The 57671-nt window shown below is 67.4% G+C and carries 44 protein-coding genes, 1 tRNA gene and 3 pseudogenes (1 of these 48 running past the window's edge); 15 read left to right on the top strand and 33 right to left on the bottom strand.

Annotation, left to right across the window (positions count from 1 at the left end; genetic code table 11):
• Both EJK91_RS03250 and EJK91_RS03245 read right to left on the bottom strand, forming a co-directional pair.
• Nucleotides 1-775: the 5' portion of a MaoC/PaaZ C-terminal domain-containing protein gene (locus EJK91_RS03250; RefSeq protein WP_024441389.1), read on the bottom strand. 68 nt of this gene lie to the left of the window's left edge; only the first 775 of its 843 coding nucleotides appear in the window; it begins with the start codon at nt 773-775; the stop codon falls past the left edge of the window.
• A 5-nt stretch (nt 776-780) separates the two neighbouring features.
• Nucleotides 781-2154, bottom strand: coding sequence for a 3-oxoacyl-ACP reductase (locus tag EJK91_RS03245; protein WP_046300941.1), 1374 nt, complete (start codon nt 2152-2154; stop codon nt 781-783).
• Between the two features lie 108 nt (nt 2155-2262).
• On the opposite strand from EJK91_RS03245, the gene EJK91_RS03240 reads away from it, so the two are divergent.
• Nucleotides 2263-3642, top strand: a complete 1380-nt coding sequence (locus EJK91_RS03240) for an acetyl-CoA C-acetyltransferase (protein WP_046300942.1) — start codon at nt 2263-2265, stop codon at nt 3640-3642.
• A gap of 130 nt (nt 3643-3772) precedes the next feature.
• On the opposite strand, the gene EJK91_RS03235 is transcribed toward EJK91_RS03240, so the two are convergent.
• The 3 genes from EJK91_RS03235 to EJK91_RS03225 form a co-directional block, all read right to left on the bottom strand.
• Nucleotides 3773-4504, bottom strand: a complete 732-nt coding sequence (locus tag EJK91_RS03235; protein WP_046300943.1) for a DJ-1/PfpI family protein — start codon at nt 4502-4504, stop codon at nt 3773-3775.
• Between the two features lie 12 nt (nt 4505-4516).
• Entirely contained in the window at nt 4517-5485 is a 969-nt protein-coding gene (locus EJK91_RS03230) for a GlxA family transcriptional regulator (RefSeq protein ID WP_125078245.1), read from the bottom strand.
• Between the two features lie 204 nt (nt 5486-5689).
• Nucleotides 5690-7525: an acyl-CoA dehydrogenase gene (locus tag EJK91_RS03225; protein ID WP_024441394.1), complete on the bottom strand. Its 1836-nt coding sequence runs from the start codon at nt 7523-7525 to the stop codon at nt 5690-5692.
• A 277-nt stretch (nt 7526-7802) separates the two neighbouring features.
• Between EJK91_RS03225 and EJK91_RS03220 the strand changes: the two genes are divergently transcribed.
• Nucleotides 7803-8279 (top strand): flavin reductase family protein, encoded by a 477-nt coding sequence (locus EJK91_RS03220; protein WP_444850792.1) that lies wholly within the window; start codon nt 7803-7805, stop codon nt 8277-8279.
• A gap of 64 nt (nt 8280-8343) precedes the next feature.
• Nucleotides 8344-9213: an inositol monophosphatase family protein gene (locus EJK91_RS03215; RefSeq protein WP_125078244.1), complete on the top strand. Its 870-nt coding sequence runs from the start codon at nt 8344-8346 to the stop codon at nt 9211-9213.
• A 42-nt stretch (nt 9214-9255) separates the two neighbouring features.
• Here the strand turns inward: EJK91_RS03215 and EJK91_RS03210 are convergent, their stop codons facing one another.
• From EJK91_RS03210 to EJK91_RS03190, 5 genes are all read right to left on the bottom strand, one after another.
• Complete coding sequence (locus EJK91_RS03210) at nt 9256-10011, bottom strand: succinate dehydrogenase/fumarate reductase iron-sulfur subunit (protein WP_024441397.1); 756 nt, start codon at nt 10009-10011, stop codon at nt 9256-9258.
• Nucleotides 10011-11939, bottom strand: coding sequence for a fumarate reductase/succinate dehydrogenase flavoprotein subunit (locus EJK91_RS03205; RefSeq protein ID WP_024441398.1), 1929 nt, complete (start codon nt 11937-11939; stop codon nt 10011-10013). The genes EJK91_RS03210 and EJK91_RS03205 overlap by 1 nt, the downstream gene beginning before the upstream one ends.
• A gap of 34 nt (nt 11940-11973) precedes the next feature.
• Entirely contained in the window at nt 11974-12798 is an 825-nt protein-coding gene (locus tag EJK91_RS03200; RefSeq protein ID WP_125078243.1) for a hypothetical protein, read from the bottom strand.
• A gap of 69 nt (nt 12799-12867) precedes the next feature.
• Nucleotides 12868-13164 (bottom strand): hypothetical protein, encoded by a 297-nt coding sequence (locus EJK91_RS03195; protein ID WP_024441400.1) that lies wholly within the window; start codon nt 13162-13164, stop codon nt 12868-12870.
• A gap of 164 nt (nt 13165-13328) precedes the next feature.
• Nucleotides 13329-13772 (bottom strand): Hsp20/alpha crystallin family protein, encoded by a 444-nt coding sequence (locus EJK91_RS03190; protein ID WP_024441401.1) that lies wholly within the window; start codon nt 13770-13772, stop codon nt 13329-13331.
• A gap of 217 nt (nt 13773-13989) precedes the next feature.
• Here EJK91_RS03190 and nirB point away from each other — a divergent pair, with 217 nt between their 5' ends.
• Together nirB and nirD are read left to right on the top strand one after the other, a co-directional pair.
• Nucleotides 13990-16557, top strand: coding sequence for a nitrite reductase large subunit NirB (gene nirB / locus EJK91_RS03185; RefSeq protein WP_036457466.1), 2568 nt, complete (start codon nt 13990-13992; stop codon nt 16555-16557).
• The gene (nirD, locus tag EJK91_RS03180) at nt 16554-16922 is read left to right on the top strand and encodes a nitrite reductase small subunit NirD (RefSeq protein WP_024441403.1); all 369 of its coding nucleotides are present in this window, start codon (nt 16554-16556) and stop codon (nt 16920-16922) included. Before nirB ends, nirD begins: the two co-directional genes overlap by 4 nt.
• 6 nt (nt 16923-16928) lie before the next feature.
• Here nirD and EJK91_RS03175 read toward each other — a convergent pair whose 3' ends face one another.
• The 12 genes and pseudogenes from EJK91_RS03175 to EJK91_RS03120 all read right to left on the bottom strand — a co-directional run bounded on the left by EJK91_RS03175 (nt 16929) and on the right by EJK91_RS03120 (nt 31749).
• The gene (locus tag EJK91_RS03175; RefSeq protein WP_024441404.1) at nt 16929-18074 is read right to left on the bottom strand and encodes a uroporphyrinogen-III synthase; all 1146 of its coding nucleotides are present in this window, start codon (nt 18072-18074) and stop codon (nt 16929-16931) included.
• A 1-nt stretch (nt 18075) separates the two neighbouring features.
• Entirely contained in the window at nt 18076-19467 is a 1392-nt protein-coding gene (locus EJK91_RS03170; protein WP_125078241.1) for a nitrate/nitrite transporter, read from the bottom strand.
• 220 nt (nt 19468-19687) lie between these two features.
• Nucleotides 19688-20380: a sirohydrochlorin chelatase gene (locus EJK91_RS03165; RefSeq protein ID WP_046300947.1), complete on the bottom strand. Its 693-nt coding sequence runs from the start codon at nt 20378-20380 to the stop codon at nt 19688-19690.
• A pseudogene (locus EJK91_RS03160) lies at nt 20377-20682 on the bottom strand (winged helix-turn-helix domain-containing protein); the annotation flags it as partial. The pseudogene EJK91_RS03160 and the gene EJK91_RS03165, both read right to left, overlap by 4 nt.
• 80 nt (nt 20683-20762) lie before the next feature.
• Nucleotides 20763-22157 carry an MFS transporter gene (locus EJK91_RS03155; protein ID WP_024441408.1) on the bottom strand — a complete coding sequence of 465 codons (1395 nt, stop codon included), beginning with the start codon at nt 22155-22157 and terminating at the stop codon, nt 20763-20765.
• A 226-nt stretch (nt 22158-22383) separates the two neighbouring features.
• Nucleotides 22384-23607, bottom strand: a complete 1224-nt coding sequence (locus tag EJK91_RS03150; RefSeq protein WP_125078240.1) for a sodium-dependent bicarbonate transport family permease — start codon at nt 23605-23607, stop codon at nt 22384-22386.
• A gap of 441 nt (nt 23608-24048) precedes the next feature.
• Nucleotides 24049-24593, bottom strand: a pseudogene (locus EJK91_RS03145) (GNAT family N-acetyltransferase).
• Nucleotides 24594-24602: 9 nt separating this feature from the next.
• Complete coding sequence (locus tag EJK91_RS03140) at nt 24603-25499, bottom strand: 5-oxoprolinase/urea amidolyase family protein (protein WP_125078239.1); 897 nt, start codon at nt 25497-25499, stop codon at nt 24603-24605.
• Between the two features lie 5 nt (nt 25500-25504).
• Nucleotides 25505-26161 (bottom strand): 5-oxoprolinase subunit B family protein, encoded by a 657-nt coding sequence (locus EJK91_RS03135; RefSeq protein WP_046300842.1) that lies wholly within the window; start codon nt 26159-26161, stop codon nt 25505-25507.
• A 96-nt stretch (nt 26162-26257) separates the two neighbouring features.
• On the bottom strand, nt 26258-27205 hold the full coding sequence (locus EJK91_RS03130) for an ABC transporter substrate-binding protein (protein ID WP_125078238.1): 948 nt from the start codon (nt 27203-27205) through the stop codon (nt 26258-26260).
• A 20-nt stretch (nt 27206-27225) separates the two neighbouring features.
• Nucleotides 27226-30828: a hydantoinase B/oxoprolinase family protein gene (locus tag EJK91_RS03125; protein ID WP_125078237.1), complete on the bottom strand. Its 3603-nt coding sequence runs from the start codon at nt 30826-30828 to the stop codon at nt 27226-27228.
• 3 nt (nt 30829-30831) lie between these two features.
• A complete protein-coding gene (locus tag EJK91_RS03120; RefSeq protein WP_024441415.1) occupies nt 30832-31749 on the bottom strand; it encodes a TetR family transcriptional regulator in 918 nt (305 codons plus the stop codon).
• A 151-nt stretch (nt 31750-31900) separates the two neighbouring features.
• On the opposite strand from EJK91_RS03120, the gene EJK91_RS03115 reads away from it, so the two are divergent.
• The 4 genes from EJK91_RS03115 to EJK91_RS03100 all read left to right on the top strand — a co-directional run bounded on the left by EJK91_RS03115 (nt 31901) and on the right by EJK91_RS03100 (nt 36661).
• Nucleotides 31901-33112 (top strand): acyl-CoA dehydrogenase family protein, encoded by a 1212-nt coding sequence (locus EJK91_RS03115; protein WP_024441416.1) that lies wholly within the window; start codon nt 31901-31903, stop codon nt 33110-33112.
• Complete coding sequence (locus tag EJK91_RS03110; RefSeq protein ID WP_125078236.1) at nt 33109-34134, top strand: phosphotransferase family protein; 1026 nt, start codon at nt 33109-33111, stop codon at nt 34132-34134. The genes EJK91_RS03115 and EJK91_RS03110 overlap by 4 nt, the downstream gene beginning before the upstream one ends.
• A 30-nt stretch (nt 34135-34164) precedes the next feature.
• Complete coding sequence (locus EJK91_RS03105; RefSeq protein WP_125078235.1) at nt 34165-34926, top strand: SDR family NAD(P)-dependent oxidoreductase; 762 nt, start codon at nt 34165-34167, stop codon at nt 34924-34926.
• Between the two features lie 73 nt (nt 34927-34999).
• Nucleotides 35000-36661, top strand: a complete 1662-nt coding sequence (locus EJK91_RS03100; protein WP_125078234.1) for an AMP-binding protein — start codon at nt 35000-35002, stop codon at nt 36659-36661.
• A gap of 33 nt (nt 36662-36694) precedes the next feature.
• On the opposite strand, the gene EJK91_RS03095 is transcribed toward EJK91_RS03100, so the two are convergent.
• Complete coding sequence (locus EJK91_RS03095) at nt 36695-37930, bottom strand: DNA polymerase domain-containing protein (protein WP_125078233.1); 1236 nt, start codon at nt 37928-37930, stop codon at nt 36695-36697.
• 67 nt (nt 37931-37997) lie between these two features.
• On the opposite strand from EJK91_RS03095, the gene fadD2 reads away from it, so the two are divergent.
• On the top strand, nt 37998-39668 hold the full coding sequence (fadD2, locus tag EJK91_RS03090; protein ID WP_024441421.1) for a long-chain-fatty-acid--CoA ligase FadD2: 1671 nt from the start codon (nt 37998-38000) through the stop codon (nt 39666-39668).
• A gap of 13 nt (nt 39669-39681) precedes the next feature.
• Here fadD2 and EJK91_RS03085 read toward each other — a convergent pair whose 3' ends face one another.
• The 4 genes from EJK91_RS03085 to EJK91_RS03070 form a co-directional block, all read right to left on the bottom strand.
• Complete coding sequence (locus tag EJK91_RS03085; protein ID WP_125078232.1) at nt 39682-40722, bottom strand: TQO small subunit DoxD; 1041 nt, start codon at nt 40720-40722, stop codon at nt 39682-39684.
• A 173-nt stretch (nt 40723-40895) separates the two neighbouring features.
• Nucleotides 40896-43094, bottom strand: coding sequence for an acyl-CoA dehydrogenase (locus EJK91_RS03080; RefSeq protein WP_125078231.1), 2199 nt, complete (start codon nt 43092-43094; stop codon nt 40896-40898).
• A 60-nt stretch (nt 43095-43154) separates the two neighbouring features.
• Nucleotides 43155-44102 (bottom strand): 2-hydroxyacid dehydrogenase, encoded by a 948-nt coding sequence (locus EJK91_RS03075; protein WP_192830939.1) that lies wholly within the window; start codon nt 44100-44102, stop codon nt 43155-43157.
• 2 nt (nt 44103-44104) lie between these two features.
• Nucleotides 44105-44746, bottom strand: a complete 642-nt coding sequence (locus EJK91_RS03070) for a TetR/AcrR family transcriptional regulator (protein WP_241178612.1) — start codon at nt 44744-44746, stop codon at nt 44105-44107.
• Nucleotides 44747-44837: 91 nt separating this feature from the next.
• On the opposite strand from EJK91_RS03070, the gene EJK91_RS03065 reads away from it, so the two are divergent.
• Nucleotides 44838-45413 carry a VOC family protein gene (locus EJK91_RS03065; RefSeq protein ID WP_024441426.1) on the top strand — a complete coding sequence of 192 codons (576 nt, stop codon included), beginning with the start codon at nt 44838-44840 and terminating at the stop codon, nt 45411-45413.
• Nucleotides 45414-45546: 133 nt separating this feature from the next.
• On the opposite strand, the gene selB is transcribed toward EJK91_RS03065, so the two are convergent.
• From selB to EJK91_RS03050, 3 genes are all read right to left on the bottom strand, one after another.
• A complete protein-coding gene (selB, locus tag EJK91_RS03060) occupies nt 45547-47343 on the bottom strand; it encodes a selenocysteine-specific translation elongation factor (RefSeq protein ID WP_125078258.1) in 1797 nt (598 codons plus the stop codon).
• Nucleotides 47344-47345: 2 nt separating this feature from the next.
• Nucleotides 47346-48653, bottom strand: coding sequence for an L-seryl-tRNA(Sec) selenium transferase (gene selA / locus EJK91_RS03055; protein ID WP_125078229.1), 1308 nt, complete (start codon nt 48651-48653; stop codon nt 47346-47348).
• Between the two features lie 22 nt (nt 48654-48675).
• Nucleotides 48676-48770: transfer RNA gene (locus EJK91_RS03050), tRNA-Sec, on the bottom strand.
• 175 nt (nt 48771-48945) lie between these two features.
• On the opposite strand from EJK91_RS03050, the gene selD reads away from it, so the two are divergent.
• Nucleotides 48946-49926 carry a selenide, water dikinase SelD gene (gene selD / locus EJK91_RS03045; protein ID WP_125078228.1) on the top strand — a complete coding sequence of 327 codons (981 nt, stop codon included), beginning with the start codon at nt 48946-48948 and terminating at the stop codon, nt 49924-49926.
• 30 nt (nt 49927-49956) lie between these two features.
• Nucleotides 49957-50376, top strand: a complete 420-nt coding sequence (locus EJK91_RS03040; RefSeq protein WP_024441430.1) for a hypothetical protein — start codon at nt 49957-49959, stop codon at nt 50374-50376.
• 16 nt (nt 50377-50392) lie between these two features.
• Here the strand turns inward: EJK91_RS03040 and nrfD are convergent, their stop codons facing one another.
• The 3 genes from nrfD to fdh are packed head-to-tail and all read right to left on the bottom strand — an operon-like array spanning nt 50393 to nt 55706.
• On the bottom strand, nt 50393-51448 hold the full coding sequence (gene nrfD, locus EJK91_RS03035; protein WP_125078227.1) for an NrfD/PsrC family molybdoenzyme membrane anchor subunit: 1056 nt from the start codon (nt 51446-51448) through the stop codon (nt 50393-50395).
• A complete protein-coding gene (locus tag EJK91_RS03030) occupies nt 51445-52416 on the bottom strand; it encodes a 4Fe-4S dicluster domain-containing protein (protein ID WP_125078226.1) in 972 nt (323 codons plus the stop codon). Before EJK91_RS03030 ends, nrfD begins: the two co-directional genes overlap by 4 nt.
• A complete protein-coding gene (gene fdh, locus EJK91_RS03025) occupies nt 52416-55706 on the bottom strand; it encodes a formate dehydrogenase (protein WP_241178611.1) in 3291 nt (1096 codons plus the stop codon). The genes EJK91_RS03030 and fdh overlap by 1 nt, the downstream gene beginning before the upstream one ends.
• A 90-nt stretch (nt 55707-55796) precedes the next feature.
• On the opposite strand from fdh, the gene fdhD reads away from it, so the two are divergent.
• Together fdhD and EJK91_RS21640 are read left to right on the top strand one after the other, a co-directional pair.
• Nucleotides 55797-56618 (top strand): formate dehydrogenase accessory sulfurtransferase FdhD, encoded by an 822-nt coding sequence (gene fdhD / locus EJK91_RS03015; protein ID WP_125078224.1) that lies wholly within the window; start codon nt 55797-55799, stop codon nt 56616-56618.
• 156 nt (nt 56619-56774) lie between these two features.
• Nucleotides 56775-57671, top strand: a pseudogene (locus tag EJK91_RS21640) (PGRS repeat-containing protein); the annotation flags it as partial.

The raw sequence follows: 57671 nt of genomic DNA, 5'->3' as shown, positions 1-57671 counted from the left end.
AGCCGCCGTCAACCCTGTCGATGTAGAGGCCGGGGCTGGCCGGCAGGAGCATCGGCTTGCCGAACCGCACCGCATAGTCGACAGCGTCCGGAAGCGCGCCTTCGATATTGGCCAGAACGGTTGCCGCGGAGAACATCCCGTGCGCAATCGCGGTGGGGAATCCGAACAGCTTGGCGCCGATCGAGCTGGTGTGGATCGGGTTGTGATCGCCGCCCGCGGATGCGTACCGCCTAATCTGGCCCGGCGTCACACGCAGCACCGCGTTGGGAGGGCCCAGCTTGGGCTGCTTGGCCGGCGGCGGCTTCGGCTCGTCGGACAGGCTGGTGCGCTGCTGGTGCAGGAATGTCGTCACCTGGTGCCAGGCCGGGTCGTTGCCCACGGTGATGTCGGTGACGATGTCGACCAGCAGGCCCTTGCGATGTTCCCGCAGGTTCTCTGCCCGCACCGTCACTCCGACGGTGTCGGTGACGGTGATCGGGCGGTGGCGCGTGATCCGGTTTTCGGTGTGAACCGAACCCATCGCGGCGAATGGGAAGTCAAACCCGGTCGCCAGCTCCATCACGGTCGGGAAGGTCAGCGCGAACGGGTAGGTCAGCGGGACCTGATCGGCGAATCGCAGCCCGGTGACGGCCGCGTAGGCGGCGACGTGGTTGGGGTCGATCACCAGCTCGTCGACCCGCAGCGTCCGGTTCGGCAGCGTTGGTGTGCGCGGAATGAAGGGCAGCGCCCCGGCTACCGCACGCACCATGTTTCTCATGCCACTGGGTTGGGACATCCGTCTCACGCTCCCAGCATGGCTTGGCCACAGACCCGGATGGTGTTGCCGGTGACCGCATTCGACGCCGGACTGGCGAAGTAGCCGATCAACTCGGCGACGTCGACGGGTTGACCGCCCTGGAACAGCGAGTTGAGCCGGCGTCCGACCTCGCGGGTGGCCAGCGGGATCGCCGCCGTCATCTCGGTTTCGATGAACCCTGGGGCGACGGCATTGATCGTGATGCCCTTCTTGGCCAGTGTCGGAGCCAGCGCTTCGGTCAGGCCGATCATGCCGGCCTTGGTGGCCGCGTAGTTGGTCTGGCCGCGGTTACCCGCGATCCCGGCCATCGACGACAGGCCGATCACCCGGCCGCCGTCACCGATGCTGCCGTTGGCGACCAGCCCTTCGGTAAGGCGCTGCGGTGCAAGCAGGTTGACCGCCAAAACTGCGTTCCATCGGGCGTCGTCCATGTTGGCCAGCAATTTGTCGCGAGTGATACCGGCGTTGTTGACCAACACATCGGCCTTGCCGCCATGGTGTTCGGCGAGGTGCGCGGTGATCTGGTCCACTGCGTCGTCGGCGGTGACGTCCAGGGCCAGCGCGGTCCCTCCCACCCGGGAAGCCGTCTTCTGCAGCGCCTCGGCGGCCTGCGGCACGTCGATCGCCACCACCTTGGCGCCGTCGCGGGCGAACACCTCGGCAATGGTGGCGCCGATGCCGCGCGCCGCCCCGGTGATGATCGCGACCTTGCCCTCCAGCGGCCGGTCCCAGTCGGCGGGAGCGGTCGCGTCGTCGGCGCCCACGTAGAACACCTGGCCGTCGACGTAGGCCGAGCGGGCCGAGAGGATGAATCGCAGCGTCGATTCCAGGCCGGTGGCCCCAGGCTTGGCGTCGGGCGACAGGTACACCAGCTGCACGGTGGCACCGCGCTGCAGTTCCTTGCCCAGCGAGCGGGTGAAGCCCTCCAGCGCGCGCTGGGCGATCTGCTCGTCGGCGCTGCCGGCGGCCGCGGGGGTGGTGCCGACGACGACCAACCGGCCGCAGCGCCCCACGTTGCGCAGCAGCGGGGTGAAGAACTCATGCAGTGCGGTCAGCCCGGCGGGTGAGGTGATGCCGGTGGCGTCGAAGACCAGTCCGCCGAAGGAGTCGGCCCACCGGCCGCCCAGGTTGTCGCCGACCAGCTCGTAGTCGTCGGCCAGCGCGGCCCGCAGCGGCTCGACCACCCGGCCCGACCCGCCGATCAGCAGCGGGCCGGCCAGCGCCGGCTCGCCGACCCGGTAACGACGCAGCGTCTCGGCCTGCGGAACGCCGAGCTGCTTGGCCAGGAACGATCCGGGGGCGGAGCCCAGGATCTGGGACAACAGGTCCGAGGAGAGCTTGGGGGCCTTAGGGGGCATGGGTGCTGCCTTCCATGTGGGGACGTGCCTGGTGCGGGCCACGGTGTCGACAACGAACTTACTCCAGAGTAAGAATACTGGGTAGTATCAGGACGACCGTCCCCGGCAATGCGGGGGACCCACCATCAGAGACGAGAGATCGTGGCATCTGCATCTGCTGCTAAACCTGCCGAGGCAACCGCCGGCACGCGCCGCCGCGTCGCCGTCCTCGGGGGCAATCGCATTCCGTTCGCACGCTCCGACGGCGCCTACGCGAACGCGTCCAACCAGGACATGTTCACCGCAGCGCTAGGCGGTCTCATCGATCGGTTCGGCCTCGCCGGCGAGAAGCTGGACGCGGTGATCGGCGGGGCGGTGCTCAAGCACAGCCGTGACTTCAACCTGATCCGCGAATCGGTGCTGGGCTCGGCGCTGTCGCCCTACACGCAGGCCTTCGACCTGCAGCAGGCCTGCGGTACCGGGTTGCAGGCGGCGATCTGCGCCGCCGACGGAATCGCCGCCGGCCGTTACGAGGTGGCTGCCGCCGGTGGCGTGGACACCACCTCGGACGCGCCCTTGGCGATCGGCAACGAACTGCGTCGCACGCTGCTTGCGCTGCGCCGGTCGAAGTCGAACCTGCAGCGCCTCAAGCTGGCAGGCAAACTGCCCGCCGCGCTGGGCGTGGAAATCCCGGCCAACAAAGAGGCGCGGACGGGCCTTTCCATGGGCGAGCACCAGGCCATCACCACCAAGCAGATGGGCATCAAGCGGGTCGACCAGGACGAGCTGGCCGCAGCCAGCCACCGCAACATGGCCGCCGCCTATGACGGGGGCTTCTTCGACGACCTGGTGACGCCGTTCCAGGGGCTCTACCGCGACGACAACCTGCGGCCCCAGTCCAGCCCGGAGAAGCTGGCCACGCTCAAGCCGGTGTTCGGCGCGAAGGCCGGTGACGCCACCATGACCGCGGGCAACTCCACCCCGCTTACCGACGGTGCGTCGGTGGCACTGCTGGCCAGCGAGGAGTGGGCGGCCGCACGCAACCTGACCCCGCTGGCGTATTTCGTCGACGCCGAGACGGCCGCGGTGGACTACGTCAACGGCGCCGACGGCCTGCTGATGGCGCCGACCTACGCGGTGCCGCGACTGTTGGCGCGCAATGGTCTGACCCTGCAGGACTTCGACTTCTACGAGATTCACGAGGCGTTCGCCGCCACGGTGCTGTGTCACCTGGCGGCGTGGGAGTCGCAGGAGTACTGCACGCAGCGGCTGGGACTGGATTCGGCGCTGGGCGCCATCGACCGGTCCAAGCTCAATGTCAACGGCTCGTCGCTGGCGTCGGGTCACCCGTTCGCGGCCACCGGCGGGCGGATCGTGGCGCAGGCGGCCAAGCAGATCGCCGAGGCCAAGGCCGCCAAGAAGGGCGCCGCGAAGAACAAGCCGGTGCGTGCGCTGATCTCGATCTGCGCAGCCGGGGGCCAGGGCGTGGCCGCCATCCTCGAGGGCTGACAGGCGCGACGATCGACGTTTGATTCGCGCCGTTGCCGGGTAGTCGAGACATCGGTTCGCTTCGCGTGGCCGCGGGCCCCCGGTGGCAGCGCGAAGCAACCTGCCCGGTCCGCCGCTGAACTGAGGGGATTCAGCGGCGGACCGTTTGGATCCGCCGCCGGTTGCGAACCGCGCCGATCGCCTGATCCCACAGCAACAGCGCGCTGGCCTTCAACTGGGCCGGCTTCGCCAGGTCCCTGGCCATCAGCGCGGTGGCCGCCGCTTTGGTCTGCACCGATGCCTTCGACGTGTGGCCGGAGTCGAATGGCGGCTGCGGGTCGTATTCCATCGACAACTGGATGGCCTTGGCGCGGCCCTCGCCGCCGATCTGGCTGGCCAGCCACAGCCCGAGATCGATCCCGGCCGACACCCCCGCACAGGTGACGATGTCTCCCTCGTGCACGATCCGCTCGTCGCCGACCGCGGTAGCGCCGAACGCCTTCAGCGCCGGCAGCGCCATCCAGTGCGAGGTGGCGCGCTTGCCGGTGAGCAGTCCGGCGGCGCCCAGCACGACCGAACCCGAGCACACCGATGCCGTCCACGTCGCCGTCGGGTGGGCGGACCGGACCCAGTCCAGCAGTTTCTCGTCGCGGGCATGTGCCATGGTCGTCATCCCGCCGGGGATCAGAATCACGTCGGGGGAGGGCGTCTCGTCGAACGAGTGGGTTGCCCCGACCACCAGAACCCCGGAGTCCGCGGTAATCGGCCCCGGCTCGTGCCACACGAAGCGCACCTGCGCATCCGGGAGCCAGCGCAACACCTCGTAGGGGCCGATGAAGTCCAGCGAGGTGAATCCGGGGTAGAGCACAATTGCGATCTGCATGGGTATTTCCTTTCAGGCGAAGGTCTTGCGGTAGTGATCGGGCGAGATGCCGAGTCGGCGAATGAAGGTGCGCCGCAGGGTTTCCGCGGTGCCGAATCCACAGCGCCCGGCGATCGCGACGACGGTGTCGTCGGTCTCCTCGAGTTGTCGGCGGGCGGCCTCGGTGCGCACCCGCTCCACGTACGCGCCCGGTGCCATGCCCACTTCGTCGGTGAAGACCCGGGTGAAGTGCCGGGGGCTCATCGAGGCCCGCGATGCCAGCTCGGTTATCCGGTGCGGGCCGCCGGGTTCGGACTCGATCAGCTCCTGGACGTCACGGATCGGCGCGCGCCGGGAGCGCGGCAGCCATGCGGGGACCGCAAACTGGGACTGGCCGCCGGGTCGCCGCAGATACAGCACCAGCCAACGGGCCGCGGTCTGTGCCACCTCGGTTCCGTAGTCCTCTTCCACCAACGCCAGGGCCAGATCGATGCCGGCGGTGACCCCCGCCGCGGTCCACACCGCCGCCGAACTGCGCACGAAGATGGGCTCCGGGTCGACGCGGACTGCGGGGAACTCGCGGGCCAGCGCGTCGGCGAACGCCCAATGTGTGGTGGCCCGGCATCCGTCGAGCAGACCCGCCTGCGCGGCCAGGAACGCGCCGGTACACACGCTGACCACCCGTCGGGTTTGAGTCGACGCGCGCCGGACCCAGTCGACGGTTTCCGGGTCGGCTTGCGCCGCCTGGACGCCGACGCCGCCGGGCAGGACCAGGGTGTCGATGGGCTCGTTCGGTTCTGGTAGCGGACTCGGCGCGAGCGCCAGCCCGCTGCTGGTGGCGATCGGTGCGCCGCCAACACTGGCCACGGTGACCTGGTAGCCGTCCTCGCCACGGCCCTGACCGAGCAGCACCAGCGTCGCGGTGGCGAAGACCTCCGCGGGCCCGAAAACATCCAGTGCCTGGATGCCGGGGTAACCGAGGATGACGACATTGCGGGCCATGCCATCAGTGTCAGCTGCCCGGGCAGCTGGCGTCTACGACATACATCCCACATATCAGGACACAGCCGCGTTCGCCGAGCAGACGTGGAGGCCCTCATTTCGAGCCAGCATGAGGGCTTTCGGGTCTGCCCGCCGGGTGATCCCGGAAATGCAACAGGCCCCCAAGGGGTCTCCCCGGGGGCCTGCGCGGTCTGTGCGTGGCGTTTAGAACGCCGCTTCGTCGAGCTCCATGATGTCGTTGTCGATGTTCTCGATCACCGAGCGGGTGCTGGTCAGCAACGGCAGGAAGTTCTTGGTGAAGAACGACGCCACCGCGATCTTGCCTTCGTAGAAGGAGCGGTCGGCACCTTCGGCACCGGCGTCGAGCTTCGCCACCGCGACAGCCGCCTGCCGGGCCAGCAGCCAGCCGATCATCAGGTCGCCGACGCTCATCAGGAAGCGCACCGAACCCAGGCCGACTTTGTAGATGCTGGTGATGTCCTCCTGCGCGGCCATCAGGTAGCCGGTCAGCGTTGCCGCCATGCCCTGCACGTCGGCCAGCGCGGTGGCCAGCAGTTCCCGCTCCGCTTTCAGCCGCCCGTTGCCGGTCTCGTTCTTGATGAACGTCTCGATCTCGCCCGCGACGTGGCCCAGCGCGGCGCCCTTGTCGCGGATGATCTTGCGGAAGAAGAAGTCCTGCGCCTGAATTGCCGTGGTGCCCTCGTAGAGCGAGTCGATCTTGGCGTCACGGATGTACTGCTCGATCGGGTAGTCCTGCAGGAAGCCCGAGCCACCCAGGGTCTGGAGGCTCTCGGTGAGCTTGGCGTAGGCCTGCTCGGAGCCCACCCCCTTGACGATCGGCAGCATCAAGTCGTTGATCTTGACCGCCAGGTCGGCGTCGACGTCGTGCAGCGCCTTGGCGACCACTTCGTCCTGGAAGGTGGCGGTGTACATGTACAACGCGCGCAGACCCTCGGCGTAGGCCTTCTGGGTCATCAGCGAACGGCGGACGTCCGGGTGGTGGGTGATGGTCACCCGCGGCGCGGCCTTGTCGGTCATCTGGGTGAGGTCGGCGCCCTGCACCCGCTCCTTGGCGTACTCGAGCGCGTTGAGGTAGCCGGTGGACAGCGTCGCGATGGCCTTGGTGCCGACCATCATCCGGGCCTGCTCGATCACGTCGAACATCTGCGCGATGCCGTTGTGCACCTCGCCGACGAGCCAGCCCTTGGCCGGTACGCCGTGCTGACCGAAGGTCAGCTCACAGGTGGCCGAGACCTTCAGGCCCATCTTGTGCTCGACGTTGGTGACGAAGACACCGTTGCGCTCGCCGAGCTCACCGGTTTCGAAGTCGAACAGGAACTTCGGCACGAAGAACAGCGACAGACCCTTGGTGCCGGGCTTTGCGCCCTCCGGGCGGGCCAGCACCAGGTGGAAGATGTTCTCGAACAGGTCATCGGAGTCAGCCGAGGTGATGAATCGCTTCACACCGTCGATGTGCCACGAGCCGTCCTCTTGCTGGACGGCCTTGGTGCGGCCGGCGCCCACGTCCGAGCCGGCGTCCGGCTCGGTCAGCACCATGGTCGAACCCCAACCGCGCTCGGCGGCGAGGACGGCCCACTTCTTCTGCTCTTCGGTGGCGATGTTGTAGAAGATGTTGGCGAAGCCGGCGCCACCGCCGTACATCCACACCGCGGGGTTGGCACCCAAGATGTGCTCCTGCAGGGCCCACATCAGGACTTTGGGCATCGGAATGCCGCCGAGCTCCTCGATCACCCCGACCCGGTCCCAGCCGGCTTCCAGGTGGGCGCGCACCGACTTCTTGAAGGACTCGGGCAGCGTCACCGAGTGGGTGGCCGGGTCGAACACCGGGGGGTTGCGGTCGCCGTCGACGAAGGACTCCGCGATCGGGCCCTCGGCCAGGCGGACCATCTCGCCGAGCATCTCTTGAGCGGTGTCGACGTCCAGGTCGGCGTAGTCGCCTTCGCCGAAGACCTGGTCCAAGCCCAGCACCTCGAACAGGTTGAACACCTGGTCACGGACATTGCTCTTGTAGTGGCTCACTACTTCCTCCTCATGGAATGCCACCTGTGGTTGGGTACTCAGGCTTAAGTTACCCACCAGTAACGTAACCTGAAATATACTCGCCAGTAGCCATAGTGCAAGCTGATGTGAGCTATGTCCTTCATGCGGGTGACCAACCGGTTGGTCCCTGGCCCAGAATGCGGTCGCCAGCGGCCGATCTGCCGAGGTGACAGGGCGGCGAGTAGGGTTCTGGGCGACCAGACCAGACGAGGCGAATGAATCCCCGGTGAATCCCCACGTGAGTTCCGAGAGCAAGTTGACCCCGTTGACCCCGTCGTCGTTGCGGGAGGCCTTCGGGCATTTCCCGTCCGGAGTGGTGGCGGTGGCAGCCGAGATCGACGGCGTTCGGGTCGGCCTGGCCGCCAGCACCTTCGTGCCGGTCTCGTTGGAGCCGCCGTTGGTGTCCTTCTGCGTGCAGAACACCTCGAGCACCTGGCCCAAGCTCAAGGACTCGCCCCGGCTGGGCATCAGCGTGCTCGGCGAGGCGCACGATGTCGCGGCGCGCACCCTGGCTGCCAAGACCGGTGATCGCTTCGCCGGGCTGGAGACGGTGACCAACGACGGCGCGGTGTTCATCAAGGGCACCGGAGTATGGCTGGGCAGCTCGATCGAGCAGTTGGTGCCCGCCGGGGACCACACCATCGTGGTGCTGCGGGTCTGTGATTTGACCGTCGATCCAGAGATCGCCCCGATCGTTTTCCACCGCAGCGGTTTTCGCCGCCTCGGGGGCTAAGGCCCGAGTCGCTGTGCGGGTGCSGGGGGTGCGATAGCCCCCGCCGATGTGTTGCTATGGGCAGATGGCGCCCCTGCGTAGCGACCCCGTGCAGTTGAGGACCACCGCCGAGACGCTGGTGGCCGAGGCCGCCGCATTCGTCCGGCGTCGGCGTGCCGAGGTGTTCGGCGCCGAAGTGGCCGAGCCGTCCTCAGGCCTGGTCCAGACGAAGAGCACTCCGACCGATCCGGTGACCGTGGTCGACACCGAGACCGAGAGCTTCATCCGGGATCGGCTGACCGGGCTGCGGCCCGGTGATGCGGTGCTGGGCGAGGAAGGCGGAGGTTCCGGGGACGTCTCTGGCCGCGAACCGGGTGTCGTCACCTGGGTGGTCGACCCGATCGACGGCACGGTGAACTTCATGTACGACGTCCCGGCATACGCGGTTTCGGTGGCAGCGCAGATCGGCGGGGTCTCGGTGGCCGGCGCGGTCGCCGACGTAGTGGGTGACCGGATCTATTCTGCCGGTGCCGGATTGGGCGCCCGAGTGACCGATCAGCAGGGAACTTTCGCGCTGCGCTGCGCCGATGTGAGCGAGCTGGCACTGGCACTGCTGGGCACCGGGTTCGGCTATTCGCCACGGCGCCGGGCCGCCCAGGCCGCGTTGCTTGCCCGGTTGCTGCCGGAAGTGCGCGATGTGCGCCGGATCGGATCGGCCGCGCTGGACCTGTGCATGGTCGCTGCCGGGCGGCTCGACGCCTACTACGAGCATGGGATCAAGCCGTGGGACTACGCCGCCGGAGCACTGATCGCGGTCGAGGCCGGGGCGCGGGTGGTGCTGCCCGGTCCAGAGGTCGACGGCGGCGACGTGTGTGTCGCCGCCGCACCCGGTGTCGCCGATGCCCTGATCGCCTTGCTGCAACGCGAAGGTGGCTGGGCCGCTATTCCGGCGTAGCCTCCGATCGCCGCGGCCTGCGGCCAGTCACGGGGTCGAGGGTCAGTCCGCCTTGCGGCGGAAAATCTTTCGACCGAGCCAGACGACGGGGTCATAACGGTTCCCGACCACCCGCTCCTTCATCGGGATGATGGCGTTGTCGGTGATCGTGATGTGTTCCGGGCAGACCTCGGTGCAGCACTTGGTGATGTTGCACAGTCCCAGACCCGCGTCGTCCTGGGCGAAGTCACGCCGGTCGGCGGCGTCGAGCGGGTGCATGTCCAACTCCGCAAGCCGGATGAACATCCGCGGCCCGGAGAACCGCGGCTTGTTCTCCTCATGGTCCCGGATGACGTGGCAGACGTTCTGGCACAGGAAGCATTCGATGCACTTGCGGAACTCCTGGGAGCGCTCCACATCCACCTGCTGCATCCGGTACTCGCCGGGCTTGAGATCCGCCGGCGGCTTGAAGGCCGGCATCTCTCGGGCCTTCTCGTAGTTGAACGAGACATCGGTGACCAGGTCACGAACCACCGGGAATGTCCGCACCGGGGTCACGGTGATCGTTTCAGCCGGGTCGAACATCGACATCCGCGTCATACACAGCAGTCGCGGGAAACCGTTGATCTCCGCCGAACACGATCCGCACTTGCCGGCCTTGCAGTTCCAGCGCACCGCCAGATCCGGGGTCTGGGTGGCCTGCAGGCGGTGGATGACGTCGAGCACCACCTCGCCCTCGTTGACCTCGACCTCGAAATCTTCAAGTCCACCGCCGTCAACGTCACCGCGCCAGACTCGCAGGTGGGCGTTGTGTGTCATTACGCTCTCCGTCCCGGATGTTGCGCCAGCTCTTGGTCGGTGTAGTACTTCTCCAGTTCGGAGATCTCGAACAGCTCCAGCAAGTCCTCACGCATCCCGGTCTGAGATTCCGGCGTGACCGTGATGTCAAAAATCGCCTGGGGGCTCTGCTTCTCCGCGACCCGGCAGACCAGCAGGGTCTTGCGCCAGTTGGCGTCCATCCCCGGGTGGTCGTCGCGGGTGTGCCCACCGCGGCTCTCGGTGCGTTGCAGCGCGGCTTTGGCCACGCATTCGCTGACCAGCAGCATGTTGCGCAGGTCGACGGCCAGATGCCAGCCCGGGTTGTAGTGCCGTCCGCCGTCGACGGTGACCGCCGCGAAGCGGGCCTTGAATTCCTCGAGTCGGACCAGGGCCTGCTCCAGCTCGCCGGCATTGCGGATGATGCCGACCAGGTCGTTCATCGACTGCTGCAACTCGGAGTGCAAGGTGTACGGGTTCTCCGGTGTGGCGCCGCCGGCCGGACCGTGGAACGGCGCCAGCGCCAGCTCTGCTGCGGCTTCCAGCGCTGCCGGTGTCACCGACGGGCGGGTGTTCAGCCCCTGCACGTACTGTGCCGCGCCCAACCCGGCGCGACGGCCGAACACCAGCAGATCCGACAGGGAGTTGCCGCCCAGCCGGTTGGAACCGTGCATCCCACCGGAGCATTCGCCTGCGGCAAACAGTCCGGGCACCGCCGCCGCGCCGGTGTCCGGGTCGACCTCGATACCACCCATCACGTAGTGGCAGGTGGGGCCGACTTCCATTGCTTCCTTGGTGATGTCCACCTCGGCGAGCTGCATGAACTGGTGGTACATCGAAGGCAGTCGCCGCTTGATCTCCTCGGGCGTCAGCCGAGAGGCGATGTCGAGGAACACCCCGCCATGCGGCGAACCGCGGCCGGCTTTGACCTCGGAGTTGATGGCGCGGGCCACCTCGTCACGGGGCAGCAGGTCCGGGGTGCGGCGGGCCGAGTCGTTGTCCTTGAGCCACTGATCGGCCTCTTGCTCGGTCTCGGCGTACTGGCCCTTGAACACCGGCGGGATGTAGTCGAACATGAACCGGGTTCCGTCGGAGTTCTTGAGCACCCCGCCGTCGCCGCGGACGCCCTCGGTGACCAGGATCCCCTTCACGCTGGGCGGCCACACCATCCCGGTCGGATGGAATTGGACGAACTCCATGTTGATCAGCGTCGCGCCGGCTCGCAGCGCCAGCGCGTGGCCGTCGCCGGTGTACTCCCACGAGTTGGACGTCACCTTGAACGACTTGCCGATGCCGCCGGTGGCCAGCACCACGGCCGGCGCTTCGAACAGCACGAAGTTGCCGCTCTCACGCCAGTAGCCGAAGGCGCCCGAAATAGCGCCGCTGGCTTCGTCTTTGAGCAGTTCAGTGATGGTGCACTCGTGGAAGATTTTGATCCGGGCCTCGTAGTCACCGAACTCGGCATAATCGTCCTGCTGCAGCGAGACCACTTTCTGCTGCATGGTGCGGATCAATTCCAGGCCGGTGCGGTCACCGACGTGGGCCAGCCGCGGATAGGTGTGGCCGCCGAAGTTGCGCTGGTTGATCTTTCCGTCGGGGGTGCGGTCGAACAGTGCGCCGTAGGTCTCCAGCTCCCAGACCCGCTCGGGTGCTTCCCGGGCGTGCAACTCGGCCATCCGCCAGTTGTTGAGGAACTTCCCGCCGCGCATGGTGTCGCGGAAGTGCACCTGCCAGTTGTCCTTGGAGTTGACGTTGCCCATCGACGCCGCGCAACCACCCTCGGCCATCACGGTGTGCGCCTTGCCGAACAGCGACTTGCACACCACCGCAACGCTGAGGCCCTGTTCGCGTGCTTCGATCACCGCGCGCAGGCCAGCGCCCCCGGCACCGATCACGACCACGTCGTAGGAGTGCCGTTCGACTTCAACCATGAATTCTCGCTAACCCTTCGTGTGATCGCGGCACTTAGCCGACGAACCGGAAATCGGTGATGACGCCGCTGGAGACCAGGGCGACGTAGAGGTCGGTGAACGCCAGCGTGCCGAGGGTGATCCAGGCGAACTGCTGGTGGCGGCCGTTGAACCAGCTGATCTTCGTCCAAAACCAGTAGCGGACCGGGTGTTTGGAGAAGTGGTTGAGGCGACCGCCGAATATGTGCCGGCAGGAGTGGCAGCCGCCGGTATAGGCCCAGAGCATCGCCACGTTCGCGAGCAGCACGATGTTGCCCACCCCGAACCCGAACCCGCCGGGCCCGTCGTCGGAGTGCAGTGCGGCGATTGCGTCATAGGTGTTGAGCGCCGCGAGCGTGAACGCCGCATAGAAGAAGTAGCGGTGGCTGTTCTGCATGATCAACGGCAAACGAGTCTCGCCGGTGTAGTGGGCACGGGGCTCGGGCACCGCGCAGGCCGTCGGCGACTGCCAGACGGAGCGATAGTAGGCCTTGCGGTAATAGTAGCAGGTCAGCCGGAAGCAGAGCAGGAAGGGCAATACCAATGCCCCCAACGGAATCCACCGAGGGAATTCCGGCAGCCAGACGCCCAAGTGGCTTGAGCCGGGCACACACGACGCGCTGATGCACGGCGAGTAGAACGGTGTCAGGTAGTGGTACTTGTCAACCCAGTAGGCGCTGCCCCAGAACGATCGGATGGTCGCGTAGATGATGAACGCGAGCAGTCCCAGGTTCACCCGCAGCGGCGAGAGCCACCAGCGGTCGGTACGCAGGGTGCGATTCGCGATTCGTGCGCGAGTCGCCGAGTAGACGCCGGGACGGTTCACGGCGGGTGCGCTCATCTAATGGGGTTCCCTTCGGCTCAGTTCGTCGGAGGGCGCCCCTTGGCCGCAGGCAGCACCCGGTGTGGGTCAGTACCTGCCTTGGCCGCCGACGCCTTCGTCGTCGACGTCGCGCCAGAATTCGGTGTCGTATTCGGTGTCAGGGATGGTGATCTTCTCGTGCGACCGCTCGGCCGCCCAGCGCTCCAAGTCCAGCTCTCCGGCATCGGATTCGAGGAGCTGAACGTCGGTGAGGATGCGCTCGGCGTCCAGCTCGATGCGGCGCATTCCAGGGATGTCGCCGAAGCGGGTCTTCAGCCCCAGCACGCAACGCCGCAGGTCACCGATCAGGGTGTGCAGCTCGGCGAGTTCGGTAGTGCTCGACACCAGACCTCCTCGGGTGGTACGGATCACAGTACGTTCACCCGATGCTAATCACACCAGGAACGGAACGTGAGACAGATCACGTTGTGAGCTGACGTGTTGGACGCCGAAAACCCCTACACACAGGCGTGTGCAGGGGTTTTCGGGTCGAAGACCGCCGCGCCGGTTTACTTGGTGATGGCGATGGTCTGCGGCCGGGTGCCCGCGTACACCCCGGCTACCCGGACGGTCAGTACGCCGGCGTCATAGGTCGCGGTCACGGCGTCGCCGGTGACATGGGCCGGAACCGCGAACGAGCGGCGGAACGCGCCGTAGCGCACCTCGCGCAGCGTGCGGTTGGTGTCGGCGTCGGTCTCGGCGTACTCGTCGCGCCGTTCGCCGCGGACCACCAGGTGGCCGCCGTCGAGTTCGACCGTCACGTCCTTGTCGACGTCGATGCCCGGCAGTTCCAGCCGCACCACAGCGTCGTCGCCGTCCTTGGTGATCTCGGCGGCCGGCCGGAACCCCGTCGCGGCGGGAGCCCGCCAGTCGCTGGCGGTGGCCGGGCTGAAGAAGTCACGGACCCAACGGTCAGTGTCGAACGGGTGGTGCCTCAAGGTCAGGGTGCTCATGGGGACTCCTCGAATGATTACCGCGTGCCGGTCGGGTGCCGGCCCGTCACTGGGTAGAACTTGAGTCACCCTCGCTAAAGTTCCGTGTTCGCCGGCAGTGAACACGGACGCACAAAAGTGGTGCCGTGAGCGGTATCACGGCGTAAGCAGCGAACCGTTCACACGCTTGTAACGTATGGCGATACTCCGGCAATATCGGGTTCCTAACCTCCCTTCTATGACCACGATCGAAACCCCGCGCGCCGTCAAAGACCTTGTCGTGGTCGGACACGGCATGGTGGGGCACCGCTTCGTGGAGGCGCTGCGCAGCCGGCCCGGAGGCGCCGACTGGCGGGTCACGGTGCTGGCCGAGGAATCCGATCCCGCCTACGACCGCGTCGGGCTGACCTCCTACACCGACGGGTGGGACCGGTCCCGGCTGGCGCTGCCGGGCAACGACTACGCCGACGACGAGCAGGTGCGGCTGATGCTGAGCACCCGGGTCGAGAAGGTTGATCTGGCCGACAAGTCGGTGCTCGCCGCGGATGGGCAGCGTTACGGCTACGACACCCTGGTGCTGGCGACCGGCTCACGCGCGTTCGTCCCCCCGGTGCCCGGCCACGATCTGCCCGGCTGCCATGTCTACCGGACCCTGGACGATCTGGACGGAATCCGGGCCGACATCGAGTGCATGCTGGAAGCCGGTAACGCCCGGGCCGGAGTGGTGATCGGGGGCGGACTGCTGGGGCTGGAGGCCGCCAACGCGCTCCGGGCGTCCGGGATCGAGCCGCACATCGTCGAGATGGCGCCGCGCCTGATGCCGCAACAGCTCGATGACGCCGGCGGTGTGCTGCTGAGCCGGATGATCTCGGAACTGGGCATCGCGGTGCACGTCGGTGTGGGCACCGAGTCCATCGAGCAGCTGACCCACCAGTACGGTTCACCGACCCTGCGGGTAAAGCTCTCCGACGGCAACGCGATCGAGGCCGGCCTGGTGATCTTCGCCGCGGGCGTGCGTCCCCGTGACGAACTGGCTCGTGAGGCGGGTCTGGCGATCGCCGAGCGTGGCGGTGTGTTGACCGACCTGTGTTGCCGGACCAGCGATTCCGACGTGTACGCGATCGGTGAGGTGGCCGCCATCGAGGGCGTCTGCTACGGCTTGGTCGGCCCCGGCTACACCAGCGCCGAGGTGGTCGCCGACCGCCTGCTCGAGGGTGTGGCCGAATTCGGCGAGGCGGACATGTCCACCAAGCTCAAGCTGCTCGGTGTCGACGTGGCCAGCTTCGGCGACGCGATGGGGTCGACGGAGAACTCGCTGTCGGTCGTCATCAACGATCCGGTGAAGCGCACCTATGCCAAGTTGGTGCTCTCCGACGACGCCAAGACTCTGCTCGGCGGGATCCTGGTCGGCGACGCCTCCTCCTACGGCGTGCTGCGTCCGATGGTCGGCGCCGAGCTGCCTGGCGATCCCCTGGATCTGATCGCTCCGGCCAGCTCCGGCGACAGCAAGAGCGCCCTGGGGATCAGTGCGTTGCCTGGGGCGGCGCAGATCTGTTCCTGCAACAACGTCAGCAAGGACCAGTTGTGCGCCGCGATCGCCGGCGGCTGCCACGACGTGCAGAGCCTGAAGGACTGCACCAAGGCGGGAACTTCGTGTGGATCCTGCATTCCGCTGCTCAAGGAGCTGCTGGTCGCCGAGGGTGTCGAGCAGTCCAAGGCGCTGTGCGAACACTTCGCCCAGTCGCGCGCGGAGCTGTTTGAGATCGTCCAGGTCACCGGAATCCGCACCTTCTCCGAACTGCTGGAGCGGTTCGGCACGGGCCACGGCTGTGACATCTGCAAGCCCACCGTCGCCTCCATCTTGGCGTCCACCGGATCAGACCACATCCTTGAGGGCGAGCAGGCCGCTCTGCAGGACACCAACGACCACTTCCTGGCCAATATTCAGCGCAACGGCAGCTACTCAGTGGTTCCGCGGGTGCCCGGCGGTGAGATCAAGCCCGAGCACCTGATCCTGATCGGCCAGATTGCCCAGGAATTCGGCCTTTACACCAAGATCACCGGTGGCCAGCGCATCGACATGTTCGGTGCACGGGTGGATCAGCTGCCCGCGATCTGGCGCAAGCTAGTGGACGCCGGCATGGAATCCGGTCAGGCGTACGGAAAGTCGTTGCGGACAGTGAAAAGCTGTGTGGGCAGCGACTGGTGCCGCTACGGGCAGCAGGATTCGGTGAAGATGGCCATCGATCTGGAGCTGCGCTACCGCGGACTGCGCGCGCCGCACAAGATCAAGATGGGCGTCTCGGGCTGCGCGCGTGAGTGCGCCGAGGCACGCGGCAAAGACGTCGGTGTGATCGCGACCGAGATCGGTTGGAATCTTTACGTGGGCGGGAACGGCGGTATGTCGCCCAAGCACGCCCAGTTGCTCGCCAGCGACCTCGACACCGAGACCGTGTTCCGCTATGTCGACCGGTTCCTGATGTTCTACATCCGCACCGCCGATCGGTTGCAGCGCACCGCGCCCTGGATCGAGGCGATGGAAGGTGGACTCGACCACGTCCGCGAGGTCGTCTGCGACGACTCCCTGGGGCTGGCAGCGGAATTCGAGGCGGAGATGGCTCGCCACGTCGACAACTACGCCGATGAGTGGAAGGGCGTCCTCGACGACCCGGAGAAGCTGTCACGATTCGTCTCCTTCGTCAACGCCCCCGATGCCGAAGATCCCACCGTCGCCTTCACCGTGCGCGACGGCCGCAAGGTCCCGTTACCCGTCCCCGTCCTGCGAGTATCTGAGGAGAAGTCATGAACACCAACAACATCGACACCTGGATCACCGCCTGCCGCTACGACAGCATGATTCCCGGACTCGGAGTGGGTGTCCTGCTCGCCAACGGCAAGCAGGCGGCGCTGTTCCGGCTCGACGACGGCTCGGTCCGTGCGGTGTGCAACATCGACCCGTTCTTCCGGGCAGCGGTGCTGTCCCGCGGAATCGTCGGTGACCGCGGCGGCCGGCTATCTGTCATCTCCCCGTTGAAGAAGCAGGCCTTCGCCTTTGACGACGGCAGCTGCTTGGATGACCCGAGCGTCTCGGTGCGGGTGTATCCGACTCGGATCAGCGAGGACGGCTACGTGCAGGTCGGGCAGCCGGTCGCGGAACGGGCCGTTGCTTAGCCGGCCCTAGCCGGCTTCCTGGCCTACCTGGTCCACCTGATCTACGGCCAGGCGATACCCCCGTTTGACAACGGTGGTGACGATATTCTTGTCGCCCAGCGTTGTTCGCAGCCTCAGGACAGCGGTTTCTACCGCATGAGTGCTGGTGCCGTTGCCGGGCAGCGCCTCGAGGAGGGTCTGCCGGGAGACAACGCGGCCGGGCTGGTGAGCCAGCGCCCGTAGTGTGGCCATGCTCGAGGGCGACATCGGCTTGGCCACCCCGTCGACCAGTACGCAATTGCCGCGCACTTCGATGCGATGGCCCGCGGCGTGAACGGTGTGGGCGCGCAGCCGCGGAAGCTCATCGATGATGTGGCGAGCTAACGCCCCCAGTCGCATTCTCCGCGGCGAAGAGGTCGGGATGTCCAAGAGTGCCAACGGCCGCGCCGTCAACGGTCCGACGCACATGGCATGCACGTCGTCGGAACGCAGAGCGAGCAGCAGTGCGTCCGAGATGCCCAGATCGGCGGCACGGGTCAGTGTCGCCATCACAGCGGCGGCCGAGGTGAAGCTGACAGCATCGAATTGGCGTTGGGCGATCTGGGAAGTGAGCTGGTCGAACTCCCCGCCGGGCTGGGCCGGACGCCATCGGTAGACGGGGATGGGCAGTACGTCGGCGCCCGCCTTGCGAAACTGATCGAGCAGCTCCGGAGCGGGATCCCAGTCGCCGGTGGTGCCGTGGAGCTGCACGGCCACGCGGGCTCCGGCGATATCGGATTTCAGGTAATCGAGCATCGCGGCCGATGACTCCGATTCGGGTGACCACTCCTCGGGCAGGCCCGCGGTGCGCAATGCGCCAACAGCCTTCGGTCCACGGGCCACGACACGGGCGGTCGTCAGGGCTGCGATCAGCCGGTCGGCAATACCCCATCCTTCGGCAGCGGCGATCCAGCCGCGGAGGCCCATCGCCGTCGTCACCACCAGGACATCTGGCGGGTTCTCGATCAATGATTCAGTGCGCCCGTGCAATACGGTGTCGTCGGTCAAGTCGATCATGGTGATGGCCGGGGCCGCACAGACCGAGGCGCCGTGGCGACGCAGCAAGGTGCAGAGCTCCTCGGCGCGGCGCGCTGACGTGACTGCGACCCGGTAGCCACTCAGCGACGTGGACACCTTACGCCGGTGCCAACACGGCCCGGGCCGGCTGCGGGGCGAAGAACGGCCGACGTACATACCTGTGCCAGGTCAGCGCCGCGGCCCCCACATAACCCACCAGGAAGATCCAGAATGCCGTGGTCGCCGAGCCGCTGGTGATGTACGACTGGCGCAGTGCCAGGTTGATTCCTACGCCACCCAGGGCGCCGATTGCGCCGGCAAATCCGATCAGTGCCCCCGACATGGCCCGCGCCCAGTGCCGACGGTCGCTCTCGTGCATACCCATTTGGTGACTGCGGGCCTCGAAGACCGACGGAATCATCTTGTACACCGAGCCATTGCCGATCCCGGAGACGATAAACAGCGCCACGAAGCCGATGACGTAGCCGACCATGACCGCGCCGGACGTGGGGCCGGTGCGACCGCTGTCCAGTGTGCTCACGGCGACGAGCAACGCGGAGGCTGCGAACAAGCCGCCAAAGGCAGCCAGCGTCACCCGGCTGCCGCCAAGCCGATCGGCGAGGCGCCCGCCGAAGATCCGGGACAACGACCCCAAAAGCGGTCCCAAAAAGGCGATCTGGGCAGCGTGCAACGAGGCCTGAGCGGGACTCTGGCCGCCGCCCACAAAGCTGATCTGCAACACCTGGCCGAACGCGAACGAGAACCCGATGAAGGAGCCGAACGTGCCGATGTAGAGCAGTGCGACGATCCAGGTGTCGAGTTCGGGAAGGATCGCACGCATGGCCGTCAGGTCTGCCCTTTGACCGTCGAGGTTGTCCATGAAAAGTGCTGCGCCGATCGCGGCCACCGCGAGGACGACCAGATAGATCGCACATACCCAGTACGGCTGGCGGTTACCCACGGTGGCTAGCACCGCCAACCCGACCAGCTGGATCAGCGGAACGCCCAGGTTGCCACCGCCGGCATTGACCGCCAGCGCCCAGCCCTTGAGTCGATGCGGGTAGAAGGCATTCACGTTGGTCATCGAGGCGGCAAAGTTGCCCCCGCCCAGACCGGTCATGGCCGCGCACACCAGGTAAGGCCACAGCGGCAGACCCGGATGGGCCAGCAGGCCCATCATCCCGATGGTCGGGATCAATAGCACCAGCGCGGAGAAGATCGTCCAGTTGCGGCCGCCGAAGGCCGCGGTGGCCAGCGAGTACGGTATGCGCAGCACGCCACCGGCGAGGGTGGCGGTGGCTGCCAGCAGGAACTTGTCGCCGGCGCTGAAGCCGTACACCGACTCGGGCATGAACAGCACCATCACCGACCAGATCGACCAGATCGAAAAGCCGGCGTGCTCAGCAACTGTCGACCAGATCAGGTTGCGTCGCGCAACCTTGTCGTTGCCGGCCTTCCAGGCCACGGTGTCTTCGGGATCCCACTGGGTAATCAGGTGTGAACGAGCCATGTGGTCACGGTAGAAATCTTTCGTTACCGCAATGCTGCACGAGATGACTCAGTCGTGAACTTCTCCTCACGGCGCTGGTGGAAGCGTGTGAGGCGGGAGGTCCGGTGAGGGCGCAAAGGCAGCGCAGGCTACCGATCAATATGGCGGGGATAGAATGGAATTCACAGTGCAAGCGCCATGTCCCAAGTTCGGAACGACGCAGACCGATGCCGAAAAGGTGTTATCGCACCGGAATCCGCGTATGGGCGGTGATGAACCGATCGGCGACGACCCGGGCGATCCCGGGATGCGTGCCCAGCGGCGCGGTAACTCGATCCGCGCCGGCATTGTGCAGGCGGCGCTGGAAAAGACCGTCGGCCAACAAATATGACGCGATCACGACGCGTGACGCGCCTTGGCTGCGCAGGTCGGCGACAGCCTCGGGAACGCTGGGTCCACCGGTAGCGGCGAATGCCACTGTGACGGGTGCTCCGATTATGCCAGACACCATCTGCGCTGCGTGCTTGAGGTCGGCCTGCGCGACCGGATCGGTGGACCCCGCTGCAGCGAGAACCACTGATTCACCTTGGCGCCAGCCTGATTCGGACAGCCGAGCGGCGACGACCGCGGCGACACGAGGATCGGGTCCCAGTGCTGGGGTGATCGTGACGTCGGGGTGGCCGCTGGCGGCGACCTGGGTCGGCACGTCGACGCCGACGTGGTAGCCGCGGGCAAGGAAGGCGGGGACGAGGATAGCCGGGCGGCCGTTTTCGGCCTCAGCGGAGAGGATCTCGGCCGGGCTGGGCCCCAACACGTCGATGAATGCCACTCTGACCGGTTGCGCCAGCAGGGTGCCGACCCGTTCGGCGAGTTCGCCGATCATGACTACCCCGTCGGGCTGACGGGTGCCGTGCGCGACCAGGATGGGAATCATGCCACGCCCTGCTCAGTGTCGACGGCGAGTCGGTAACCTCGCTTGACCACCGTGGCGACGATGTGGCTGTCGCCCAGCGCTGTTCGCAGTCGGAGGACGGCAGAGTCGACGGCGTGCATACTGTTGCCACGTCCCGGGAGAGCGCGCAGCAGGGTTTCCCGGGCGACGACGTGGCCCGGTCGGAGCGCCAGGACGCGCAAAGCGGCCAGTCCGGCCGGCGAAACCGGCTTGACTATCCCATCCACGAGGACCCGGCTCTCCTCAATATCAATACGATGACCGGCGGCATAGACGGCGGTACTCATGCATAAGATTTAGTCGCAGTCGATTTCGTCTGTGTTACCCCGCGATTTCGGAGCCGTTGCCCTATATGTGTTCCAGGTCACGCCGAGATCTTCTCGGCGTCGACCCGAACCCGGTCGCCTCGGCTGCCGCGTGGCCGGCGGACATACATCACCCAGGTCAAACCCGCAACGGCGCAGTAGGACGCCAGAAACACCCAGAATGCCGGGGTCTCGGACCCGAAGCTGGCGTAGGCCTGACGCAGGATCAGGTTGATGGCGACCCCGCCGAGCCCGCCGACTGCGGTGGCAAACCCGATCAAAGCGCCGGAATGTGAACGCGCCCAATGCCGGCGCTCGGCTTCGTCGGCGTCCAGCGAGCGACTGCGGGCCTCGAAGATCGACGGGATCATCTTCAGCACTGATCCGTTGCCCATCCCGGCAAGGATGAACAGCACCATGAATGCGGCGATGTAGATCGCGATCGTCGATGTGGTCGCGCGGGTAGTGTGGTCGTCGATGGTGCTGGTCACCACCAGCACGGCGGACGCCAGAATCATGCCGAGGAACACCACCAGGGTGATGCGGCCCCCGCCGCGGCGGTCGGCCACCCGGCCGCCGTAGATGCGGGCCAAGGCGCCCAACAGTGGGCCCAGGAACGCGATTCGCGCGGCATAGAGTGCCGCCTCGGCGGGACTGTGGCCGGCCTTTTCGAAGGTGACGTGCAGCACCTGGGCGAACGCGAAGGCGAAGCCGATGAACGAGCCGAACGCTGCGCAGTACAACGCCGAGACGATCCAGCTGTCCGGGACCGCCAGGATCGACCGAATGCTGCCGACCTCTTCCTTGCCGTGGTCGAGGTTGTCCATCCACAGTGCCGCGCAGGTGCCCACCACGGCAAGCAGGACCAGGTAGACCGAGCAGACCAACTCCGGCTTGGTGTTGCCGACGGTGGCCAGGACCAGGAGGCCGACGAGCTGGATGGCTGCCACCCCGAGGTTGCCGATGCCGCCGCACAGTCCGAGGGCGACGCCCTTGAGACGCTGAGGATAGAAGGCGTCGACGTTGGCCAGGGAGGCGGCGTAGTTGCCGCCGCCCAGGCCGGTCAGCGCAGCGCACACCAGATACATCCACAGCGGTTGGCCGGGGTTGAGGAGCAACAGCAGTGTCCCGGCGGTCGGAATCAGCAAGATCAGTGACGAGGCCACCGCCCAGTTGCGGCCGCCGAATTTTGCGGTGGCGCGAACGTAGGGGACGCGGACGCATCCGCCGACCAGAGTGGCGACCGCGGCCAGCAGCAGTTTGTCGCCGGCCTTGATGCCATAGACCGACTCGGGCATGAACAGCACCACTACCGACCACAGCGACCAGATCGAGAACGCGACATGCGTACTGGCGGTAGACCAGATCAGGTTGCGGCGTGCGATGGCGGCATTGCCGGCCTCCCAGGCTGCGCTGTCCTCAGGATCGAAATTGGTGATGTGGCCGTTGCTCATGCGATCTCCTCGGGATCCGGGCCACCGCCACGCGCAGAATCTCGCATCACGATGGACGGTGTGCGAACCTACCGGCCCGATCTGGCAAGTGGCAGAGCGGAACCTGAAAATGAGGTGGACTCAAGGAATTTGAGTGGCCCGCATCACGTATTGGACGCGCGCGCAGGATATTTCGCCTGGTTGACCGAGCGAGTGGAGAAGCGTTGCGTTCGGTTGGAAGCTTCTGTCAGCTGACTGGAAGCCAGATGTTGACGGCCTTCGAAATCTGCAGATAGAGCGGTATCCCGATGGTCACGTTGTAGGAGAACGTCAGGCCCAAGGATGCGGCCAGGGGTACCGTCGGACTGGCCTCGGGGATCGCCATTCGCTGCACCGCCGGCACGGCGATGTAGGACGCCGCACCGCACAGCACTGCGAAGAGCACGTAGCTGCCGGCCTCGAAAGGGGTGCCGGTGATTTGCGCGTAGGTGTGGATGATGAAAATTCCAGCGATCGCAAAGAGGTTGGGCGCCAACAATCCAAAGGCGATCAAGCCGCGTCCCGCCGACCGCAGGTCCTTGAGCTTGCGGGAGGCTGTCATCCCCATCTCGAGCAGGAAGAGGCACAGCATCCCCTGGAACGCGGTGACGAAGACATGATCGCCGTCCTCGATGACCGAAGCGCCCTGCAGGCGGCCGACGAAGCCGATAACGATCCCACCGAACAGCAGGTACAGCCCCGGGTTGAGCAGCACCTCTCGCAACAGCGCTCCGCTGGGCGGCGCCGAGGATGTAGTCGACATCGCAGCGCTCGGCTGGGCATGCTCCCGCCTTTCCAGCGCGAGGTCGCTCTCGTCTTGGATGTGCCCCGTTGTGGTGTGCGCTGCGCTCGTAAGGGCGGAGGCGGTGACGAGCTGTCGGCTGGCCTTTTTCTTCTTCTTCTTGTAGCCGGGTTCGTCGGCCATGTTGCCCTGCGCGTCCATCCCGCGTGCCCGCAACCGTGACACCAGGATCAGGGCCACGATGCAGCCCGGAATCTCCATGACGGCCAGCATTACCGGCATGTAGGCGTCGAACGCTATGTCCAAAGTGGCGAGTACGCCAAGGCAGGTGGCGAACGTGCCGGCGGAGTCCGACCCGTAATACCCGGCGACGGTGGCTCGGTCGATACGTCTCATCTTGGTCATCCGGGTCAGCAACCAGTAGGCGACGAATCCGATGATCAAGTTGGTGGCGAAGCCCAGCACGATGAAGCCCAGAACGCCGCCGATGCTCGACGAGTCGACGGTCGCGAGCTCTTCGCCGCCGCGCCAGCCGATGGCCAGCAGCAAATACAACGTCAAGCCCTGATACAGGACGTAGGGGAACTCGAACTTGATCTTCAGCAGCGGGATGAGGAAGCCCATGTAGAAGAAAAGCAACAGTGGCTTGAACAAGTTGTGGGTGAAGTTGTGCCAAAACTCGTACAGCATGAGGGTGCGTCTTTCGAGAGGGGGACCGCCAGGGCCGGGGCAAGCCGTGACGGTCACACCATAAGGCCACACGCGTTAGTTAGCGCCTCGAAGTAGGGCCCCTGCGACGATTGGCAGCAGAGTGGCAGGGAGCCACAAAATCCGGCCTTGCTCCCGGAATGTCTCCACGCGGGGCGAGGGGCGCCGATACGGCCACGATGGCGAATATGCCCAGCTCAGAGCGCTGAAAAATTGTCTCCCGGGGGCGGCAAGTGCCGATACGTGCGGTCGTGACCCGGTTTTCCGGTGAGGTCCACGCAATATTAAGTTAACAATCAATCTGGGCGACGCTTCAATCGCACGGCTGATTCTTATGAACATCCGGAGAAAGGGTGCGGTTCGGCCCGGGTGCGTCCAGTCGCCGCCCATACACGGCGCATCCACCCTCCGTTAACCGTGCGGCTACCAGACGTGGCCGTCCCGCCAGCCGCACGTCAGTTCGGGGTGAGGTCCAGGTCGGTGCCCACCGGCATAACGAACACGGTCCCGTCCGCCTCGGGGGTGCGCACCGGACCGGTCGGGGCTAAGACGGCCGTGGGACCACGCCACAGCAACCATCCCCGCGCGGTGTAGAGCCGGCGGCTGATACGGGGTGAACTGAGCGCGCCGAGCTCGAACGCGCCGCGGATCACCTGTTCGCATGCCTCAAGTACCGCGGTGCCCAGACCCCGCTCCCGGTGATCGGCCCGGACGGTGACGGCCTCTACATAGCCGCACCGCAGAGATCTGCCGCGATAGAGCAGTTGGCGCCGGATCACAGAGCCGTGGGCGATCAGGACGCCGTGGTGCCAGATCAACGCGTGCATGCCGCCGAGCGCGTGCTGCCAATCGGCGTCAGAAAGTTCGCCCCCGGAGGCTTCGGTGACCAGCCGATGGGCGCCGCGACGGGTCTCATCGTCCAGATCGCTGGTGTGGATCAGGCGGGCGGTAGGAACTTGGCCGAGCACCCGACGGGCCTACCAGGCCGAGCGTGCGGCGGGGTGCTGGCGGGGCCGAGACCAGTGCATCCGTACGGTCTGTCCGGGCCGGACCTGGGCCAACGTGTCGATGTCGTCGTCGACCACCACCCCGACCACCGGGTAGGCGCCGGTCACCGGATGGTCGGGTCCCAGGATTATCGGGAAGCCGTTCGGCAAGATCTGGATGGCGCCCCGGTCGGTACCCTCGGCGGGCAATTGCCTTTCCGGCCAACGGTATTCCAGTGGCATCCCCACCAAGCGCATGCCGACGCGGTCGCTGCGGTTACTCACCAGCCAATTGGTGCGCACCATAATGTCGGGGTCGACAAACCAGTCGTCGCGTGGGCCGGGTGTCACCAGCAACTCGACCACGTCGTCGGGGATGGTCGCCACCGGCGCCTGGTCGATCTCGGGGAAGTGGCCGGTCCGTTCGCCGATCTGCAGCACGTCGCCGTCACGCAACGGGGCGGGGCCGATCTCGCCCATCACGTCGTAACTGCGGGAACCCAGCACCGGGGTGACATCGATGCCGCCTCGCACCGCCAGATAGCTGCGCAGTCCCGACCGCGGCCTGCCCAAGGAGACCACCTGGCCGTCGCGGACGTGCTGGATGCTGTTGGTGCCGAAGCTGACTCCGTTGACATCGGGGTCGGTGTCGGCGCCGGTGACCGCGATGTCGACGTCTCCGCCGTGGACTCGCACGGACAATCCGCCGAATGCCACCTCGATGGTGGCTCGATCGTCGGGATTGGCCAGCAGCCGGTTGGCCAACTTGTGCGAGCGGCGGTCGGCAGCGCCGGACGGGCTGACTCCGAGGTGGCCCATCCCGGCCCGGCCCAGATCTTCGACCAAAGCCAGCGGGCCGGTGTGCAGCACTTCCAGGGTGGTTGTCATGGCGGTCACGCAGCCCGGAATCGCACCGACAGGCCCGGGGTCAACAGCGCCGGGGCGGGCCGCTCCAGATCCCACAACACGGCGTCGGTGTGGCCGATCACCTGCCAACCGCCGGGCCACGGACGCGGATAGATGCCGCTGAACTGGCCGGCTAGCGCAACCGAGCCGGCCGGAACCGGACGCAACTCGGCGCGCCGGGGCACCTGCAGCCGGGGGTCGCCGCCGAGCAGGTAGGCGAAACCCGGAGTGGATCCGCCGAACCCCACCAACCAGGGCGTCGCGGTATGGGCATTGATGACCTGGGCGACGCTCAGGCCGGTGTGTTCGGCCACCTCGGCCAGGTCCGGCCCGTCGTAGATGACGTCGACAATCACGTCTGCGGTGCCCTCGGGGGCGCGCATCCGGACAGCGTCCCGGTCGACGTCCAGGGTCGTCAGGCGCCGCCGGACACCGGCCCGGTACCTGGGCGCGGCCAGTTTCACCAACACCGTGTGGGACGCCGGGACTACGTCGACAACGCCGGGCAGCGCGGCGGAACGTATTGCCGCGGTCCATGCCAGCACGTCGGTGGTGGAGTCGAACTGCAGCAGCAGGGCGCTGTCGCCGTAGTCGAGGACCACGTCGGTCTTGGTGAAATCGTTGAAATCCAATGCCACGCTCATGCCACGACCGTAGCCCCGAATGACGCCCAATAGTGACGTAGAACACAATTCTGCGGGGTATGCCAGAGGGGTCTTACGGAACGCGCAGAGTCGGCCCTAGCCAGTGATCTTGGCGATGAGCGCGGGCAGCTGTGCTGCCACTAGCGGATAGCTCAGCGGCGAGGCGAAGGCGATCGCGCCGGCCTGATCCTTGGTTGTGAAGACGCTGCGAGACTCGAACCCGGCGACGTCGCGATCGGCCAACAGCGCCGTCCGCTCGTCGTCGCTCTCGGTGGTCCAGATCAGCACATCCGCGGCGCCGAGCGTGGCGTCGATCCGCTCGTGCTCGATCACCGGGGATGCCTCTGCGACGGTCAACCCCATCTGAGTCAGAAAGGCGGTTCGCCAGCCAGTGGCGGCGCTGACATCGCCCTGGTCCAGTCGGCCGGCCAGCAGCAGCACCTTCTTGCCCTTGAAGCCGGGGCGCGCAGCGGCGACGTCGGTGAACGCGCTGTCGACCCCGTCGATCAATGACTGCATCTGCTGACCGCGATGCACGGCTTTGCCGATGGCGGCGGCCTGAACCTTCCAGGGCTCGAAGAAGGCGTCACCACCGGACTGCGGCACGGTCGGCGCGATCGCCGACAGCTTCTGATAGGTGTCGGCATCCACCCCGGCGTTTGTCGCGATGATCAGATCCGGCTTGAGGTCGGCGATCTGGGCGACCGCGATCCCGTTGTCCAAGTCCAGCACCACCGGCTTGGCGTCCCCGAGCTGTCGCTGCGCCCAGGGCCACACCGCGAACGGCTGATCGCCGAACCAATTGGTTACCGCGATCGGGACGACACCGAGCGCCAGCAGGTCGTCCTGACCGGTGTAGCCGGCGCACACCACCCGGCTGGGCGGCTCCGGGACGGTGGTCTCACCAAAGATATGGGCGATGGCGACCGGCCCGGGTGCGCCGTCGTCCCTGTGGTCTTCCGACGAGCAGGCGGCCAGAAGTGCGGTGGCACCGGCCGCGCCGCAGAGGCCGAAGAAACCGCGCCGGCTCCACTGGTCTCGCATCGCGTGAGATTAACCCGCGATCAGGCGGGCTCGCCATACCCGCCGCCGCCGGGGGTCTCGATCACCAGCACGTCGCCGGGACCTAAGTCGGTGGAATCGCAGCCGGCCAGCTCGGTCACCGAGCCGTCCGCGCGTTCCACCCGGTTGCGTCCCAAGCCGCCGGATTGGCCGCCGGCCATACCGTAGGGCGCGACTCGCCGGTGCCCGGTCAGCACACTGACGGTCATCGGCTCGCGGAACTCGATCCTGCGCACGCCGCCGTCGCCGCCGTGCCAGCGACCGGCTCCTCCGCTGCCGTGCCGGATCGCGTACTCGCGCAACAACACCGGGTAACGCATCTCCAGCACTTCGGGGTCGGTGAGCCGTGAGTTGGTCATGTGGGTCTGCACCACCGAGGCGCCGTCGAAACCTTCGCCGGCCCCGGACCCGCAGCCCAGCGTCTCGTAGTACTGGTGGTCGGCGTTGCCGAACGTGACATTGTTCATCGTCCCGGAACCCTCGGCCTGCACCCGAAGTGCGGCCAGCAGAGCCCCGGTGATGGCCTGGGAGGTCTCGACGTTTCCGGCGACCACCGCGGCCGGGTAGGCCGGCGACAACAGGGTGCCGTCCGGGATCGTGATCTGTAGCGGGCGCAGGCACCCGTCGTTGATCGGGATGTCGTCGGCTACCAGCGTGCGGAACACGTAGAGCACGGCGGCGGTGGCAACCGATGATGGCGCGTTGAAGTTCGTGGCCAACTGCGGCGAGGTCCCGGCGAAGTCGATGGTGGCACCGCGTGCCGCGCGGTCCACGGAAACCCGCACCGCGATCGTCGCGCCGGAGTCCATCTCATAGCGGTACTCGCCGTCGTCGAGGGAATCGATGACCCGGCGCACCGCCTCCTCGGCGTTGTCCTGGACGTGGCGCATATAGGCCTGCACGACGTCCAGACCGAAATGGGAGATCATCGACCGGATCTCGTCGATACCCTTCTGGTTGGCGGCGACTTGTGCACGCAGATCCGCGAGGTTGGTGTCGGGACTGCGCGAGGCGTACGTCGCCGCGGTGAGAAGGTCCCGGGTCGGTGTCTCACGAAAGTGGCCGTCGTCGACCAACAGCCAGTTGTCGAACAGCACGCCTTCCTCGACCACGGACCGGCTGTCCGCGGGCATGGAACCGGGTGTGGTGCCCCCGATCTCGGCATGGTGACCGCGCGAGGCCACAAAGAACAACACCGGGTCGTCCGGCCCCGCGGCTTGGGCGTACACCGGAGTGACGACGGTGATGTCGGGCAGGTGGGTGCCGCCGTGATACGGGTCGTTGACCGCATAGACCTGGCCGGGCCGCATCGTCGACGCCCGGCGGGCGATGACCTCCTTGACCGTGGCGCCCATCGATCCCAGATGCACCGGGATATGCGGTGCATTGGCCACCAGACAGCCATCGGCGTCGAACAATGCGCAGGAGAAGTCCAGCCGCTCACGGATATTGACCGATTGGGCGGTTGCCTCCAGCCGGGTTCCCATCTGCTCGGCGATGGCCATGAACAGGTTGTTGAAGATCTCCAGCAACACCGGATCGGCCGCGGTTCCGGCGGCGGCAACCGGTGCGGGCGCGGCCAGCCGTTGCAGCACCAGTTGGCCGTCGGCGGTGAGCTGTGCTTGCCAACCGTCGTCGACGACAGTGGTGGCGTTGTCCTCGGCGATGACGGCCGGCCCGACCACCACGTCGGTGATGGCGTCTCGCTGGTGTAGCGGCGCGTCAGTCCAGGCACCGCCGGCGTAGAGGCGCACGACTTCAACGGGTTGACGGGATGCCTCGGCATCGTTTCGCCCGAACAGTTCGGGTTGCTCGGTGAGCCCGGTCGCCTCGACCGAAACCGCCTCGGCGATCAGCGCACGCTCCATCAGGAACGAGTACATGCCGCGGTGGATCTCTTCGAACGCCGCTGTCATCGAAGCGATGTCGCCGAGCTCGACCGGGATCGAGGTGTCGGTGCCCTGGTAGCGAAGGTGCACCCGGCGTATCACGTGGGTCTGGTCGGCCGGAATGTGCTGGGCGGCGAGCTCGCCGCGTGCCTGCCCCTCCAGGTCGTCGGCGACCTGCTCCAATCCCGCGAGGGCGGTGGAATCCAGCTCGGTCTCGACAGCGCGCTCGCGGATCACGGTGGTGTCGGCCAAGCCGATTCCGAGTGCGGAGAGCACGCCCGCCATCGGCGGCACCAACACCGTACGGATGCCGAGCTCGTCGGCCACCGCGCACGCGTGCTGTCCGCCGGCACCCCCGAAAGTGGTCAAAGCGTATCGGGTGATGTCGTGTCCCCGGGCCACCGAGATCTTCTTGACCGCGTTGGCCATGTTGGCCACCGCGATGCGGAGAAACCCTTCGGCGACCTGCTCGGGGCTGCGGTCATCGCCTGTGGCGGAGAGGATTTCGTTGGCCAGCTCGGCGAAAGAGTGCCTCACCACCGCTGCGTCCAGCGGCTCGTCGCCGGCCGGTCCGAACACCGCCGGGAAATGGGCGGGCTGGATACGGCCCAGCATGACGTTGGCGTCGGTGACGGTCAACGGCCCCCCGCGCCGGTAGCAAGCAGGTCCCGGGTCGGCGCCCGCCGACTCCGGCCCCACCCGATAGCGGCTGCCGTCGAAGTGCAGGATCGAGCCGCCGCCCGCAGCGACGGTGTGGATGTGCAGCATCGGCGCCCGCAGTCGCACACCGGCAACCTCGGTGGTGAACACCCGCTCGTATCCGCCGGAAGCACTGTAATGCGATACGTCGGTGGAGGTTCCGCCCATGTCGAAACCGATCACCGAGTCGAAGCCGGCCAACGCCGACATCCGAACCATGCCGACGATTCCGCCGGCCGGACCGGACAGGATCGCGTCCTTGCCGCGGAAATGATCTGCCGCCGCCAGGCCCCCGTTGGACTGCATGAACATCAGTCGCACGCCGGTGAGTTGGTCGGCCACTTGGGCCACATAGCGGCGCAGTACCGGTGACAGGTAGGAGTCGACGACGGCGGTATCGCCACGGGGGATCAGCTTCGGCAGTGGACTCACCTCAGATGACAGCGAGATCTGGGTAAAGCCGATCTCGCGGGCCAGCTCGCCGATCACCCTTTCATGCAAAGGATTTCGATAACTGTGCAGGCATACCACCGCGCACGCGCGGATACCGTCGGCATGCGCGTCCCGCAGCTGTGCGGCCACGGCCTCCACGTCCGGTTCCTGTAGCACGGTCCCGTCGGCGGCCACGCGCTCATCGACTTCGACGGTGCGTTCGTAGAGTTGCTCGGGCAGCACGATCTGCCGGTCGAAGATGTGTGGCCGATTCTGATAGGCGATGCGCAGGGCATCGCCGAAACCACGCGTGATGACCAACAGGGTTCGCTCCCCGGCGCGCTCCAGCAGCGCGTTGGTGGCTACCGTCGTGCCCATCCGAACCGCGCCGATCAACCCGGCCGGGATCGGCGCGTCGCCCTCGATCTGTAGCAGGGCGCGGATACCGGCCACCGCCGCGTCGCGGTACTGCTCAGGATCCTCCGAGAGGAGCTTGTGGGTGAGCAGGCGCCCGTCGGGGCGGCGGGCCACGATGTCGGTGAACGTGCCGCCCCGGTCGATCCAGAACTGCCAGGTAGCCACCACGAGTCACATTCTGCCGTCGGCTGCCGATGGCGGGAAACCCAGTCCGGGGCTGCGCGCCTTGGTGAGCAGGGCGACGGCGAAGTCGGCGTAGCTGCGGGCGGTCTCCTCGGGACTGGCGGGCCCGTCGGCGTTGAACCACTGCGGCAGCGAGGTGCACATGGTGGTGATGGCGCGGCCTGCGACGCGACGGTCGAGGATATCGGCGACGTCGACTTCAGACTCGCGTGCGGCACGGTCGATGGCGGCGTCGAGGCTGTGCTGCAGTTGATTTCGTGAGTCGGCGATACGTTGCCGATTCGCCGCCGTCAGACTGCGCATCTCGCTGGCTCCGATGAAGGCCAGCTTCTGGCGGTGCGTGTGGAACAGGGCCAGGGCTTCTACGATCAGCCGCACCTCCTGCAGGCCGGTTGCGGCGTCGGCGCGGGCGGCGCCGACGCGCCAGTGCAGCTCGGTCATGGTCAGATCGAGTAGCGCCACCAGCAGCGCCTGCTTGTCGGGGTAGTGGTGGTAAATCCCCGGCACGCTCATGCCCGCGCGCGCAGACACGTCCCGCATGGAACTGCCGTGGTAGCCGGTCTCGACGAACGCATCGATAGCAGCGGCCAAGACGCTGTCCAGGGCCAGGGGCGGAAACCTCCGCCAGTCGTGTTGCCCGGAATCGGCCACCTCGTCGGGTATGTGCGCTGGGCGGGCGGGTCCCGCGGAGACGGTGCCCGCCAGGATCTGGTCCGGTGTGACGCCCAGTGCTCCCGCGCACTCCTGGAGGCGTGATACCGAGATCCCGGTCTTGCCGTTCTCCATGGCGCTGATCGTGGCGGGGCTGACCCGCAGGCACTGCGCAAGGTCGCGGACGGTGAGTCCTCTGGCCCGACGGGCAGCGCGGATCGCCGTGCCGCACTCCGGCGATCCCGCCACGGCCACCTCCGGATTGTTCAGGATTTCTGAACTATACCGGAGGGCATGGTGATCGCCTGATAGCCGATTTTTGACGGAAAACAGGCTCCTGTGTCACAGTCCGTAGTGTTCGGGCCGAGTGATCGGTCGGTCATTGCGAGAGTGGTGATGGGGTGTCATGGCGATCGAGTTGAACTACTCGCCGGAAGTGTCGGCGGTTGTCGAAAAGACGCGGGCGTTCATCGAGGACGTGGTGTTGCCGGTGGAGGACCGCTTCGGCGGGGACGTCGCCGCCGCAGGCGGGGATGCCGCGGTTAAGGAGCTGCAGGCCGCTGCTCGCGATGCGGGCGTGTTCGCGCCGCACGCGCCCGTCGAATACGGCGGGATGGGCCTGAACATGTCCGACCGGGCGCCGGTGTTCGAAGCCGCCGGCTATTCGCTGTTCGGTCCGGCCGCGGTGAACATCGCCGCCCCCGATGAGGGCAATGTGCATCTGCTGGCGGAGGTGGCCAGTCCTGAGCAGAAGGCGCGTTACCTCGCACCCCTGGCCGCCGGCGACGTGCGATCTGCGTTCGCGATGACCGAGCCGGGACCGGGTGCGGGCTCGGATCCGTCTGCGCTGACGACCAAGGCCGAACGCCGGTCGGGAGATTGGTACATCACCGGCCGCAAGTGGTACATCACCGGCGCCGACGGCGCGGGGTTCTTCATCGTCATGGCCCGCACCTCCGGGGAACCCGGCCAGCGCGGCGGCGCCACCATGTTCCTGGTCCCCGCCGACACCGCGGGGCTGACCGTCGGCCGACACATCCCGACCCTGGACCGGTCCATGGTGGGCGGCCACTGTGAAGTGTTCTTCGACGACGTTCGGGTTCCCGAGGAAGCGGTGCTCGGCGAGGTGGACCGCGGCTTCGAGTACGCCCAGGTACGACTCGGGCCTGCGCGCATGACGCACGTCATGCGGTGGCTCGGCGCCGCGCGTCGGGGCCACGACACCGCGCTGTCGCATGTCGTGGAGCGCCAGGCATTCGGCTCACCGCTCGGCGATCTCGGCATGATCCAGAACATGGTGGCCGACAACGAAATCGACATCGCGGCTACCCGAGCGCTGCTGGTGCGTGCATGCTGGGAACTGGACCAGGGCGGCAGCGCCGGCGATGCGACGTCGATCGCCAAGACGTTCGCCGCCGAGGCGATCTTCCGGATCGTCGACCGCAGCGTGCAGATGTGCGGTGCGCTCGGCGTCACCGAGGACCTGCCCCCCGCGCGGCTTTCCCGTGAGGTGCGTCCGTTCCGGGTTTACGACGGTCCTTCCGAGGTGCACCGCTGGGCCATCGCCAAGCGGCGGGTCGGGGCGGCCCGGCGCGCGCGCAAGGACGCCGGGCAGTGACGGTCGAAGCCCTGGATCCGGTTGCCTTGCGGCGATACCTCATCGCCAACGACGTCCCGGTTCAGGGAGAGCTCACCGTCGAACTGATCGCCGGTGGCCGGTCCAACCTCACGTTCAAGGTCAGCGACGAATCGTCGGCCTGGGTTGTGCGTCGGCCTCCGCTCGGCGGCCTGACTCCGTCGGCGCACGATGTGGGTCGCGAATTCGCGGTCACCGACCGGCTTTACGGCACCGGTGTTCCGATCGCGCGGCCCGTGGCGCTCGACGCCGACGGCACGGTGTGCGGTGCTCCGCTGACCGTCACGGAGTTCGTGACCGGCCGGGTCTACCGCCACAAGGATGATCTGGACACCCTGTCCGATGCGGAACTGGCTGCCAACGCCTCGGCGCTGGTGCGGGTTCTGGCGGATCTGCACGCGGTCGACTACCGCGCCGTTGGGCTCGAATCCTTCGGCAGGCCAGACGGTTTCCTGGAACGCCAGGTGCGGCTGTGGGCCCGCCAGTGGGAACTGGTCAAGACGCCCGAGAACGATGAGGCGCTGTCCGGTGATATCACGAAACTGGCCGCGGCACTGGCCGGCGCCATTCCGCAGACATCGCAACCCTCGGTGGTGCACGGCGACTTCCGTATCGACAACACCATCTGCGATCCAGAGCAGGCGGACGTCATCCGGGCCGTGGTGGACTGGGAGCTTTCCACCCTCGGCGACCCGCTCACCGATATCGCCCTGATGTGCGTCTACCGGTCACCGGCATTCGACCTGGTGTTCGGCCACCCCGCGGCGTGGACCAGTGCACGCCTGCCGTCCGCCGACGCCCTCGCCGAGGAATACGCACGGCTGTCCGGTCGGGACCTGAGCGACTGGCGCTTCTATCTGGCGCTGGCGAACTTCAAAATCGCAGTGATCGCCGAAGGAATCACCCACCGGGCCCAGCATGGTGCGAAGGACGTGCAGAACGCCGGTGACGCGGCACACGCTGCGCCGGAGTTCATCGCCGCGGCGCTGAATGCGTTGCAGTAACCGCAGAAAAGTCGAGAAAGGTTGAGTCGGGTGAGCGTACTGGACAAGTTCCGTATGGACGGCAAGGTCGCCGTGGTGACCGGGGCGTCCTCGGGCCTCGGCGTGTATTTCGCCCGGGCCTTCGCCGAGGCCGGCGCGGACGTAGTGCTGGCTGCGCGGCGGGTGGAGAAGCTCGCGGAGGCAGCAGAACTGGTGACCGCTGCCGGACGCGCAGCTCTGCCGGTGGCGACCGATGTCGCCGACCCGGCGGCGGCGACCAGAATGGTCGAGGCCGCCATCGAGCGGTTCGGCCGGGTGGACGTGCTGATCAACAACGCCGGTATCGGAACGGCGCACCCGGCCACCCGGGAGACCCCCGAGCAGTTCCGTGAGGTCATCGACATCAACCTCAACGGGGCCTACTGGGCGGCGCAGGCCTGTGGGCGGGTGATGAAACCGGGTTCGTCGATCGTCAACATCTCCAGCATCCTGGGTCTGACCACGGCGGGCCTCCCGCAGGCGGCGTATGCGGCCAGCAAGGCGGGGCTGATCGGTCTGACTCGGGACCTGGCGCAGCAGTGGGGTAGCCGGAAGGGAATCCGGGTCAATGCGATCGCGCCGGGCTTCTTCGCATCGGAGATGACCGAGCAGTACCGTCCGGGCTACCTGGACAGCGTTGCTCACCGAATCGTGCTGGGCCGGATGGGCGATCCGGAAGATCTCGCGGCCTCGGTTCTGTGGCTGGCCTCGGATGCCGGTGGTTACGTCACCGGACAGACCATCGCAGTCGACGGCGGTTTCACGATCAACTGAAGCCGCCCCGCGGATCCGCGGTAGCCTCGGCTGGTGTCTCCCCCGGTCTTGAAACTTCCCGGATCCGGCCTGAATGCCTGACGACATCGCCGGGATGCTGCTCGACCGCCTCGGCGACCGGCATCTGGGGCTGCGCACCCGGCAACAGGACTGGACGTGGGACGACGTGGTGCGCGAGTCCGCCGCGCGTGCCGCGCTGGCATCGGCGTTGCGCCGGGACGGACCGTTTCACATCGGCATCCTGTTGGACAACGTGCCGGATTTCGTGTTCTGGCTCGGCGCAGGCGCGCTGTCCGGCGGGGTCATCGTCGGAATCAACCCCACCCGCGGGGATACCGAGATGGCCGCGGAGATCCGGCACGCGGACTGTCAGCTGATCGTCACCGACACCGCCGGGGTGGGCCGACTGCGCGGCCTGGACCACGGCCTGGAGCCCGGGCGCTTCTTGGTGATCGACGAGCCCGGCTACGCCGCGCTCATTGCCGAGCACCGGGTGGAGCCGGCCGCCGCCGCGGGCGTGGGGCCGGAGTCGTTGTTGCTGCTGCTGTTCACCTCGGGCACCACCGGTGCCTCCAAGGCGGTCAAGTGCAGCCAGGGCCGGCTGGTCCGCATCGCCGAGGCGGCCACCGCCAAATTCGGTCATGTGCGCGCCGACGTCGACTACTGCTGCATGCCGCTGTTCCACGGCAACGCGATCATGGCGCTCTGGGCGCCTGCGCTGGCCAACGGAGCCACGATCTGTCTGACACCTAAGTTCTCGGCATCGCAGTTCCTGCCCGACGTGCGCTACTTCGACGCGACGTTCTTCACCTATGTGGGCAAGGCGCTGGGCTACCTGCTGGCCACCACCGAACAGCCCGACGACGCCGATAACTCCCTGATTCGCGGCTTCGGAACCGAGGCCTCGCCGCAGGATCAGGCCCAGTTCCTCCGCCGGTTCGGCGCTGTCCTGCATGAGGGCTACGGATCCAGTGAGGGCGGCAACGCGGCGATACCCGACCCGGCGGCACCGCCAGGCGCGCTGGGCCGTCCGGCGCACGCGGGCATCGTCATCGTGGACCCGCAGACCCGTGCCGAATGTGCCACGGCGATCCTCGACGAACACGGCAGGGTGTCCAACGCCGACGAGGCGGTCGGCGAGATCGTCGACAAGACCGGGGCCCGCGACTTCGAGGGTTACTACAAGAACGACGCCGCCGATTCGGAAAAGGTCCGCGACGGCTGGTACTGGACCGGCGATCTCGGCTATCGCGACGAGGCCGGCTTTCTGTACTTCGCCGGCCGCCGCGGCGACTGGATCCGGGTCGACGGCGAGAACACCTCCGCGCTGGCCATCGAACAGGTGCTGCGCCGGCATCCGCTGGTCATCAGTGCCGGCGTCTACGCGGTGCCCGACCCGCGCTCCGGCGACCAGGTGATGGGTGCCATCGAGGTCGCCGACCCCGACGGCTTCGACGCGGCAGCCTTCGCCGGGTATCTGGCCGCCCAACCCGACTTGGGCCGCAAGGGCTTCCCGCGGTTTCTGCGGATCTCGGCCGGCCTGCCGGTCACCGGCTCGAACAAGGTGCTCAAACGCGAGCTGCAGGCGAAGCGCTGGCACACCGACGAACCGGTATACCGCTGGGCGGGGCGGGGCGTCCCCGAGTACATCCGCATGACCGACGACGACAAGCGTTCGCTGGACGCCGAATTCATCTCCTACGGTCGGCAGAGCTACCTGCGGGGCGACGGGTAGCGACCATGAGCGACTGCGCGCAGTGATCGCCGATCAGCCTTCGGCTCCCTTGCGGTCCCAGGGACTGTAGTCGGCGATCAACTCCTGCTGGGGCGGGCGCTGCGCCTGCGCGACGTGCTGCAGGTTGATCCGGACCCGGTACCAGATCGAACTCGGGCCGCGCATGCCGTCGAGCAGAACGTCCTCGGGCGCCAACTGTTTCGCCGCTGCGGCGTGCCGTTCGCGCCAGACGTCCAAGGCTGCCATCGCCTCGTCACGAGTCCTGGTGCGGGCGATCTCGATCAGGGGCAACGGTGACGTACGCCGGCCGCCGACATTTCTTCGCGAGCCGCGCGGTGCCTTCTCCGCCGGGCCCTGCTCTGCGGCCAGCTCCAACAGGGACTCCAGCCCACCGACGGCGTCGTTCATGCCCGCCCAGGGGTCGCCGATCTGCGCTAAGCGGTCCGGCACGGTATCCACGGTGAACGACGCCGGGTCGGCGTCGGCGACCTCGTCCCAATACAGCGGCGTCGACACCCGAGCATCAGCCGTGGCCCGCACCGAGTACGCCGAGGCGACCGTGCGGTCCTTGGCATTCTGGTTGAAGTCCACGAAGACGCCGTGCCGTTCCTCCTTCCACCACCGGCTGGTGGCCAACTGCGGTGCGCGCCGCTCGATCTCGCGGGCCACCGCCTGTGCCGCCAGCCGGGCCTGCGAGAACTCCCACTGCGGGGCGATCCGCGCGTAGATGTGCATGCCGCGCGAGCCGGACGTCTTCGGCCACGCCGTCAACCCGTGATCGGCCAGTACTTCACGGGCCAGCAGGGTGACCTCGACGATCTCCGGCCAGCCGACACCCGGCATTGGATCGAGGTCGACGCGCAGCTCGTCGGGGTGGTCGAGGTCGTCGGCGAGCACCGGGTGCGGGTTGAGATCCACGCAGCCCAGGTTGATCACCCAAGCCAGCCCCGCCGCATCGTCGACGACGACCTCCTGCGCCGACCGGCCCGACGCATAGCGCAGCTCTGCGACCGACACCCAGTCCGGGCGGTTGGCGGGTGCCCGCTTCTGGAAGATGGCCTCGGCGTCGATGCCGTCGACGAAACGTTTGAGGATCATCGGCCGCCCGGCCACCCCGCGCAGCGCGCCGTCGGACACCGACACGTAGTAGCGAATCAGATCGATCTTGGTGCGTGCAGCGGCGCAAGGTCCACCGGGGAACACCACTTTGTCCGGGTGGGTGACCACCACCCGGCGTCCCGCGACCTCCAGCGACATCCCGCCGGCCATGACGTCATGTTAATAAGAGGCGACCATCCGCCGCCCGACGGCGATCTGCGTCACATAAGGTTGTCCCATGGCTAAGCTCACTGACCTGCCCAGTCAGGCTCTAAACAAGCTCGGTCGCTATCTCGAACGCGGTGGCGCCGAGTTGCATTACCTGCGCAAGATCCTGCAGTCCGGCGCGTTGAAGCTGGAGTCCCCGCGGGTCATCGCCAGTGCACTCGCTGATGGAGCGCGCTGGGGCGAGCTGGGAATGATTCCCGCGCTCAATGCCCGTCGTAGCCCGAACGGCGTCGCCGTGATCGATGACGACGGCAGCATCACGTTCAAAGAGCTGGATGACGCTGTCAACGCGGTGGCCAACGGCCTGCTCGCGATGGGGGTGCGTGGCGGTGACGGGGTGGCGATCCTGGCACGCAACCATCGCTGGTTCCTGATCGCCAACTACGGCGCTGCCCGGGTCGGCGCCCGGCTGATCCTGTTGAACAGTGAATTCTCCGGCCCGCAGATCAAGGACGTCTCCGAACGCGAAGGCGCCAAACTGATCATTTACGACGACGAGTACACCGCCGCCGTGGCGCAGGCCGAGCCGCCGCTGGGCAAGCTGCGGGCGCTGGGCGTCAACCCGGACACCGACGAACCGTCCGGCAGTACCGACGAGACGCTGGCCCAGCTGATCGCGCGGAGCAGCAAGGCGCGGGCGCCCAAGATCACCAAGCACGCCTCGATCATCATCCTGACGTCCGGTACCACCGGTACCCCCAAGGGTGCCAACCGCAGCACCCCGCCCACCATGGCGCCGATCGGCGGCATCCTGTCGCACGTGCCGTTCCGTGCCGGTGAGGTGACGTCCCTGCCGTCGCCGATGTTCCATGCGCTGGGCTATCTGCACGGCACGCTGGCGATGTTCTTCGGCTCGACGCTGGTGCTGCGGCGCCGCTTCAAGCCGGCCACCGTGCTGGAAGACCTGGAGAAGCACAAGGTGACCGGCATGGTCGTCGTCCCGGTCATGTTGTCCCGAATCCTCGACCAGCTGGAGAAGACCAGTCCCAAGCCGGACCTGTCGAACCTGCGGATCGTATTCGTCTCCGGGTCGCAGCTCGGCGCCGAATTGGCGACCCGGGCGATGAAGGACCTGGGCCCGGTCATCTACAACATGTACGGCTCCACCGAGGTCGCGTTTGCCACCATCGCCGGCCCCGCCGACCTGCAGTACAACGCCGCGACGGTGGGCCCGGTGGTCAAGGGTGTCAAGGTCAAGATCCTCGACGACAACGGCAATGAACTACCGCGGGGCGAGGTCGGCCGGATCTTCGTCGGCAACTTCTTCCCTTTCGAGGGCTACACCGGTGGCGGTGGCAAGCAGATCATCGATGGCCTGCTGTCCTCCGGCGACGTCGGCTACTTCGACGAGCGCGGGTTGCTCTACGTCAGTGGCCGCGACGACGAGATGATCGTCTCCGGCGGCGAGAACGTCTTTCCTGCCGAAGTCGAGGACCTGATCAGCGGACATCCCGACGTGATCGAGGCGACCGCATTGGGTGTCGAGGACAAGGAGTGGGGCGCACGGCTGCGGGCTTTCGTGGTCAAGAAGGAAGGCTCCAGCGTCGACGAGGACACCATCAAGGTTTACGTCAAGGAGCACTTGGCTCGTTACAAGGTGCCCCGCGAGGTGGTCTTCCTCGAGGAGTTGCCGCGTAATCCCACCGGCAAGATCCTCAAGCGCGAACTGCGCGACCTGTAGGCGCGGTTCCAGCTCAGGGAACGGTTTCGATCGCCCGTTTCCAGGTGGCACCGCTGATATCGGTGAGGACGAGCGTGTACGAGTGCGCGCCGTCCCACCGGGCCGGGCCGGTGTCGATGGTCAGCTGTGCTTTGGCGCCCAGCGGGACGACCAGGCTGTGCGGGCCGGATTTCACCTTGGCCACGTAGCGGTTGGCGATCGCCGCCTCAGGTAGTCGGCTCAGCTGCGCGCCGTCCAGCTGTACTACGGTTTCGCCGGTGGCGTCATCGAGGACGCTGACGCCGATCAGGAATGAGCCGTAGACGTCCGCGCCTTCGGTTCGGTAGAGCTGGAATTGCAGGCTGTTGCCGACGACCCGGGCTTCGGACACCTCGATCTTCGGCGCGACCGACTTGTTGTGTAGCGGCCCATACACCCCGCCGTGGAACTGCTGGTTGGTGAACAATGCCAACGCCAAAATGGCAAACGAGCCGATGAGTATTGCTGGCGTCTTGATGGTGACCGCGCCGGACGTCAGCCAGTGGAGCCGTGTTTGCTGTGCGAGCCGCGGATACTTCGCGGAAAGGGCACGATCCATCGCGTAGTGTCCGCCGCCGCTCAAAAACAGCATGAAGCCGCTGGCCACGCCCAGGATGCCGATCTGCCACTCGTCGAGGCAGGTGGTGCCCAGCCAGCCGGCGCTGAGCAAGATGCCGAACGCCAACCCCAGCATGGCCAAGCTCATGACCCTGGTGAACAAGCCGACGATCACGCAGACCCCGACGATGCCTTCCACGATGGTGAACACCGTCATGGCTACGGCGAGCAGGCCGGGATGGGTCAGCAGATGCTCGATGATCGGGCCGATGCCAAGCGCGTTCGGGAGAAAGTGGTTGAACTTCTCGCCGACATAGCCAGGGACGTCCGGATTCAATTTGTCTTCGAGGCCGACTCGTCTCCAGAAGGCGGAGAAGTATGTCCAGCCGATGACTAGGCGGACGGGCAGCGCGAAAAGTGCGGCGGTATTGAAATGGCTTGCGGTGATCTTATTTTCGTCAGCAGCGTCAACGGTCACGTAAGCAGTCCTGAGGCATTCGTTCGTGGCGATTCGCCCGCCATGCTAGCAGCGCCGTCAGAACCTCAGCCGAAACCCGTTGCCCCGTCGAACTGATTGCCGAGTGTGCGTTTTCGTTGGCAAAAGAGCCTTTTCGCCACCGAAACCGCACACTCGGCGCCTCTGGCGACCCTTTACGGGTCGCGGGGGAGGCCAAGCAGACGCTCGGCGATGATGTTGAGCTGGATCTCCGAGGTGCCGCCGTAGATGGTGGTGGCCCGGCTCATCAACAGGTACTCGGCCCACTTGCCGGGCAGCTGCTCACGATCGCCGATCGCGGCATCACCGCCGAACGTGCCGACCGCGAACTCGGCGTAGCCCTGTCCGGTGCGCATCGACAGCAGCTTGGACACCGCAGCCGCCGGCATCGGGTCCTTGCCCGCCAGGGTCAGCAGCGTCGAGCGCAAGTTGAGCAGCTTGGCGGCGTGCCCTTCGGCGATCAGCCGGCCGGCGCGGCGCTGTTCGCCCCCATCGAACTGGCCATCGCGGATGAACTCCACGAAGCCGTCGAGGCTCGCCAGGAACGGCATCTCGGATCCGCCGATCGACACCCGCTCAGCCGTCAGCGTGTTACGGCTGACCTCCCAGCCACGGTTCACCTCGCCGAGCACCAGCTCGTCCGGGATGAACACGTCGTCGATGAACACGGTGTTGAACATCGCTCCGCCGGTGAGTTCACGCAGCGGGCTGACCGTCACGCCCTCGGCCTTCATATCCAGCAGGAAGTAGGTGATGCCGTCATGTTTCGGAGCGCTCGAGTCGGTCCTGGCCAGTAGCGCCCCCCACGAGGAGAACTGCGCGGCCGACGTCCAGATCTTCTGTCCGCTGACCCGCCAGCCGCCGTCGACCTTGGTTGCCTTGGTGGTCAGGCTGGCCAGGTCTGAACCGGCGCCGGGTTCGGAAAACAGTTGGCACCAGATCATCTCGCCGCGGAACGTCGGTGGCAGAAAGCGCTGCTTCTGCTCCTCGGTGCCGAACGCCACGATCGACGGGATCAGCCACGCAGCGATACCCATCGCCTGGCGGCGCACCCGGCCGGTGGTGAACTCCTGCTCGATGATGATCTGCTCGATCGGCTCGGCGGCCCGCCCCCACGGCTTCGGCAGGTAGGGCAACACCCAGCCGCCCTCGGCGATCGCGACCGTGCGCTCGTCGTGCGCCATGGCCTTCAGCGCTGCGACCTCCGCCCGGATCTCGCCGCGCAACTTCGCGGTATCGGAGTCCAAGTCGATGTCGATCTTGCGCATCCCACCGGCAGTGGCGGTGTCGACGACCTGTTGGGGGTAGGTGGACCGGGAACCGAAGGAGGCGGCCAGTATCAGCGCTCGCCGGTAGTACACACCCGCGTCGTGCTCCCAGGTGAAACCAATTCCGCCGTGCACCTGGATGCAGTCCTGGGTGCAGTGCTGCGCGGCGCTCGGCGCCAGGGTGGCCGCCACAGCGGTCGCGAACTCCACGGTCGAAACCGCAGCCTCCCAACCATTCTCATTCGCCTCATCGATAGCGCGGGCGGCATCCCACACCGCGGCGGTGGCGCGCTCGGTGTCGGCGATCATCTCCGCACACTTGTGCTTGATGGCCTGGAACTGGCCGATCGGCCGGCCGAACTGCTCGCGGATCTTGGCGTAGTCCGCAGCGGTGTCGGTGGCCCAGCGAGCCACCCCGACCGCCTCGGCAGACAGCAGCGTCGCGATCAGCGCGTGCGCGCGCGCCGACGAGAGGTTACGCAGGACCGCGGTGTCGCCGATCTCGACGCCGTCGGCACGGACGTGGGCGATGGGACGCAGCGGGTCCACGCTCGTCACCGGCTCGATCTCGAGCTGGTCGGCGGGCAGCGCCACCCACACCTCGGCGCCGTCGACCAGCACCGGCGCCACCAGCAACGACGCTTCAGCGGCGGCCGCGACGGCGCGGGCCTGGCCGCGGATCACCAGACCGGACCCCGCAGCGGTGCCGGTCAACCCCGGATTGAGGGTGTAGCTGGCGATCACCTCTCCGCCGGCCAGCCCGCTCAGCTCGGCTGCGGCCGGATTGTCTGCGGCGATCAGGGCGCTGGCGATCGCGGACGGCACAAACGGCCCGGGCACTGCCCCGTAGCCGAACTCGGCGAGCACCACCGCCAATTCCAGGATTCCGAAACCCTGGCCGCCGGCTTCCTCGGCCAGGTGTACGCCCGCCAGGCCCTGCTCGGCGGCGGCCCGCCAATACGGCGGCGGATTCTGGATCGGGGTGTCCATCGCGGCGTGCAGCATCTCGGACGGCACAGCCCGGGCCACGAAGGACCGCACGGAATCGGCGAGGTCTTGGTGCTCAGAAGTGATCGCTATCGGCATTGATTACGCCTTTCGGTGTGTACGTGAAGTGAATCTAACAACCAGTCGGTTGGTTGACTACTACGGTTGGTTGACGACGTGGGCCAGGGGCTGCCCGTCGCGCAGCCGGCGGCAGTTGTCGAGCGCCGCAGCCAGGTAACGCCGCATGGTGTCGGCGGTGTACCAGCTGACGTGCGGGGTCAGCACCACGTTCTCTAGCCCGAGCAGCGGATTGTCCGAGGTCACCGGCTCGACGGCGAACACATCGAGCCCGGCGCCGGCCAGCCGCCCGCCCCGCAGCGCTTCGGCCAATGCGGCTTCGTCGACGATCGGACCGCGCGCGGTGTTGATCAGCACGGCCTCGGGTTTCATCTGCGCCAGGGCAGTCCGGTCGATCAAGCCCTCGGTGGCGTCGGTCAGCGGAACGTGCAGCGAGACGATGTCCGATGCGGCCAGAAGTTCCGGCAGCGGCCGCCAACCGGGCGTGCCGTCATCGCGGGTGCTGGTGTGCAGCACCTGCGCGCCCATGGCGGCCACGATCCCGCCCACCCGCTGGGCGATACTGCCGAAACCGACCAAGCCGACGGTGCAACCGCCGATGTCGCGGCAGCGCTCGCCGAGATCGGGGTCGGTCGGCCAACCGCGGACCTCGCGGGTCGCACGATCCAGCGGCAGCAGTCGGCGCAGCACGGCGAGCATCAGCAGCACGGTGCCCTCGGCGACTGATGCGGCATTGGCGCCGGGCATGTTGGATACCGCGATGCCGCGTTGGGTCGCGACGTCGACGTCGATGGTGTTGATGCCGACACCGAACTTGTGCACCAGTCGCAGTCGAGGTCCGCTTCGCAAGTCGTCGCCCGAGAGCGGCCGCAGTACATGCCAGAGCACCTCGGCATCAGCCAGCTCGCGACGGAACGTGACGTCGTCGTCGGCGGCGCACCACCGGATGTCCAGCCAATCAGACTCGGGTGCAACGAATTCCTCGACCTTCGGCCCAGGAATGAAGTGCGCCAGCACGCGCAACACCATGCTTAGGAGTTCTCCTCGGTGTAGATGGCTCGATAGAACACGTTGGCCAGCGTACGAATACACGCTGCGTCATTGGGGCCGTCGTCGTCGCGGAAGGTGGCGAGCTGGACATAACAGAACTGGTTGAGCATCGACACGATCGCCACCGCGAGCAACGCCGGGTCGTCATCGGTGCAGTACCCCTCGGACTGGGCGCGCTTGACCGTTTCCGTGATGTAGCCGACGGGAACCGCGCAGATCTCCGCCCAATACCGGGCGAAGTCGTCGTTGACCATGGCCAGCTGGGAGACGCCGACCATCTCTGCCAGCCGATTGCGGTAGGTGTACCAATGCGCGGCCGTGGCCTGCTCGATCCGTTCGCGGTTGGACTGGCCGTGCCGCACCGTGCTGGAGGCGCGCTCGCCGGCCTCGTCGCGGAAGCGCAGCGCCCATTCGCGGACCATCGCCTCCTTGGAGTCGTAGTAGTTGTAGAACGACGCGGCCGATCGGCCGGCCTCGGCCGTGATGTCGGCGATGGTGGCTGCCAGAACTCCCTTGCGAGCGATCACCGCGCGCGCCGCGGCGTCGATCGCGGCTTGGGTGCGTCGACCCCGGTGTGTCGGCAACGGGTCGCGGCGGCCAGGCTGCTCGGGGCTGGTCGACACCGGAACACACTTCCTGTCTTGGTAGGGCTGGATCAAACCTGAATCTGATGTTAGATTCAGTTTCAGTTCTTGACCAGAGGAGTGTTCGCGCATGATCAAGCCGCACGGTGTCAACACCGAATTCGAAATCAGCGGGATCAACCACGTGGCGATGGTGTGCTCCGACATGGAACGCACCGTCGACTTCTACAGCAACATCTTGGGTATGCCCCTGATCAAGTCGCTTGACCTGCCCGCCGGTATCGGTCAGCACTTCTTCTTCGACGCCGGTAATGGGGACTGCGTGGCCTTCTTCTGGTTCCGCGACGCCCCCGACCGGGTGCCCGGGATCTCATCGCCGGCGGCCATCCCCGGAATCGGCGAGATCACCAGTGCGGTGAGCACGCTCAACCACCTGGCCTTCCATGTGCCGGCGGACAAGTTCGACGCCTACCGGCAGCGATTGAAAGAGAAGGGCGTGCGGGTCGGCCCGGTGCTCAACCACGACGATTCCGAGTGGCAGGCCAGCCCGACGCTGCACCCGGGCGTGTACGTCCGCTCGTTCTACTTCCAGGACCCCGACGGAATCACGCTGGAATTCGCCTGCTGGACCAAGGAATTCACCGGCGACGAAGAGCATGTCGCACCCAAGACGGCAGCCGACCGGCGCGTCCCGGCCAGCACCTAGAAACTGCGTCTTCGCGGCGCAAGGCTGATCACCCGGCCGGGGGCGTCGAGGCAGGTACCGATGGCGGCGGCCGGCGTGGTGGCGCACAATCGCGACGTACCGGGCATGTTGCTAGCAGACAGCAGGCGTTGTATCAGCGCACCACTTCCCGGTACACCGCATCGATTCGGCGGGTCCAGCCTCGGGCATCGAGGTGTTCCAGCAGCGGGATCGCGACCCGTCGGGTGGTGTTCAACGCCTGCTTGGCCTGGGTTGCGGTGAAAGGCTGCGCCAGCGAAGCCAATTCACGCATCGCCAACGCCGGGGCAGTCGGGAGCAGCACCAGATTCTCGGCGAGCCGCAACAACCGCCCGACCCGTTCGGCCGCCGCCAGCTCCCGGACACCCAGGTGCAAAGCGGACAGGTCGTCGGCCTCCGGGGCGTGAAACGGGGCCGCCGCCAGCCGGGATTCCAACTCGGCGATCGCCTCCTCGGCAGGGCCGAGATCGCCGGCCCCGTCCGGCAGCCGAATCAGCCCGTCATACTGCGCCAACCCCGCGCCGGCTATCAGCTCGTCGAGCAGTGCGGGATCCGGCAGCGACAGCAGATCCGCCGCTGCGCCCCGCGACAGCCCGGCGGACAGTGGATCACGCTCGCGCAGTTCACGTGCCGCGGCCTGCAACCGGTTCCGCCAAACCTCATACGTCGCGGCGTGCACCCACCAGCCGCCGATCGCCCTCGCCTCCGGCGGTTCCGGGGGGAGCACGTACCCGAGCAACCGCAGCCGGCGCTGCGAGACCGCGCCGCGGCGGGCCACTTCGGCCATGACCCGCAGTGCCTGGTCGGCCGGATCGGCGCCGGCGAGCTCGTCGGCGCGACGGGCCGCGTCACCGCGCCGCCGCAGCGCCGGCGGATCGGCGTCGAGCACCACCACCCCGCCCAGCACGCGACGGGCCCCCGGATCGCGTAGTGCCAGACGATCGGAAAACATCAGCGGGAGTGGGTGTTCCAAAGTGATCCTGGCGTGCTCAGCGTCAAGGAGTCGTAGCCGGGCGGGCACTGCGGCCGTGCCCAGGTGCACCACAAGTCGCTCGGGTGCCTCGGTCAGGGCACAACCGGTGCTGTGCCGGACGTCGACCACGGTGCTGGTCAGCCACTCATCGGAGCTGACCAGGGCGTTCCCGCGGCGCACCTCGCCGGATGACGCCCCGCGCAGATTGACTGCAACCCGCACGGTGGGGCGCAGTGCCGAATGCGCCTCGCCGCAGCTCTGCAGCCCGCGGATGACCACCGCGCGCGAACGCCCACGATCCAGCAACTGCAGGTGATCGCCGGTGGCCAACGCGCCCGCGGTCAGGGTGCCGGTCACCACCGTCCCGGCTCCGGTGATGGTGAACGAGCGGTCCACCCACAACCGAACGCGCCCCGCGCTCGACGGCGCCGGCAGCTCGGCCAGCAGGTCGTCGAGCGCAGCACGCAGTGCGTCCATGCCGGTACCGTCCAGCGCTGACACGGCAACGATCGGGGCGTCACGCAGACCAGTCCGGGCCAGCTCGGTGCGTACCTGTTCGGACACCTCAGCAACACGTTGATCGCCGGCCCGGTCGACGCGGGTGAGCACCACCAATCCCTGCGTAATGCCCAGGGCCGCAATGGCGTCACGGTGATCATCGGACTGCGCCCGCCAGCCCTCGTCGGCGGCGACCACGAAGCACACCACCGAGGCCGGTCCCAGGCCGGCCAACGTGTTGGGCAGAAACCGTTCGTGGCCCGGGACATCGACGAAAGCCACCCGCCGCCCCGACGGCAGCGCGGTCCAGGCGAAACCCAGGTCGATGGTCAGTCCGCGCCGTCGTTCCTCGGCCCAACGGTCGGGCTCCATCCCGGTGAGCGCCCGCACCAGGGTGGATTTGCCGTGGTCGACGTGGCCGGCGGTGGCAACTACAAACACGCTCACCCGACCCGGTCGAGCGCGGCCCGCACCGCGGTCAGCAACCGACCGTCCTCGGCCTCCGGCACACAACGCAGATCGATCAGGCAGGCGCCGTCGTGCACCCGTGGCAGCACCGCGGGATCGCCGGTGCGCAGCGCGGTGGCCGCGGCCTCGGGCAGCCGGACCGCCCAGCCCGGCAGCGGGACTCCCGGGGCACCGCCGCCGCCGACGCGGCCGTCGTGGGAGACGACGGTGGCACCGACGGCGGCTGCCAGCCGCTGGGCGCGGGCATGCAATTGGTCGGGGTCGGCGTGCAGCGCCCGGGTCACCGGTGCGGCGGCCCCGCAGACCGTGGCCTCGAGGGCGGCCAGGGTGAGTTTGTCGGCGCGGACCGCGCGGGCCAACGGGTGCCCAGCGAGCTGGGCGATCAGCCCGGCCCGGCCCAGTATCACCCCGGCCTGCGGCCCCCCGAGCAGCTTGTCGCCGCTGGCGGTCACGATGTCGGCGCCGGCGGCAAGCGTGGTCGCCGCATCCGGCTCGTCAGGCAACAGCGGATCGGGGGCCAGGAGTCCACTGCCGAGATCGGCCACCAAGGCGACGTCGTGTTCGGTTGCCAGTGGCCGCAATTGCGCCACCCCCACCGCCGCGGTGAACCCGTGGACGGCGAAATTGCTGGGATGCACCTTGAGAATGCACCCGGTCTGCGGCCCGACGGCCTCGGCATAATCGCGCAGGTGGGTGCGGTTGGTGGTGCCGACCTCTCGCAGCCGCGCCCCGGTGGAGGCGATCAGGTCCGGTAGCCGGAATCCGGCCCCGATCTCGATCAGTTCGCCCAGGCTGACCACCACCTCCCGGCCGGCGGCCAGTGCCGTGGTGGCCAGCACCAGGGCCGCGGCACCGTTGTTGACCACCAGGGCGTCTTCGGCGGCCGGGCAGGCCGCCAGCAGGGCGGTCCGCGCCGCGACACCACGTTTGGAGCGCGCGCCGGAGACCAGGTCCAACTCGACGTCGACGTACCCGCTGGCCGCCACCAGCGCCTCGACCGCGGCCGCTGAGAGCGGCGCTCGCCCCAGGTTGGTGTGCACCACCACCCCGGTGGCATTGTGCACCGGCCGCAACGTCGTGCCGTGCTGTCCTGAAAGACCTTCCAGGACAGTGCTTTCAACCTGTTCTGGCGCCAGTTCGCCGCGTCGCGCCCGGTCCTGGGCGGCACGCACCAAGCCGCGGACCACATGCTCGCCCAGTCGGGCACGGGCGGCGCGAACCGCGGGCAGCAGCAACAGTGCATCGGTGCGTGGAATGGCGCGGCGCGGATCGGTGTCGGTCACGGCTCCTCCTCCGATACGCGGCTGGCGGAGGCGGACGGGAATCGAACCCGCCAGGCCGAGCTACTCGGCCTCACCGGTTTTGAAGACCGGGGAGCCCACCAGGACTCAGACGCCTCCGCTGATCAACCTAGACCTTCGGCCGATTCTGGCGCGATAACGACCGGCCAGGCGAGAAATGCGCCCAGCCCGAGGTTGACCCTCCAGGGCAGAACCCGAGCGCTGCCGAACGCGTTCCGGGAGACATGTTGATCGGTATGTCCCGCGCGGGGGCCCAACAGCTCATCATGGACGCATGACCGAGATGCGATTGACCGGCTATGCCCACGGCGGCGGATGCGCGTGCAAGATTCCCCCCGGCGAGCTGGAAGACGCGGTGCGCGGTTTGACCGGGCAGTCCGGGAAGAACGTTCTGGTCGGCCTCGACGACGGCGATGACGCTGCGGCTGTTTTGGTGCGGGATGACCTCGCCGTGCTGTCCACCGCAGACTTTTTCACCCCCGTCGTCGACGACGCTTATGACTGGGGCCGGATTGCTGCCGCGAACGCGCTCTCGGACATCTATGCGATGGGCGGGCGCCCGGTGGTGGCGATCAACCTGGTCGGCTGGCCGCGGGAAACGCTGCCCCTGGAGCTGATGACCGAGGTGCTGCGCGGCGGTCTGGCGGTGGCCGAACAGGCGGGCTGCCCGGTGATCGGCGGCCATTCGATCGACGACCCGGAGCCCAAGTACGGCATGGCCGTCACCGGGGTAGCCGACCCGAACAGGTTGCTGCGCAACGATGCCGCGCTGCCTGGCCTACCACTGACGCTGACCAAGCCGCTGGGGGTGGGGTTGCTCAACAACCGGCACAAGCGCACCGGCGAGGTGTTCGACGAGGCGATCGCGACCATGGTGGGGCTCAACCGAGACGCCGCCGAAGCCGCCTTGTCGCTGGGGGTCAGGGCGGCCACCGACGTCACCGGGTTCGGGCTGCTCGGCCATCTGTACAAGATGTGCCGGGCGTCGGGGGTGGGTGCGGTGCTCGACCGATCTGCGGTGCCGATGATCACCGGGGCGCAAGAAGCACTACGTGACGGCTACGTCTCCGGCGGCACGCGCCGCAACCTGGACTGGGTGCGTCCACACCTGCGCCCCGGTCCCGGAATCAGTGAAGACGACCTGCTGCTGCTGGCCGACGCCCAGACCTCCGGGGGTCTGCTCGTCGCCGGAGAGCTACCCGGCCACCCGGTGATCGGACATACCGTGGCGGGCAGCGGAATTGACGTGTTATGAGCTGCAACTCTGATAAGTTCCTCGATCACCATGAACCTTTCTCGGCGCATTGTTCGCAACTCGTCTCGCACGGTGGCCATCTGCGCCGCCGCAGCCATCGCCGCCGGGCCGGCATACGCCGATCCGCCGCTGCTCAACGGCGAATACCAGGGCGCCGACCAGGAGTTCGCCTGGACGATCGCCACCAGCTGCAGTCAGGCCGACTGCAATGGGACCGTGTCCAGTAATCAGGGCTGGACCAGTCCCATGAGCCTGATCGACGGGCGCTGGCAGTTCAGCGTCACCAAACCGGACGGGGCGATCTGCGCGGACGGCAACTACGCGCCGACCATCATCCGGGTGTCGATCGACCCGGTTTCGCTCGGTGGTGTGGTCACCAACAGCTCCAACGGGGAATGCCCGGGAAGTACCCTGTCCTCCACGCCCTTTCAGCTGCACCAGCTGGGCTGACCCATCCCGGCGGGCCCTAGTCAGCCGTGGTGATCGAATCCCCGGTGATCCCCGCCGCCTGACGCTCCGCCAGCCGGCGCTTCTGCGGCTCGATGGTGTAGCGCGGGTCCTTCGCCGACGCCATGCCGGCTTCGAACACCCCGAAGCGGGTCAGCGCCGAGGCGCCCAGCAGCGCCAGCCCCGCCAATGCCGCCACGCCGCGCCTGCGCCCGCCCAGGAGCGTCCCCACACCTCCGGCGATCGCCAGCCGTTCGCTCCACCGCAGCATCGCCCCCGCCCGGCCCTCATGCAGCGGCTCGGCGGCGATCGGGTCCATCCGATGCTCTATGGCCCTGGTGGCGATGACATCGCCGAGCACCCCGAGCACCGCCAGGCGCCGGGCCGGCCCGGCTTCACGTACCGGGGTGGTCAGCATGGCCAAGCCACCCGAGGCCAGGCTCGCCGAGCTGACGAACACAAACGGCAAATCACGGTGCGCGCCATGCCAGGTCGGCGTCGCGGTATCGGCCAGCAACACCGCGGTGTAGACGGCCAGTGGCGCCGCGAACACCGCAGCCTCCAAGCCGGCCGGCCGCTCGGCCGCGTGCAGCACGCCGCGCAGCGGGCCCAGCGGTAACCGCCGACCGGTCAACCGATCCAACTCGGCGGCGGCAGCCACCGACGTGCCCGCGCCGAACCCCGCCAGGATCCACGAACCCAGGCTCATCGGCGATGTCAGCTTGATGGTGCGCAGCATGTTGAAAAAGCGCTCCGGGCGGCCGAGGTCGCTGATCAGGGCCGCCGCGCTCAGCACGATCGCCGCCAGCGCCGCCAGCCGCGAATTGCGCCGCAACACTTTTCGGCCGGTCAACTGGGCGCCGGCGGCCAGCAGACCGGAGCCACCCGCCACGCCGCCGAGGAACAGGTAGGCCGCGATCTCGTGTGACCACGGTGCGGGTTTGACCACCGGCCGGCCGTAGTAGGAGCTGAACTGCACGTCGGGGACCATCGGCATCTCACGCCCGCCGTCCCCCCCGCCCCGGCGKCGGCGCCTGCCGCCGCCGCGGCGCGGTCCTTCGGACACCGCGCTCATGAGCGTCCTCCCCAGAAGGCGACCGCCGCGGCGGCCAGCATGCCGGTCGCGGCCAGCGCCGAGCGTTTGAACATCGCCGGCAGGTCGGCGGTGCCCACCCGGGGGTCGGGCGGCAGGCCGTAGACCTCCGGCTCGTCGAGCAGCAGGAAGACCGAGCCGGTGCCGCCGACCCCGTCATGCTCATTGGCGCCGTAGAGCCGGGCCTCGGTGCGGCCCTGCGCATGCAGCTGGGCCACCCGTTGCCGGGCCCGCTGCACCAGGTCGTCGTGATCGCCGAACCGGATGGACTCCGTCGGGCAGGTCTGCGCGCACGCCGGTGTCTGGCCGTCGACCAGCCGGTCGTAGCAGAGCGTGCACTTCTGGGCGACCCCGGTGTTGGGCACCGGGGTCGGGTCGCGGCCGGTCTTCGGCGCGGCGGTGCCGTCGGTGCGACGCTCGATCACTCCGAACGGGCACGCCGGCACACAGTTGCCGCAGCCGTTACAGACGTCGGCCTGCACCACCACCGTGCCGAACTCGGTGCGGAACAACGAGCCCGTGGGGCACACGTCCAGACACCCGGCGTGCGTGCAGTGTTTGCAGACGTCCGAGGCCATCAGCCAGCGGAACTGATCGGTGTCGGGTGGCGCGCCGTCCGTTGCGGCTTCTCGGTCATGGGGCATCTTGGGCATCCCCAGGCTGATCAGCCGCCGGCCGGATTCGCGGGCCTCCTCGATGCGGTCACGGCTCTGCTCGATGAACGCCACGTGCCGCCATGTGCTGGCGCCCAGCGCGCCGGTGTTGTCGTAGGACGACCCGAGCAACTCCAGCGGTCCGTCGGCCGGGTTGTGGTTCCACTCCTTGCACGCCACCTCGCAGGCCTTGCAACCGATACAGATCGAGGTGTCGGTGAAGAACCCCTTGCGGGGGCGTTGTGGCGACCACCTGGCGTCGGCGGCCGGGTCGGTCGGCCCGGACAATTGGCCCATCAGTCCCGCCCTTCTGGATCGACAGCCGCATTGCCGGTCTCCGGTGTGGTGCCGGAACGGCTTTGATACTCGTAGATCAGGCGGAACAGTTCCGCGCCCCGCGGCCGCCGGCCCGGTCGGATATCGCAGGAACCGGCCTTGGATTCCTGGATCTGCACGTTGGGATCCAGGGTCACCCCGAGCAGATCGTTGGCGGCGTCGCCGCTGACCATCGCGTCGCCGCCGACCCCCCAGTGGTAGGGCAGTCCGATCTGGTGCACCGTGTGGCCGCCCACGCTCAATGGCGTCATCCGGTCGGTCACCAGCACCCGCGCCTCGATCGCCGCCCGCGGCGAAATAATGGTGACCCAGCCGAAGTTCTCCAGACCCCGCTCGGCGGCCAGCGCTGGGGAGACCTCGCAGAACATCTCCGGCTGCAGCTCGGCCAGGTAGGGCAGCCAGCGGCTCATGCCGCCCGCGGTGTGATGCTCGGTCAGTCGATAGGTGGTGAACACGTAGGGGTAGACGTCGGCGCCCGGCTCACCGGCACTGGGTGCCGAAAGATTGTCCTTGCGGGGGAACGTGATTCGAGCGGGGTTGCGCTGCTGACGATAGACCGCGTTGGCGACCGGTGACTCCTGCGGCTCGTAGTGGGTGGGCAGCGGCCCGTCCACCACGCCCTTGGGTGCGAACAACCAACCCTTGCCGTCGGATTGCATGACGAACGGGTCGTCGCCGGCCAACGCATCGGGACCGCCCAACGCCGAATTCGGTCGAGCGCCCGGCGCACGGTCGACCACGAAGTCCGGCACGTCGTCGCCCACCCATCGGTGCAGCTGCTCGTCCCACCAGACGTAGCGCTTGCGCTCGCTCCACGGCACCCCGGCCGGATCCGCCGAGGCGCGGTTGTAGAGGATCCGCCGATCCGCCGGCCAGGCCCAGCCCCATTCGGACTGGCTGGGGCTTGGCCCGCCACGGGGCACCCGGCGGGCCGCCCGGTTGACGCCATCGGCGTACACCCCCGAATAGATCCAGCAGCCTCCTGCGGTAGATCCGTCGGCGCGCAGCTCGGTGTAAGAGGACAACGGCGCACCCGCGCCATCGCCGGTGAGCTGATGGCCGTTGATCTCGGCCAGCACGAACTCTGGGTCGGGCTCACCGTGCTCATTGACCGGGTAGTCCCAGGCCAGATCCAACAGCGGGCGGTCCCGCGGATCTGTGGAGCCGGCCAGGTGAGCACGAATTCGGTTGCCCAGCTTGATAAAGAACTCCAGCTCACTGATGCAGTCCCCCGGCGGGGCGACGGCCTGATGACGCCATTGCAGCAGACGCTGAGTTTGGGTGAACGTGCCGGCCTTCTCCACATGACTGGCCGCGGGCAGGAAGAACACCTCGGTCTCGTTGTCGTGCGTGCACAGCTCGCCGGAGGCGATCTCCGGGCCGTCCTTCCACCAGGTGGCCGACTCGATCATGTTCAGATCCCGCACCACCAGCCACTTCAGGTGCGACATACCCAACCGTTGTTGCCGGCCGTTCGCCGAACCGACGGCCGGGTTCTGACCGAGCAGGAAGTAGCCCTCCACTTCGTCGTTGAGCATCCCGGTCACCGCCTGGTAGGTGCCGTGTGGTCCGGTCAGCCGGGGCAGGTAGTCATAAGCCCAGTCGTTGTCGGCGGTCGCGGCGTCGCCCCACCATGCCTTGAGCAGGCTGACCAGATACGCGTCGGCGTTGGCCCAAAAGCCCTTCTGGCTCTTGGATCCGACGCGGTCTAAGTACTGCTGCAGGGTGTCGTCGCGTCCGGCCTTGGGCATCGGCAGATAGCCGGGGAGCATGTCGTAGAGCGTGGGGATGTCGGTGGAACCCTGAATGCTGGCGTGCCCGCGCAGCGCCATGATGCCGCCGCCGGGCCGGCCCACGTTTCCCAGCAGCAGCTGCAGGATCGCCGCGGTGCGGATGTACTGCGCGCCCAGGGTGTGCTGCGTCCAGCCCACCGCGTAGGCGAAACAGGTGGTGCGTTCGCGCCCGGAGTTGGCCGTGACCGCACGGGCCAGGTAGTCGAACATCGCGGGGTCGAGACCGCAGACGTCGCGAACCATCTCCGGCGTGTAGCGCGCGTAATGCCGCTTGAGGATCTGGAATACGGTGCGCGGGTGCTGCAGCGTCTCATCGCGCCGCACGCGGGCGTGTTCGAGTGCCGGACCGCCGCTCCCGAGCGTCTCACCGGCCGAACGTGCCGACGCACTGGTCCCGTGCTCATGGCCACCCCCGGGCGAGCCGATGTCCTCTTCACCGGCTCCTCGACTTTGATAGGCCCAACTCGACGGGTCGTAGTGCCCGGTCTGCGGATCGAAGCCGGAGAACAGCCCGCCCAAATCCTCGGTGTCGCGGAAGTCCTCGCTGATCAGCGTCGCGGCATTGGTGTAGGCGAGCACGTACTCACGGAACCACAGGTCGTGGGTGAGCACGTGATTGATCAGCGCACCCAGCAGCACCACGTCGGAGCCGGCCCGGATCGGAATGTGCTTGTCGCACACCGCCGACGTTCGGGTGAACCGCGGGTCGACGTGGATCACCACCGCGCCGCGGGCCTTGGCCTCCTCCACCCACTGGAACCCCACCGGGTGGCACTCGGCCATGTTCGAGCCCTGGATGACGATGCAGTCGGCATTCGCCATGTCTTGCAGGGTTTGCGTCGCTCCACCGCGACCGAAGGAGGCTCCCAGACCGGGAACCGTGGCGGAGTGTCAAATACGCGCTTGGTTGTCGACCTGTATCACGCCTGCGGCGGTGAAGAGTTTCTTGATTATGTAGTTCTCTTCGTTGTCCAGTGTCGCGCCGCCCAGCGAGGCGATACCCATGGTGCGCCGCAGCGGCCGGCCCTCGGCGTCGTGGTCCTGCCATGCGTTACGCCGCGAGGCGATGAACCTCTGGGCGACCATGTCGATGGCGGTGTCGAGCTCCAGCGGCTGCCAGCCCGTGGCGCGGGGCGCCCGGTAGAGCACCCGGATCTGCCGGCCGGGTGAGTTGACCAACTGCTCGCTGGCCGAGCCTTTCGGGCACAGCCGCCCCCGTGAGATCGGCGAATCGGGATCGCCCTCGATCTGCACGACCTTCTCGTCCTTGACGTAGACACGCTGGCCGCAGCCGACCGCGCAATAAGGACAGACGCTTTGCACCACTCGATCGGCGGTGGCGGTTCGCGGTGCGATGCTGCGGGTCTGTTCGGAGGTGACCGCCGGCCCGCGGCCGAACACGTCGCCGGTGCGCAGTTGCCGGATTACCGGCCACTCCAGGAATTTTCGCTGAACCATCCTTGCAGCGTAGTCCCGCTGTGCTGGCGTTATGTGCTGTTCGGTGCCAACCTGGCACGGCTCTCGAAGCCGACCCGGGATGATGGAGCGATGAGTCGGACGCAGCGTCGGCGGGTCAGCCGCCGAGTCGGAGGGGAGGCGACGCAGCGGCTCGAGACGCTGGCGGTGGAGGAACCTCTGGAGATCCGGCTGGGTGGTGTGCCGCTCACCGTCACCATGCGCACGCCCGGTTCCGATGTCGAGCTGGCGCAGGGCTTTCTGCTGTCGGAGGGGATCATCGCCGGGCGTGACGACGTGCTGAGCGCGCGGTACTGCGGCGAGTCGGACGGCCCCAACAGCTACAACGTGCTCGATGTGACGCTGGCACCGAACGTGCCGCCGCCGGTGGTCGACATCTCCCGGAACTTCTACGCCAGCTCATCGTGCGGCATCTGCGGTAAGGCCTCACTGGACGCGGTACGGCTCGCCAGCCGGTATCACCCGGGCGACGACCCGGTCGGAGTTTCCGCGGCGGCGCTGACCGCGATGCCCGATCAACTGCGCGCCGCGCAGGACGTCTTCGCCAGCACCGGCGGCTTGCATGCCGCGGCTCTTTTCGACTTCACCGACGGCGGCGCGATGCAGGTGGTGCGCGAGGACATCGGCCGGCACAACGCCGTCGACAAGGTGATCGGCTGGGCACTGGAGCGGCGCCGGATACCGCTGGCCGGGACGGTGCTGCTGGTCAGTGGGCGCGCGTCGTTCGAGCTGACCCAGAAGGCGGTGATGGCCGGGGTGCCCATACTGGCCGCGGTCTCCGCACCATCGTCGTTGGCGGTCGATTTGGCCGGCGAATGCGGGCTGACATTGGTCGCGTTTCTTCGTGGCGACTCGATGAACATCTACAGCCGGGCCGACCGGATCACCGGCTGATCCTGCGGGTGGGGGCGCTACGCGCATTCACGCGACAACCCCGGCAAATCACCCGCAACCGCGGACGGTAGAGGCTGATCAGTGTCGCTTTTTCGATATAGGGATTAGTGTGAGCAGACTGAGTAATCCCTGGTCGGAAACCTAAGGAGGCGCCCGATGGCCAGTCACCGTCAGGACCGGAGTCGCCGGACCAACAGGCGCCTGATCAGCACCGGCATGACGACTGGAGTGTTCCTGGTCGCCGGATTGGCGCCAATCAGCCTCGCGCCGTCAGCCCACGCCGATCTGTGGGATCTGTTCGTCGACCCGATCGGCGATGTGTTCGCCGGCGGTCAGGCAAACGATGCATTCGGTGACTTCGCCGATCTCGGCGTCGCCCTGGGCAGCGCCGACGCGGGCCCGCTCGACTTCTGGCAGTCGATCAACGACTCGCTCCAGGACTGGCTTGCCAGTGCTTCGGGCATGCAGCTGGCCGAAATGATCAACGAACCGTTCGTGTATCTGTTCGGGCGCGACCTGATCGGCAACGGCCTCGACGACTTCACCGACGCGAACACCTCACTGCTGGGCAGCACCGGAATGTTCGGTGACCTCGGCGACGGCGGGTTCCTGTTCGGAAACGGCGGAGCCGGAGCTGACGGCGAGGCCGGCGTGAACGATGGCGTCGGCTGGGCCGGTGGTTCGGCCGGAATGTTCGGTGACGGCGGCGATGGCGGTGCGGGTGCGGCCGGCGCGACGGGTGGTGCCGGCGGTGACGGCGGAACCATGTTCGGCAACGGGGGCAATGGCGGTGCCGGTGGTGATTCCACCGGCGTTGCGGTGCCCGGTGGTGACGGCGGCGCGGGCGGTAGCGCCGGCTCCTGGTTCGGCAACGGGGGCAATGGCGGCGACGGCGGCCTTGGCCTGCTCGGCGTCCAGGGTGTGTCCGCTGGAGCCGGGAGCGCTGCTGGTAACGGTGGCGCCGGCGGTAACGGTGCGTCCCTGGGCTACGGCAACGGCGGTAACGGCGGCGACGGTGGCACCGGTGGCGACGGGGCTGCGGTGAGTGGCAGC

This window comes from Mycobacterium sp. P7213 (assembly GCF_900604305.1).
In the GTDB taxonomy this organism is placed as follows: domain Bacteria; phylum Actinomycetota; class Actinomycetes; order Mycobacteriales; family Mycobacteriaceae; genus Mycobacterium.
Note: the sequence above shows the minus strand (reverse complement) of the source record. Positions and strands in the feature narration are given on the sequence as shown.

Coding starts and splice junctions, on each gene's coding strand:
- EJK91_RS03245 (WP_046300941.1), bottom strand. CDS start 2,154: ATGCCCCCTAAGGCCCCCAAGCTCTCCTCGGACCTGTTGTCCCAGATC.
- EJK91_RS03240 (WP_046300942.1), top strand. CDS start 2,263: ATGCGGGGGACCCACCATCAGAGACGAGAGATCGTGGCATCTGCATCT.
- EJK91_RS03235 (WP_046300943.1), bottom strand. CDS start 4,504: ATGCAGATCGCAATTGTGCTCTACCCCGGATTCACCTCGCTGGACTTC.
- EJK91_RS03230 (WP_125078245.1), bottom strand. CDS start 5,485: ATGGCCCGCAATGTCGTCATCCTCGGTTACCCCGGCATCCAGGCACTG.
- EJK91_RS03215 (WP_125078244.1), top strand. CDS start 8,344: ATGGCGCCCCTGCGTAGCGACCCCGTGCAGTTGAGGACCACCGCCGAG.
- EJK91_RS03210 (WP_024441397.1), bottom strand. CDS start 10,011: ATGACACACAACGCCCACCTGCGAGTCTGGCGCGGTGACGTTGACGGC.
- EJK91_RS03205 (WP_024441398.1), bottom strand. CDS start 11,939: ATGGTTGAAGTCGAACGGCACTCCTACGACGTGGTCGTGATCGGTGCC.
- EJK91_RS03200 (WP_125078243.1), bottom strand. CDS start 12,798: ATGAGCGCACCCGCCGTGAACCGTCCCGGCGTCTACTCGGCGACTCGC.
- EJK91_RS03190 (WP_024441401.1), bottom strand. CDS start 13,772: ATGAGCACCCTGACCTTGAGGCACCACCCGTTCGACACTGACCGTTGG.
- nirB (WP_036457466.1), top strand. CDS start 13,990: ATGACCACGATCGAAACCCCGCGCGCCGTCAAAGACCTTGTCGTGGTC.
- nirD (WP_024441403.1), top strand. CDS start 16,554: ATGAACACCAACAACATCGACACCTGGATCACCGCCTGCCGCTACGAC.
- EJK91_RS03170 (WP_125078241.1), bottom strand. CDS start 19,467: ATGGCTCGTTCACACCTGATTACCCAGTGGGATCCCGAAGACACCGTG.
- EJK91_RS03165 (WP_046300947.1), bottom strand. CDS start 20,380: ATGATTCCCATCCTGGTCGCGCACGGCACCCGTCAGCCCGACGGGGTA.
- EJK91_RS03155 (WP_024441408.1), bottom strand. CDS start 22,157: ATGAGCAACGGCCACATCACCAATTTCGATCCTGAGGACAGCGCAGCC.
- EJK91_RS03150 (WP_125078240.1), bottom strand. CDS start 23,607: ATGCTGTACGAGTTTTGGCACAACTTCACCCACAACTTGTTCAAGCCA.
- EJK91_RS03140 (WP_125078239.1), bottom strand. CDS start 25,499: ATGACAACCACCCTGGAAGTGCTGCACACCGGCCCGCTGGCTTTGGTC.
- EJK91_RS03135 (WP_046300842.1), bottom strand. CDS start 26,161: ATGAGCGTGGCATTGGATTTCAACGATTTCACCAAGACCGACGTGGTC.
- EJK91_RS03130 (WP_125078238.1), bottom strand. CDS start 27,205: ATGCGAGACCAGTGGAGCCGGCGCGGTTTCTTCGGCCTCTGCGGCGCG.
- EJK91_RS03115 (WP_024441416.1), top strand. CDS start 31,901: ATGGCGATCGAGTTGAACTACTCGCCGGAAGTGTCGGCGGTTGTCGAA.
- EJK91_RS03100 (WP_125078234.1), top strand. CDS start 35,000: ATGCCTGACGACATCGCCGGGATGCTGCTCGACCGCCTCGGCGACCGG.
- EJK91_RS03095 (WP_125078233.1), bottom strand. CDS start 37,930: ATGGCCGGCGGGATGTCGCTGGAGGTCGCGGGACGCCGGGTGGTGGTC.
- fadD2 (WP_024441421.1), top strand. CDS start 37,998: ATGGCTAAGCTCACTGACCTGCCCAGTCAGGCTCTAAACAAGCTCGGT.
- EJK91_RS03080 (WP_125078231.1), bottom strand. CDS start 43,094: ATGCCGATAGCGATCACTTCTGAGCACCAAGACCTCGCCGATTCCGTG.
- EJK91_RS03075 (WP_192830939.1), bottom strand. CDS start 44,102: ATGGTGTTGCGCGTGCTGGCGCACTTCATTCCTGGGCCGAAGGTCGAG.
- EJK91_RS03065 (WP_024441426.1), top strand. CDS start 44,838: ATGATCAAGCCGCACGGTGTCAACACCGAATTCGAAATCAGCGGGATC.
- selD (WP_125078228.1), top strand. CDS start 48,946: ATGACCGAGATGCGATTGACCGGCTATGCCCACGGCGGCGGATGCGCG.
- EJK91_RS03040 (WP_024441430.1), top strand. CDS start 49,957: ATGAACCTTTCTCGGCGCATTGTTCGCAACTCGTCTCGCACGGTGGCC.
- EJK91_RS03030 (WP_125078226.1), bottom strand. CDS start 52,416: ATGGGCCAATTGTCCGGGCCGACCGACCCGGCCGCCGACGCCAGGTGG.
- fdhD (WP_125078224.1), top strand. CDS start 55,797: ATGAGTCGGACGCAGCGTCGGCGGGTCAGCCGCCGAGTCGGAGGGGAG.